We start from the raw sequence: 57,671 nt of genomic DNA on the forward strand, positions 1-57,671 counted from the left end.
ATGCGGGAGAGTAGGTAGTTGCCATATTTATTTAAACCGCCTTACTGCAAACAGTGAGGCGGTTTTGTTTTGTATATACCTCAGGCAAACACTGCTGAATCCTCCGGTCTTCAACTTCTTTTTCATTGCCTATCTCTCAACAGTTAGTTGTTGAAAGTGCTCTCAGTAACTAATTTACTACGCTGGGGCGGCAACTTTTTACTCCCTGCTTCACCGCTATTAGTCTTGATCCGGAATATTAAGCCACGCTACTCAATCCGGTAGAAACAAAAAGCTGCTCTGGAATGAGCAGCTTTCAGCATTATCAAAGCATAGTGTATACATTTTATCTTATTGCACTATCTGTAAGGCTCATGAATATTCCTTGTATTCCGGCTCATCCACCACCCGGTCCATATTCCTACAAGCGCCCAGCCAATAATAGCATCTTTCAGATCGGCCATTATTCCCGGTGTTTCATACCATATATGCATGGTGTAAGGGGCATTGATAAACACAATTAAACCGGTAAACAAGCTTATGATGAATATTTTGCCAAAGGAGGGCTGACGTAGTTGGCTAAGTATGTAACACAGCAACCAGATCATAACAATATTTGCAGTGAGGCATCTGGCCATGTTGCTGCCCATGTTCACTTTCATGGCCTTATGATAAGATACAATGGCCCAGGGTTTTCCTTCAGAAGATTTCATGGCTGCTTCCCACTGTTCTTTAGTAGCGTGCTCCGGAATAGTGGGTACGGCATACTGACCGTCTTCCGAAAATTGAGTACTTAAATAACTGATAATAGAGTCCTGTTTAGGCGTATACTGCTGGCTGCTTCTATGAAGATCCAACACAGTCCAGGATAAAAACTGCCACAGGAATACGAGGATGCCACCTACGATTCCGCCGATTAGTATTTTTTTCATTGCGCAAGCTTTTAGTTCTTGCCAACAAGGTACTAAATCACTTTAACTTATGCGATCTGCCGCTGTACATATCGCCCACCCAAAAGGTGATGCCTATTATAACAGCAAGCGCCACAACGGAGCCCTCAAACCCGAAGCTGCCGCCGGTTATAAGGTCTGACCCTTCCAGTGATTGCTGTAGCACGCTGTTTACACTAACGCCGGCTACCGAGTAACCGAATAAAGGCCCCTGAACCAGATTCCAGCTGAAATGAAGGAAAATACCAAACCAAAGGTTTTGTGTATGAATATAGTTGATGCCTAATAATAAGCCCAACGCAAATATGGTAACCAGTGGTACAATCCCGATATTAGGATTAGTAAGGTGCAGCAGAGAAAAAATAAGTGCGCTGATAACAAGTGCATAGGTAGGGGGCAGGCTTTGCAGCAGGTTGCGCAGAATGTATCCGCGGAACACAATCTCCTCAACAAAAGCTACCATTACAAAAAATACAATGGCGTAAGCCAGCTGAAGAAAATTAGGCATTACTATACTCAGACTGAGCGTGCCGGTAAGCATTAAGATGAGTGTGCCGGTAGACATAATGTTGATGCCCGCGAAAAAGCCAGTCCATGCGTCTGCCTCATATTCGCCCCATTCAAACCCGATGCTTTTAAACGACCGGCGGTCAACTATGGTACAGAATATAAATGCAGGAATAAGCATAAAGCCGTTGCTGGCCAGGTAAGACAGAATCAGCATCGGAAACTTCTGTGCAGTAGTATCAAACAGTTCCTTAAACGGAATATATTGTTGAGTAGCCGGCAGATGAACCAGGGCGCTGGGAGCAGCAATAATTAACACAAAAATCAAAACTCGCAGCCAACCGTGCTTAATCAGGGGTTTCTTATTCATTCTATATACGGGTTGTGAATTCGCCGCGGTAAGATACAACCAATTATTTAAAACCGCCCTTATTAACGGTAGAAACCGTTTGAAGTTGGCTGCCTGGGCTAAAACTCATATGCTTTTTCAGGGCTTGTATCGCTTGCTTTTTAAGGCGCTGGCAATGGCCGGAGGTATATTAGACAACAGACGTAGCGGAACGCCGTGCAACCGGGCTTCTGCTTCCAATGCATCAATTGTGGTTAAATAGTTTTGCCATTCTTTTTTTCCTGTAGCAGTGGTGCTGTACAGGGTGTTTATATTAGGCATGTTTACAGTAAGCACGGCGGTGTTAGCGTTGATACGGCTTAAATCGTTATTGCCTTTGGGCAATACCAGCACTACCTTCCACACTTTGGCAGGTACGGTTATCCGCCCGCTGTCGAGGGTACTGGCAGTATCGGCTTGATTGGCGCTCAAACCGCCGGAGCCAAAAGAACCCATTATAATATATGCTTCCTGGCTGCTGCCTATCAGCGAAGTGCGTATATAATCCTCAAGTCCTTCCCAGGGACCCTGATTTAGGCTGGACGCCTGCGGTATCATATTGGTCATATAAAAAGTGGAGCCGTTAGCTGTCTGGCTGCTGGTTCTATCGCCCGATGGGCAGTTATGCCCTCTGTCAAATCCTGTAACGCTGCCTTTGTAACTGCCTGCGTTTACCTGATACCAGCCAACAGGCAGGTAAGGATAAGGCCTGAAATTATCCTGCCTGCCGGCGCCGCCTATATCGCCGGATTCCAGATGCCAGCTGGTCCATACGGGAATGCCCCGGCTGCGGCTGTAAGCAGCTATGTAATAAGTCTGATTAAGCAGGTAGTTGTTTTCAAACGTAGAATCTGGCATTGCCATGGTGGGGTTACCGGGTAGCATATTGTTGTTATCCGTCATAGATATGGTATCCTTATAACCCACTCTGGGTGGGTTTAACACAACTGTATCCGGAGTGCCGGGAGGAGAGGTGGATGGGGCTGATTGTTTGGTACAGGAAAACAGTAATAATAAAATGGCTGTGCCTGCGGTTATCGGTATACTTTTAATCATAGGGCGTTTATAAGAAGTAAAAGAATTGCAAATCTCTCTGCAAAGAAATGCAGCAGCCACGGATAATTAAGATTTAAGCAATAATTTGCTGCGTTAAATTTCTGGTATGTTGAAAGAATACTCATTTACGGTTACGGATAGATTTATGCGTTATGTGCAGGTAGATACCCAGAGCGATCCGGTATCGCAGGCGGCACCTACCACAGAAAAGCAAAAGAACCTGGGCAGTATACTGGCAGAAGAACTGAAAGCGATAGGTTTGGCAGATGCACATATGGATGAGTATGGCTATGTATATGCCACTATTCCTTCCAACACCAGCAAACAGGTACCTGTTATCTGTTTCTGTAGTCACGTAGATACAGCACCGGACTGTAGCGGAACCAATGTAAAACCAATACTGCACAAAAACTATAACGGGGGGGATATTGTGCTGCCTGACGATACTACTCAGGTGATAAGCGTAAAAGATTATCCGTACCTGAAAGAACATATTGGTAACGATATTATTACTGCCAGCGGTTTAACGCTGCTGGGTGCAGATGATAAAAGTGGTGTGGCAGAAATTATGGACATGGCCAATTACCTGGTACAGCATCCTGAGGTGAAACACGGGGAGATAAAAATTCTGTTTACTCCTGATGAAGAGGTGGGCAGAGGAACAGCGCATGTAGACCTGAAAAAGCTGGGTGCCGAATTTGCCTATACGCTGGATGGCGGCGAGTTGGGTACGTTTGAAGATGAAACCTTTAGCGCCGATGCCGTAAAAATTACTATTCATGGGGTAATTGCGCATCCGGGTTATGCAAAAGATAAGCTGGTAAACGCACTGAAGATAGCTGGTGAAATACTGGCTGCACTGCCAGGTAGCGAATGGAGCCCCGAAACCACCAACGGCCGGGAAGGCTTTGTACATCCGGTAGCTGTTGGTGGTATTGCTGAAAAAGCAACTATTGATTTTATTATCCGCGACTTTATTACTGATAACCTGCTGAAACACGAAAGCAGATTGAAGCAGCTGGCAGAAGCGGTAATGAAAAAACATCCGCGTGCGCATATGACCTTTGAGGTAAATGAGCAGTACCGCAATATGAAAGAGGTGCTGGTAAATCATCCGCAGGTAGGCGAAAACGCAGAGGAAGCTTATAAAAGAGCAGGACTTACCGTAGTAAAAGAACCTATTCGGGGCGGTACGGATGGTAGCCGTTTAAGCTTTATGGGCTTACCCTGCCCTAATATTTTTACCGGTATGCAGGCTATACATAGCAAACACGAATGGATTGGCGTACGTGATATGCAAAAAGCAGTGGAAGTGCTGGTAAACCTGGTTCAGGTGTGGGAACAACGATAATGCAACGGGGAGGTATTCTACCTGTTTGCCGGAAAATTCTGTATTTTAATACCCTAAAAACCTTTTAAAAAATGGTACCTTATATTATTCTTGCCGTAGCCCTGGTAATTATTTTCAGTGGATTGGTGACTGTTAACCAGGCTACTATTGCAGTTACAACCGTATTTGGTAAGTACAACCGTATTCTTCGTCCGGGATTAAACTTAAAAATACCCTTTATTGAAAACATCTTTCGCCGGGTAAGTATTCAAAACCGCTCTGTAGAGCTGGAGTTTCAGGCGGTAACACAAGACCAGGCCAATGTGTATTTTAAAAGCATGTTGCTGTATGCAGTATTGAATGCAGAAGAAGAAACGATTAAGAAAGTAGCTTTTAAATTCATTAGCGATAAAGACCTGATGCAGGCGTTGGTTAGAACCATTGAGGGCAACATACGCAGTTACGTGGCTACCAAAAAGCAGGCTGAAATTCTGGGTCTGAGAAGAGAGATTGTTGAATCTGTAAAAGCAGAAGTTGACCATGTACTGGAAGAGTGGGGCTATCACCTGATAGACCTGCAGATAAACGATATCACTTTTGATAAAGCGGTAATGGAAAGTATGAGTAAAGTGGTAGCGAGTAATAACCTGAAAGCTGCTGCTGAAAATGAGGGCCAGGCCTTACTGATTACCAAAACCAAAGCGGCCGAAGCGGATGGTAACGCCATTAAAATTGCTGCAGAAGCGGAGCGCGAAGCGGCTAAACTGCGTGGTCAGGGTGTGGCGTTGTTCCGGGAAGAAGTGGCACGGGGTATGAGCCAGGCAGCAGAGCAAATGAAACAGGCTAACCTGGATACCAATGTAATTCTGTTCAGTATGTGGACGGAAGCGGTGAAAAACTTTGCAGAAGCGGGCGATGGTAACATCATTTTCCTGGATGGCAGCCCGAACGGTATGCAGAATAATATGAACCAGATTATAGCCATGATGAAGATGGATAAATAACAAAAGCTGATAAAAGTTGCCAAAATCGACGTGTCTGCGAAATTTATTCACATGTAGAACGTTATTTTGCCAGACACTCTATTTTAGTGCCTATATAAATTCATAAGAATGGGATTATTGTTACAGGTGGATAGCGCCCGGCTGCTGAATGCCGCCGCAGGTGCAGCAGCACAGGCTCCGGAAAAAATTTCATTGCTGGGTTTGCTTTCAAAGGGGGGCTGGATTATGTACCCGCTGTATCTGTTGCTGGCAGCTACCATCTTTGTGTTTTTTGAGAGATTGATTGCTATCCGCAAAGCTTCTAAAATTGATTCCAATTTTATGAGCATTATCCGCGATAATATTATGACCAATAACCTGTCTGCCGCCCGTAACATGGCGCGTAACACAGACAATGCTGTGGCCCGCATTATCGACAAAGGTTTACAGCGTATTGGAAAGCCCATTGACGTAATTGAAAAAAGTATGGACAATGTGGGGCAGCTGGAAATGTACAAAATGGAGCGTAACCTTTCTATCCTGTCACTGGTAGCCGGTATTGCCCCCATGTTTGGCTTTCTGGGTACTATTGTGGGCATGATTCAGTTGTTTTACGAAATCAACAGCACCGGCAACTTTGAACTGAGTGTAATTGCAGGTGGTATTTATGTAAAAATGATTACCTCCGGTACCGGCCTTATTATTGGTTTAATAGCTTATGTATTGCATAACTTCCTGGCTACCCAGGTAGATAAAACTGCCAATAAAATGGAAGCGGCAAGCGCAGAGTTTATGGATATTCTGCAAGAGCCTACCCGCTAGTAACAGGAAGACGTAACAATATTTAAACGACTATCTCTACCAAACAGTATGAATATAAGAAAGCGTAAAAGGGGGCATACGGAAGTGCACACCGGGGCATTAAATGATATCTTATTCATACTGCTATTGTTTTTTCTTATTGTATCTACGCTGGCCAACCCCAATGTTATACGGGTTAATAACCCCAAAGGCCAGAAAGATACAAAAGCAAAACAGAACATTGTGGTTTCTATTGATAAAGAGCAGCGTATTTATCTGGGCCAGGCACAGGTTACAGATATGAGCATGCTGGACTCGTTACTGAAGATGGAAATTTCAAAAGCAAGGCCAGGTGTTGACACGCCTTCAGTGGTTATTAATGCTGATACCATTGCCTACTATGGTGAGGTATTCCGTATTATGCAGGCTGCTAAAAAAGCAGGTGCCAAAGTTGTGGCAAACGTAAAATAATAGTATAGCCATAAGCATACTGATAAGAATGTAGGGGCTGTATCATAGTTTGATACGGCCTCTTTTTATTCGTACCGGCAATGAAAGCAGATTGTCTGTTAAGCAATTCCGAAGCATTGTACAACTTTATTTCGTAGTGCTGTAGCGCAAAGCATAAAATTGTGAAGCAAATACAAGTACCTATAATGGTATGCCGGAACAACAACAGATGAGCAGCGTTACTTTATGCAGGCAATATGGCTTTAATCATCCTGTCTTTCCCTTGCATATCTTTTCTGAGTTCTACGTTTATAAAGCCCTGGCTGATGAGTAAGTCAGTTGTTTCCTTACCAAGCGCTTCATTTATTTCAAAAAACAACATACCTCTGGGGCGCAGGTGTTGCTGTGCAAATTGGGCAATAGTGCGGTAAAACAGCAGAGCATCCGCATCCGGTACAAAAAGGGCCAGATGTGGCTCGTGGTCCAGCACGTTTTCGTGCATATCAGCCTTTTCGCTTTCTTTTATATATGGTGGGTTGCTTACGATAATATCAAAAACGGGCAAATACTGCCATTTCATTTGTTGCAGAATATCCGTTTCGTGAAAAGTAATGGCGGCTTCCAGGGTAGAAGCATTCCGGCGGGCTACGGCCAGGGCGCCGGGCGATACGTCCAGGGCGTGAACGGTTGCCGTGGGCAGTTTCTTTTTCAGCGCAATGGGTATACAACCGCTGCCGGTACCTATGTCAATGATAGTAGTACTTTTTGAGACAGTGGCATCTGTGGTAGCCTGCGTTTGCACACTACGCGCTTCCTGTGCTACCCACTCTACCAGCTCTTCCGTTTCGGGGCGGGGTATCAGCACACTTTCATTTACAAAAAAGGGCATGGCGGCAAACCAGGCTTCCTGTAATACGTATTGCAGGGGAACATGTTGCAGCAATTGCAGGGTGTATAGTGTAAGCTTATTGGCCTGTGCATGGGTTAGCGGCTCATGGCCGCGTACCAGCCGGTCGGTGCGGCTGTAGCCCGTTACAAACGCCATTACCTGGTCTGCAATGTTCGTTGCTTCCCGGTTGTCATACACCTCATATAATTGCATCTGTGTGCGTTTATAGGCCTCCTGAACAGTCATACTGCAATGTTATGCATCATTTAAATTACTTTTGCTGCCAAATGTTCACTCACGAAACATATATGCGGCGCTGCCTGCAGCTTGCACAGCAGGGGGGCGGCAATGTGGCACCCAATCCTATGGTAGGGGCTGTACTGGTACACGAAGGTCGTATTATTGGCGAAGGCTATCACCAGCGATATGGGAAGGCGCATGCAGAAGTAAACTGTATAAACAGCGTACAACCGGCTGATGAAGCGCTTATTTCCTTCAGTACCCTGTATGTTTCGCTGGAACCATGCGCGCACTTTGGCAAAACGCCACCCTGCGCCGATCTGGTAATCCGCCACCGTATTCCGGTGGTGGTAGTGGGCTGCCGCGATCCGTTTAAAGAAGTAAACGGTAAAGGCATTGAAAAATTGCAGCAGGCCGGTATAAAAGTAATTACCGGGGTACTGGAGGCGGAGTGCCTGGCGCTGAACAAACGTTTCTTTACTTTCCACAATCTGCACCGGCCCTATGTTATACTTAAATGGGCTAAAACGGCGGACGATAAAATAGCCGCCGGAGCCGCCGACCGGCTGATGATAAGTAACGGTTACACCAACCGCCTGGTACACAAATGGCGTACAGAAGAAACAGGTATACTGGTGGGTACCAATACTGCCCTGGCCGATAATCCGCTGCTTACCAACCGCCACTGGCAGGGCAAAAATCCGGTACGTATGGTTATTGATAAGGAGCTAAAACTGCCCAACAGCCTCCATTTGCTAAACGGCCCTACCACGGTGGTTTTTAATACCCTGCGCCATAGCGATGATCTGGATGCACGGCTGTTACAGGCAAGGGTGGAGGGCGTATACTATTACAAGGTAAGTACGGATGCAGATATGTTGCATCAGCTACTGCATGCCTGTTATCATTTACAAATACAAAGTGTTTTGGTAGAAGGAGGCGCTTACCTGCAACAAACCATTATTGAAGAAGGCAGCTGGGATGAAGCGCGGGTAATTACCAACGAGCAGCTATGGATTAACGAAGGGCTGGAAGCACCCCGTTTGTTCAACGCCCGGCTTGCTGAAAGTCAGAAACTGCTGAACGACAGAATTGATATTTTTAAACACATTAACTAATTTAAGGAAGAAGCACAGAGGTATGACGGAACCGGACTTTTATCAAACCATAGCCCAACCCACTACAGCGGAGTTTAAAGATAAGGGAAGCCGTTTTCTGGCCTACGCCTTTCCTATAGCTAATGCAGACCAGTTTAAAGAAAAACTGCAACAGCTAAAAAAAGAACATCCCAAAGCCAACCACCATTGTTTTGCCTACCGTTTGGGTATCGATGGCAATAACTTTCGCGCCAGTGATGATGGAGAGCCCGGTAGCAGTGCTGGTAAACCTATTCTGGGCCAGATAGATAGTAAAAAGCTTACGGATGTGGCGGTAGTGGTAGTTCGCTACTTTGGTGGTACTTTATTAGGTGTACCCGGCCTTATTAATGCTTATAAAACAGCAACGGTAATGGCATTGCAGCTTACGCCCACCATACAAAAACCTATTGAGGTGCTGTATGAGCTTCAATTTGATTATACCCGCATGAATGAAGTAATGACGCTGGTAAAACAAATGGATTGCTCTATTGCCAACCAGCAACAGCAACTGTTTATGCTGTTAACTATAGGAGTTCCCAAAGCCCGGCTGGATGAAATGCTGTATCGCCTGAAGGATATGCATTATGTAAGTGTAAGAAAAGTATAACATGCTCCTTTGCAGCTATAACAGCGCGCAAAGGAACATGTTATTACAACTTAGTATGTGTGTAGGAACGGGCTTGCATATTGGCGGTTAAGTGCTACAAAGCCCTCAAAGCACATCTATAAGTTATTAAAGTTTTTGCTAACCACCAGTTCTTTCGAACCTGCCGTATACGTGTAGAATCCTTCGCCACTTTTAACGCCCAGTTTACCGGCAGTAACCATGTTTACCAGCAGCGGACAAGGGGCATACTTAGGATTACCAAAGCCATCCTGCAATACACGTAGTATACTCAGGCATACATCCAGCCCAATAAAATCGGCCAGTTGTAAAGGCCCCATTGGGTGAGCCATACCCAGCTTCATTACCGTATCAATTTCTGCAACACCCGCAACACCTTCGTACAGGCTGCAGATGGCTTCATTAATCATGGGCATTAATATACGGTTGGCAATAAAACCGGGGTAGTCATTTACTACACAAGGCACTTTACCTAAAGTAGTACTTAGTTGTATTATTGTATCTGTAACTGCTTTATCTGTGGCATATCCATTAATAATTTCTACCAGTTTCATTACTGGTACAGGGTTCATAAAGTGCATACCAATTACCTTGTTGGGGCGTTTGGTAGCAGCGGCTATTTTAGTTATAGAAATAGAGGATGTGTTGGTGGCCAGTATAGCATCCGGTGGTGCCAACTCATCCAGCTGTGTAAATATTTTCAGCTTCAGATCCGTATTTTCTGTAGCAGCTTCTACAACCAAATCAACCCCCGCAAGGCCCCCGGCCGTATCGGTATAGGTGGTAATATTACCCAGGGCCTGTTGTTTCTGTTGCTCAGTAACAGTGCCTTTCGCTATTTGTCTGTCAAAATTTTTTTTAATGGTGCCCAGTGCTTTCTCCAGCTGCGCGGCATTTACATCAATCAGGCCAACGGCAAAACCATTTTCTGCAAAAACATGGGCAATACCATTACCCATAGTTCCTGCTCCAATAACAGCCACTTTTTTCATATGCAAGAGTTCTTGTTGAAAGGCTAATATCGCTTTTTCTTAAAGTCGCCGCGCTTCCATGCCTTAATAAATTCGCCCCAGGCAAACGGGTTAAACAAATTGATAGGTGGCTGTTGTCCGTTATAGTAATATTTAGAGGCCTGCTGGCGTAGCTGCATGTTAACGGCTTCTTTACCATCAGCAGGTAAGGTGGCAACCAGAATGCGGCGGGTAGCTTCATCAGTATTTTGCCGCGCGATTTCTAATTGATCGGCAGGTATGTCTGTGTTGGCAAAATCTCTTTCAAACTGTTCACGTGTAGGGCGTGGCTTTAATATGGTAGCAGGCAGGTTTACCGTATCGTTTACCAGTAACTGAAAAACGTAATACTGATTGCCTGACAATGTGTCGGGGATAGAAATGGTTTTATCTTTAAAACCTGTGCTGGAAAAACGGATGTTTTCGCCACGTAAAACCACAATGGAAAACACGCCCTGGTCGTTGGTAAGTGTACCACGTCCGGTACCTTCTATAATTACACTGGCCTGTTGCAGACCACGCAAGCTATCAGCTGACATAAGTACCCCATATAGCTGAACTACAGAGTCTTTGGGTACCATTCTGGATGTCTGGGCGCGGACAGCTGTGTCAGAAACTAAAATTGCTGCCGCACAAAAAAATAAAATCTGTAAAAGTCGCTTCATGCCAAACAGTTAAATATGGTTCAATTATACGTATTTCTAAGTTTCTAAACTAACATAACAAAGTAACCCCCTCAAGGGTTAACTTTGCAAATCAAATTCTTTTTTAACAAAAAAATGGATGATGACAGAAGCGGATATTCTGAAGGCGTTAAGCAATGTACAGGAGCCTGATTTAGGTAAGGATCTTGTTACGTTGAACATGGTGAAAGACGTTGTAATAGAAGGGAATAATGTGTCATTTACCGTAGTGCTTACCACACCGGCATGTCCTATGAAAGACATGATGCAAACGGCTTGTGTAAACGCTATTAAAATTCTGGTAAACAAAGAAGCGGTGGTAACCGTAAACTTTACCGCCAATACCAGCAGCAACCGTAAAGATCCGCAGCAACTGCTGCCGGGTGTTAAAAATATTATAGCCGTAGTAAGTGGTAAAGGTGGGGTAGGTAAAAGCACTGTTGCTGCCAACCTGGCACTGGCTTTACACAAAGGTGGCGCCACTGTAGGCCTGATGGATGCCGATATTTACGGCCCCAGCGTACCTATGATGTTTGGCGTTCGTGGTCAGCGCCCTATGATGCGCGAAGTAGATGGCAAGGGTATTATTGTACCGCTTGAAAAGCATGGAATTAAACTGATGAGCGTAGGCCTGCTGGTGGATGAAAAGAATGCAGTGGTTTGGCGTGGCCCAATGGTGAGCAGCGCTATCCGTCAGTTTGTTACCGATGTGGATTGGGGCGAACTGGATTACCTGGTAATTGATATGCCACCTGGAACTGGTGATATTCACCTTACCTTAATGCAAACCGTTCCTGTTACAGGCGTGGTAATTGTAACTACTCCGCAAAACGTAGCCCTGGCCGATGCTAAAAAAGGCATTGCTATGTTTGGTCAGGCGCAGATTAAAGTTCCTATTGTAGGCCTGGTGGAGAACATGGCTTACTTTACTCCGGAAGAACTGCCCAACAACAAATACTACATCTTTGGTAAAGAAGGTGGTAAAAGGCTGGCAGAAGAATATGAATTATCGTTCCTGGGCCAGATACCACTGGTACAAAGCATTCGCGAGGGTGGTGATGAAGGTATTCCTGCGTTACTTTCCAACGATCCGGTATCTGTAAAAGCTTTTGAAGAGTTTGCAGCACTGGCCGCCAGAAACATTGCTATCCGCAATGCTAACCTGGCGCCTACACAGTTATTGGAATCGCTCGCTTAGTCAGCATTATAATATAATCCGTTTATGATAAACTCAAAGTTGCTTCTTTTGATTGCCGCAATCGCATGCACTATCATGCTGGCATGTACACATAAATCGCATCCGCATGGTATGCCTCCCGGCCAGGCCAAAAAGCTTTCAGGCAGTAAATCTGCAAAGCCATACGCCCCGGGGCAACGAAAGAAGCAACATTAGTACCATCCATATAGCCTTATAACATATCGTAAGAATGAACAAAAAACAGCTGGTAGCGGCCATACAGTCCACCCAATCATTTCTCTGTGTAGGACTGGATACCGATATTTCCAAATTGCCTGCTCACCTTCAAAACCACCCCGATGGTGTGTTTGAGTTCAACAAAGCTATTATTGACGCAACCAAAGACCATTGCGTAAGCTATAAAATAAACACAGCCTTTTATGAGGCTATGGGTTTAAAAGGGTGGGAGGTAATGGAGAGAACCCTGCATTACATACCCGATACTCATTTTACTATTGCCGACGCTAAACGTGGCGATATAGGCAATACCTCAGCACAATACGCACGTACTTTTTTTGAAACACTGCCTTTTGATGCGGTAACCGTAGCGCCTTATATGGGTGAAGACAGTGTACGCCCTTTTCTGGAGTATGAAAACAAGGTAGCCATTGTGCTGGGCCTTACCAGCAACAAGGGCGCGGCAGATTTTGAGCTGCAGCAAACCGGCAGCGAAAAACTGTACGAGAAAGTGTTGCGTACTGTAAGCAGCTGGGGTACATCTGACAATCTTATGTTTGTAGTAGGCGCCACACAGGCCGCCGAACTAGCCAATATCCGAAACATTATTCCCGACCACTTTTTACTGGTACCAGGCGTGGGAGCGCAGGGCGGCAGTTTAAAAGACGTGAGTGCTTATGGAATGAATAACGATTGTGGTTTACTGGTGAACGCCAGCCGCGCCGTTATTTATGCCGGCAGCGGTGAAGACTATGCAACAAAAGCACAGCAGGCCGCAGCGGAATATCAGCAGGAGATGGCGCTATACCTGAAAAAATAAAACCACATAACGATGGCTGCCCGTACAGATCTTTTTCAATCGCCCGATTACTACCAGGTAGACGACCTGTTTACTGAAGAGCAAAAGCTAGTGCGTGATGCTGTGCGCACATATGTTAAAAAGGAAATATCGCCCATTATTGAGGATTATGCTCAAAAGGCTGAGTTTCCGCAACACATAGTGCCGCAACTGGGAGAGCTGGGCTGTTTTGGCCCTACTATTCCACAGCAATACGGCGGTGGGGGATTGGATTATATCAGCTACGGGTTAATGATGCAGGAACTGGAGCGTGGCGATAGCGGTGTACGTTCTACCGCCAGCGTACAAGGTTCACTGGTTATGTTTCCTATTTATGCCTTTGGCAGTGAAGAGCAGAAAAACAGGTATCTGCCCAAACTGGCCTCAGGTGAATGGTTGGGCTGTTTCGGGCTTACTGAGCCTGACCACGGCAGCAACCCCGCCGGCATGGTTACCAGCTTTAAAGAAGCAGGTGACCATATCATACTCAACGGCGCTAAAATGTGGATTAGCAATGCTCCATTTGCACAGGTGGCTGTGGTATGGGCAAAAGATGAGGCAGGAGAGGTAAGGGGAGTAATTGTAGAAAGAGGAATGGAAGGATTCAGCACGCCTGCCACGCATGGCAAGTGGAGCCTGCGCGCCAGCACTACCGGAGAACTGGTGTTTGACAATGTAAAAGTGCCAAAGCTAAACATTTTACCCGGTGTAAAAGGAATGCGCGGCCCTTTAAGCTGCCTTAGCAAAGCCCGTTACGGCATTGCCTGGGGCGCACTGGGCGCAGCCATGGACTGTTACGATACAGCCCTGCGCTATTCTAAAGAAAGGGTTCAGTTTGACAGGGCCATTGGTGGTTTTCAGCTGCAGCAGAAAAAGCTGGCAGAAATGATTACCGAAATAACCAAGGCCCAGTTGCTGGTGTGGCGTTTAGGCAGTTTAATGGATGCAGGCAAAGCAACCCCGGCGCAGGTAAGCATGGCTAAAAGAAACAGTTGTGAAATAGCTACCAACATAGCGCGCAATGCCCGGCAAATGCTGGGCGGTATGGGCATTACCGGCGAATACAGCGTAATGCGCCATATGATGAACCTGGAAAGTGTAATAACCTACGAAGGCACACACGATATACACTTACTGATTACAGGTATGGATGTAACAGGTTTGAATGCGTTTAAATAACAAGGATGAAGCTATTTTTAATTGGAATGATGGGAACGGGTAAAAGCCATTGGGCTAAGTACCTGAGTAAAAAAGTAAAATCAGGTTGTTATGATCTGGATTATCTGGTAGAAACCAGTGAAGAGAAAACAATCACTGAAATTTTTGCCGAAGATGGTGAGGAGTATTTCCGGAAAGCAGAGGCCAAAGTGCTGCGCTGGTTTGCCGAGAAAAAAACATATGTACTGGCAGCAGGTGGCGGAACGCCCTGTTACCACGATAACATGGAATGGATGAATAAGCAGGGCATTACCATCTGGATTGATGAGCCTGTTGAAACCCTGGTGGAGCGTGCGAAACAGCAGATGGAACATCGTCCGGCTATTAAAGGCCTTTCTGATGCTGAAATTACGCAGTTGTTTGAAAAAAGACTGGCCGAAAGGCATCAGTTCTACAGCCAGGCAAAATATCACCTGGCAGGTGCAGACATCACCGAAAAAGCATTTTTAAAAATAGTAAAAGAGCATGCATAAGGCATTTTTCAAGCTTGCAGCCGTTTTAGGGGCATTGGCCGTTATCCTGGGCGCTTTTGGCGCACACGGGCTTAAAAAGGTTGCGCCTGAACAGGCGGTAGCCATATTTGAAACAGGGGTTAAATACCAGTTTTACCAGGTATTTGCCCTGCTGGCAACCGCATTGGCGTGGAGAGAATACCCCAACAAGTGGCTGCAGTATGCCGGAACTGTTTTCGTACTAGGGATTATTTTGTTTAGCGGATCGTTATATGCCCTAACCGCTATTACCGTTTCTGCTCAGTCCTCTGGTAGTTTACCGTCTGTAGCAAAAATCATTGGGCCGGTAACGCCCATTGGAGGATTGTTTTTTATAGCCGGTTGGCTTTTACTGGTAAAGGGTGTAGCAGGTAGCAGTAAATAGTAGGCTGCCGCAGGCAAAAAAGATATTACCGAAAAGGCTCCGCGATGTATTAGTGAATAGACTATTATGTCCGGGGCTTTTTTGATTTTTATATTTCACGGCTGTATTCATACGTTTTTGGTGGTTTTTAGGGTTTATGATGCTAAAAAACGGTTAGTTACGCTCTTTTTCGTGGTGATCGTTAAACAATGGTTCAATATCATCCAGCAGTTCGCGCTCAATTTCTTCCATCTGCACAATATCCCAGGCCTCTGTTTCGGTAGGAGCTGCGTTCAATAATTCCAGAATTTCCAGTTCTTCCAGATAGTCTTCCAATGCTGTATTAAGACAGCAGATTACAAAAGAAACGTTGTTTTCATAGAATTTCTGTTGAAGAGATGCCATTGTTCCTGCAAATTCAGCTTCCATCGTCTTAACTTCACGTAAGTTGAGTACAATGTTCTTTGTGTCTTTTTGCAGGTAAGGTAATAGTAACTGAGTGGCTTCTTCTGCTAAATTGTCATGCAACCCAGGGTTTACAGGCGTTATAACTGTAAATTTTTCCTTGGTATCAATTTTGACCTGCATATTCATATTATTAAATGATTAACACGCCGTGCATAAATGCACATTGTGAAGGCTCAAAAATATTCGTTATAATTGTATCACCGCTAATTAACATAATTATTTTATCATGGATAATAACTTTTCAGCCCAGGTTAAGGAGATCATATCGTTTAGCAGAGAGGAAGCACTTAGGCTGGGGAATGACTTCATCGGCACTGAGCATTTATTATTAGGTTTAATTCGGGAGGGCGAAAATACAGCTATTAAGATATTAAAACAGCTGAATGTAGACTTATACGAACTAAGAAAGGAGGTAGAACTTGCTGTTAAGGACAAAACAGGTAAAAATATTGCCAATATAAACAGCCTTCCGCTTACAAAACAAGCAGAAAAGGTAATACGCGTAACCGTGCTGGAGGCTAAGGCGCTAAAAAGTCCATTAGTTGAGACAGAGCACCTGATGCTTTCCATCCTGAAGAATAAAGAGAACATAGCTACTCAGATTCTGAGCCAGTTTGATGTTGATTATGACATTTTTAAAACTGAATTAGGTATGGTAAGAAGCAACGATCCCCGTAGCGAGTATACGGAAGATAATGAAGACGATTTCGAAGACGAAAAAAGAAGTTTCTCCTCTTCTCAGCAACGCAGCAAACAGGCAGGCAATGTAAAAAGTAAAACGCCTGTGCTGGATAATTTTGGACGCGACATTACCAAGCTGGCCGAAACGGGTGCATTAGACCCCATTGTAGGCCGTGAGGAAGAAATTGAAAGGGTATCACAAATCCTGTCGCGCCGTAAGAAGAACAACCCTATTTTAATTGGTGAGCCTGGTGTGGGTAAAACCGCTATAGTTGAAGGCTTAGCCCTCCGTATTGTTCAGCGCAAGGTTAGCCGCGTGCTGTTTGATAAAAGGGTAATATCGCTTGATCTGGCAGCGCTGGTGGCCGGTACCAAATATCGTGGTCAGTTTGAAGAGCGTATGAAGGCCATTATGAACGAACTGGAAAAAAACAGAGATGTAATCCTGTTCATTGATGAAATTCATACCATTGTTGGGGCAGGTGGTGCCAGCGGCTCACTTGATGCCAGCAACATATTCAAACCAGCTTTAGCCCGTGGCGAACTGCAATGTATTGGTGCCTCTACACTGGATGAGTACCGCATGTACATTGAGAAAGATGGCGCGTTAGACCGTCGCTTTCAGAAAGTACTGGTAGATCCGCCAACAGTGGACGAAACCATCCAGATTTTAACCAATATCAAAAGCAAATACGAAGAGTACCATAACGTAGCTTATAACGAAGAAGCAATTGAAGCATGCGTGAAGCTGAGTGATCGTTATATGACTGACAGACTGTTGCCCGATAAGGCGATTGACGTTATGGATGAAGTGGGCGCCCGCGTTCACCTTAAAAACATCAACGTACCTCAGAACATTCTTGACCTGGAAAAACAGATAGAAGATATCAAGCAGGAAAAGAACAAAGTGGTAAAAAGCCAGCGTTTTGAAGAAGCTGCCGCCCTGCGCGACACTGAAAAACGCCTGGGTGAAGACCTGGAGAAGGCTAAAGCCATTTGGGAAGAGGAAAGCAAACACAAGCGCTACCCTATTGATGAGGAAGCCATTGCCGAAGTGGTGAGCATGATGACGGGGATACCTGTAAAACGCATGGTTCAGGCCGAAAGCGAGAAGCTGCGCAAAATGAGCGATGATATGCGTGGTATGGTAATTGGCCAGGACGAAGCTATTTCTAAAGTAGTAAAAGCCATACAGCGTAACAGGGTTGGTTTGAAAGATCCTAAAAAGCCCATTGGTACCTTTATATTCTTAGGCCCAACCGGTGTTGGTAAAACCGAGCTGGCCCGCTCGCTGGCCCGTTATATGTTTGACTCGGAAGATGCGCTGGTGCGTATTGATATGAGTGAATACATGGAGAAATTTACCGTAAGCCGTTTAATTGGTGCACCTCCCGGATATGTGGGTTACGAAGAAGGTGGACAGCTTACTGAAAAAGTACGCCGTAAGCCGTACAGCGTAATTCTGCTGGATGAAATTGAAAAAGCACACCCGGATATTTACAATATACTGTTGCAGGTGCTTGACGATGGCCAGCTGACAGATGGTTTAGGCCGTAAGGTAGATTTCAAAAACACGCTGATTATTATGACTTCTAACATTGGTGTACGCCAGTTGAAGGAGTTTGGTGATGGTGTTGGTTTTGCTACACAGGCGCGCATTCAAAGCCAGGACGAAAACAACAAAGCGGTAATTGAAAAAGCTTTGAAACGTACCTTCTCTCCTGAGTTCCTGAACCGTATTGACGATGTGGTAATATTCAACTCTTTGAACAAAGAGAACATATTCCAGATTATAGACATACTGATGAAGGGTGTACTGAAACGTTTAGATACCTTAGGCTTTACCCTGGAAATTACTCCGGAAGCCAAAGACTTCATTGCCGATAAAGGTTACGATGTACAGTTTGGTGCACGTCCGCTGCACAGAGCTATTCAGAAATACCTGGAAGATCCATTGGCAGAAGAGATTCTGAACATGAACGTAAAACAGGGCGATGTTCTGATTGCCAACCTGGATAAAGAAAACAACAAGATTGTTTTTGAACTGGGAAGGAAAAAAGAAGAGTCCGAATCAGCCAACGTTAAATAAGCTTTGGTCATAATAAAACAGAAACCCCGCTTGGAAAAGCGGGGTTTTTTTCTTTAATAAACCAACCAATCTATAACTATGAAAAAATCAAAATCAAGTGAAATAAGGTATGGGGGGGATGTATACTAATCTGTTTAATGTCTGTTTAATTCATGCCCATTATAAAGTGAAATGCGGGTAACTCAGTTGCCTGGTACAGCGCAAAGCTTTTTTTACGGTTTGTAATTTTTTTATGTTTGCGCATGTCGAATATTTCGTACGCGTTGCGAAACATAAAAAACGATGATGCAAAAGCAGTTATATCATTAATACGTCTTGCTTCCAGTTCCAGATTTTGCTCGCTGGTTTTGTTGTTGTACTGCACCAGCAATATTTCGTTTGCCATTGTGTTGCCGTTTAATTACAATACAAGATTACACCACATTTGCAGTAAAGGGGGTTTAAAACAACTTAAAAGAATGTTGATATCTAATTAAAACAACATTTAGGCTAAAATAAACAAGCGTGCTAAACCTGATTAGCACGCTTGTTTTGTGCAGTAAATAACTGTATTTGTAATGTTTATGCACTTTCAGCTGCGGCCAGTTGCTTTTTTTTAGCGCCTATCGCCATATAGTAAATGGGGATGCCTGATAAAGTAATAAGCAAGCCGGGCCATGTAAAGCGTGGCTTATAAGCCATCAGCAGTATACAAAACGCAAGGCCCATTACTATGTATACAATAGGTAGTACAGGATAACCGAAGGCTTTATAAGGCCGCTCTGCATCAGGCTTCTTTTTACGCAGTATAAATATGCCTGCAATAGTAAGCATGTAAAACACTACCACTACAAACGATATCATATCCAGCAGGTCGCCATACTTACCGCTTAAACTCCAGCAGCAGGCAAAGGCACATTGTATCCATAAAGCAAAAGCTGGTACTGACTGGCTGTTTAACGTGCCCGCCTTTTTAAAAAACAAACCATCTGCGGCCATAGTATAGTACACACGTGCACCCGCCATAATAAGGCCGTTGTTACAACCAAAGGTGCTTATCATAATCAGTAAAGCCATAATAATAGTACCGCCCTGTGCAAATATTACCTGTGCGGCGGTAACGGCTACACGGTCTTTATCGGCCGTGGCAATTTGTTGTAACGGTAATACTGCGGTATACATAATGTTGGTAAGCAGGTATACAACGGTTACGGTAAGCGTACCTAAAAACAGGCTAAGCCCAATATTGCGTTTGGGGTTTTTTATTTCACCGGCTATAAAGGCCACGTTGTTCCAGGAGTCGCTGCTGAATATACTGCCCACCATGGCGGCAGCAATAGCACCCATGGCAGCAATGGTGGTGTAGCTGCTGAGGCTGCCATCGGGCAGCATTTGGTTAAGGCTAAAGGCGTTTGTCCAGTTGGTTTGCAGCACGCCCTTATTCAGCGCCAGAAAGCCAAATGCAATAAGGCCAAAAATGCTTACCAGCTTGGTAAGCGTAAAAAAGGTTTGCAGGGTTTTACCTGTTTTAACCCCGCGGGTGTTTATCCAGGTAAGTAGTACAATAACACCGATAGAGGTAAGTTGTGCCGCGCTTATTTTAAAGCTACCCGAAGCAAGTAACACATGGTCTTCGCTAAGGGCAGGCACTATATAGGCCGCAAACTTGGCAAAGGCCACGCCTACGGCTGCTATAGTAGCTGTTTGAATAACGGCAAAAAAACTCCAGCCATATAAAAAAGCAGTAAGGGGATTATAGGCTTCTTTCAGGTACACATACTGGCCACCGGCTTTAGGGTACATGCCACTCAGCTCACCATAACTAAGGGCGGCAGTAATAGTCATAAAACCAGTGATAATCCATACCAGCATCAGCCAGCCTGCGCCGCCCACGTTACGGGTAATATCGGCGCTTACAATAAAAATACCCGATCCTATCATGCTGCCGGCTACCAGCATGGTGGCATCTAACAAAGAAAGAGAAGGTTTAAAAGCAGTTTCAGTTTGGTGCATAAGCAGAAATGGTTTGTTACAGTGTTCGATAGCTTGATGTTTAAAACTAATGGCTGTAAGGCAACCATACTACACTGTTTTTCACCCTCATTGGCTTTATTTTAATGAGGGGAGTTTGATGCCGGGAGTTTGCAGTTCTCTGTTTTGATTTTTAAGTTTTGAGTTTTGAATTTAAACAGGGGCAAAAAAAAGCCGCTGCTCAGGAGCAACGGCTTTGTAAAAAGAGGTGTGTTGGTTTATCCTACAACTTTTACGTTGATAGCATTGGGCCCTTTTTTGCCCTGTTCTATATCAAATTCCACAACATCGTTCTGTTTAATCTCGTCAATTAAGCCTTTCTGATGTACAAATGTTTCCTGTGAGGAATCATTATGCTTAATAAACCCGAATCTCTTTTCTTCATTGAAGAACTTTACAGTTCCCTGAATTTTTGTGCTCATACAAAGTATTGTAGTGTATAATGGAGTACAATATACGGTTTAACTGCCGCATAGCTGTAAAAACTAGGGAGCAACTTAAAATTATGACGGTACGGTGTTAGTTCTTCTTCCAGATCAGCTGGCGCATTTCCTTTTCCATCAGCAGCTGGCGGTGGTTTACGGCTGATGTGTAAGTGGTAAGCACCTGCTTAAGCCGGCCTTTTAAAGGCTGGTATTCACGGTGCTGCGCTATAGCATGCACGGGTACAAACGGAATAATGCGATTAGGCAGGTTTTCCAGTTTATCGGCGTAGCGGTTCAGCAGCTTCTTTTTATCGTAGTAATTGCTGGTGTTATTAATGCTGGCCTCAATATGCCGTATGTAGTATTGCGAAAAGTCTTTTTCATTATAGTCCATAGCCACCAGCAAATCAATCAGTGCATCATCAAAACGGGCTTCTATGTAGTTGCGGCGCAGTAATGCTTCCAGGTTGGCCAGCAGGTCTTCCGTATACAAAAAGCGATGCCAGGTAACACGTGTGTTTTTTTCCGGCCTGCATTTTCTTACCAGTGTGTTGGCAATGCGCAGCAGATTTTCATCCTGCACAAACAGGGTAAGTTGTTGCTGCACGGCGCGCCAGCGTGGGCACAGCTGCCGCATGTTTTTATATACAAAGGCGGCTGGTACTTTCATTTGCAGATAGTTACACGAGGGCCATTTGGTAACTATCGTTTTAATAGTACCGGTAATGGTTTCGGTAATATGCTGTAGAAATACGCGTTTTTCGGGAACGTGCTTACGCACAACCATAGCGTATTCATGAATCTGGTCCGATATATTGCTTATCTGTTGCAGGTACAGGTGTACCATAACAGGGGCGGTAAATTTATCTGCCTGGTGGGTGTGCACATGCAATTCCTCCAGCATGCTGGTGCTCATGTTGTTAACATCTATTAAAGTTTGCAGGCCCGGCGTCATTTTTTCCAAGCCCGTAATCCTTACCGCCAAATGTTGTAACCTCATCAATGATGGGTACGTGTTTTCAGTAAATGAATGTTCCATGTTGTGCATAAACAGGTACAAATACGTTTTGGTTACCAATAATAATATTGGGGATACAAGCTGGCTTTTGGAAGGGGAGATTTGGAACAGTAACACCGCTGCTACTGTGACAGGTGGCTAAGTTAGTAGAAAAAATATTCATTTGATGTTTTGTGGATAAGTTATTTATTTAATGTGTAAACAACGGAAATGCCAAAAACAGGAAAATGCCGCTTTTTAACAAAATAAATTATCTGCCAACTGTAGTTTAGTTATCAACGAGTTATAAAAAGTCTACTTGTTTTCCATGCTTTCGCTATGAAAATTAAGTATTTGCATCAGTAACATTTTTACGGGTGGTAAAGAATCACTTTCTTCCGTAGCTACCGAAAAGCAAAAGGCAGGATTAGTGGGGCGCATTTTTTCAATATGGGTATAAAATTGTGCCAACACGTTTTTTTTGCTTTCACTGGAAGCAGCTATTTCCAGGCTTTTTTCTATGTATTGAATGTAATAGCAGATAAAATCATCATCATAGTATTCCCAATGCAGCAATGAATCAATCAGTACCTGATCAAACTGTGTTGCGCGGTCGTGGTAGTGCAGCAGGTTAGAAAGCAGTTCCAGCATGTGGTGGTTATAGGCCAGCCGGCGCCAGCAGATGTTTTTGTGTTGCGAAGGGCGGCACTCTCTTATCACATTCATAGCTACCAGCTTAATATCTGTGTTGCTGGTTTGTTGTATCAGTTGCTGGTGTATGTAATGCCAGTTGCGCCGGTGTTCATGCATTTCCAGGGTTATCAGGTAGTCATGCACCAGACTTTCCAGCGGGTCGTAATTGGGGTAGTACACCGCAATGGTCATGGTTACCACCAACATTTTCTGACAAACCTCATCCAGCATATTGCTGCGTTCTGCATCTCGTTTATGTATCAGGTTACGGTAAGTATGCAGCTGATTAGATACCATGCGCACACCTTCCAGATAATGGTGAAGATGTGCTGCCCGTTCATTATGCTCTGCCTCAGGAATATTTTCTATAGATGTTTTCAGATCGGTAATCAGCTGTTGCACCAATACCTGTGCGTGCCCCATAAGCGGTTGCGAAAACAGCGGCATTCTGTTTTCTACAATGTCCATTGCTAACAGTTTTAAAGCCGTTAGGGCATGCCAGTTCCAGTGCCTGTTGTATTCGTTTTCCATAATTAAAGAAAGCTGGGGCATAGGTCAAAGTTTATAAAAAAGTAATGCTGATGGCTTACAGAGGAGATGGGATAATGGTCAGAAACAATTGTTGCTGCGCTGGCAACAAGATAATAAAGTTTAACATATAAGTGCGCAAATTGTGCGAAAACATCACTTTATCCGGTAAATAGCTTAATACTGCCCGGCAGCTTACTCTGTTGTATATCTGGCGGGCAGTGTTAATGAGCGATATTTTAAGAGTTTTCTGAGCTGATACACATGGCTATTGCTGTGCTAAGGCATTACGATGCTTTAACCAATGTGTTATACCGGTCTAAAATATCTGTAAGCATTTGTTTAAAGGGGGGCAAACCCAGCTCTTCCGGGGTATGAAAGTTAAAGCAAAAATTACCGGCAGGAGCAGGAGCCTGCTTAAGGCGTTGATACCAGGGTGCAAGCGTTTGCTGCATTTGTGCAAGGCTGCTGCTTTTGCTCAGTAAATCGGTAACCGTATCTATAAAAAAGGTTATAAACACTTCTTCATAATATTCTTCTTTCAGCAGCAAATCAACAAACTTATCGTCAAAATCAGGATGGTCGCCTTCCGCCGCAATAAGTGTTACCATGTTAAATAGCATTACTTCATTATAGCGCAGCCGGTTACGGCTTACAACTGTATCGCGCTGTAGACGGCAGGCACGTACCACATTCATAGCCAGTAATTTTACATCGGTATGGTGCAGGGTTGCCAGCAGTGCGGCATATGTGTCCTTCCATAACCTGCGCGATCTTTGTATATAAGCAAATACCTCGCTTTGCGGCGCGGGCAGGTTGTTAAAATCCAGTGCCCATTTATCCTGTATGCAATTGATTACTTCTAACAGCCTGTCCAGTATAAAATCCAGCCATATGGCTGTACTCAGATCGTGTTTTTTTATGCGTTGCTTAAACTCAAACACTTCATTCATCTGTGCTCTTATAAAGCCAATATACTGGCAGGTATACAGTACAATATGTTCTGTACTGCTTTCGGCCGGTACAAGTTGGCTGTATTCGTTGTACAGCAAACTGCTTAATGTTTCTACTTTTTTTCGTGTGTAAATGGTGGTGCAAAGGTGGCGCTGACTGGTGTTATCGTTTACCAGTTGCTGTAACTGAGTTAAGGCGTTTATATCAAACAGCCATTCCTCCAGGCCCGAAACGTTTTCCATAATTGGGTCAGATTTAATGTAAAGTACGGTGTAACAATGCGGCTAAACAGAGGATAATGGATACAGGGGAACGCCTGTACCTTGAAAATAATATTTTTTTGACATACTCCGTATAAAAAACAGGATAATTAGTATGTGGTGAGACAAAAAACATAGGATGCTGTACGATTATAAGATTGTAATATACTACATAACAAAAAAGGCTATTTACCCTCAAAGCAGGGGTAAATGGTCGGATGTTATGATAAAAGCTTACAAATGTTCCGCCAATAGTTTAAAGTTGTTACATTGTTGCAATGCTTTTTTGCTAAGCTTGTTACGCGCAATTTTAATTGAGTACAGCGGTTAATACAGCTACATTCGTAGTATTATAAACCAGTAAATGCTATAGCCATATGAGTCAAAACATAACAACACCGGAAGCGCAGGTGCACCACCTGGCGCAGGAACTGGCGGGTTTAAAACAACTTATTACCAAGGGGTGTACCAGTTCCGATGCAGGGTTGGATGCTATTAAAAATGAACTGGCCTTGTTAAACGAAAAGCTGAATCATCTTTCGCAAAAAGCAGAAATGCTGGAGGGGATGTTGTGCGACAGGGTAGAGAATATCTCTTCCCGGCTGGAAACGCAGATAAAAAGCGTTAAATATTTTTCTGTTCATTAGCCATGCTGTAGTGCATGCTCCGGTATTGTATGAAAAACCATTTTTCAGTATTCAGTTAACGCATTTTTTGCCTGGCATTCTTCCGGGTAGCTGCTGCTTTAAAAGTCTTTGTCTGCTTTATACTGCAGTAGATATTATTTTTCGCGCGGTAACGAAATGCGGAAAACCTGCTATTAAAAGCCTGTTTATTATTGCATGAAATAAATTTATAACACCCCCGGCATGTGCTGCGTTTGTTTGAAAATTAGTAGTTTTTAGCTATGTTTTTCCAGTGCAAAACCACTATGTTTATTTTTTAGTCCTTTCTGCTAAACCGTTTATATAGGGCGTTTCAGCCTTTTGTTGTTTTCTTTTTTTCTCTTTTCGTAAATAGATGCGTGTGTTAATGCGCTAATCTTGCACTTCCATTTACTCCGCTTCAACTCCACTTATGGAGCCTTTTGTCAGGCAACATTCATTTAATATTTAAAACAGCGTATTGCTCTGTTAAAGGGTATGCGTATAAAATAAGTAAACCCGGTTATGGTTAAAACAGGGCGTATAAGGTATTGCGTAATAACATGCCTGGTAATAGTGGCTATGGTAGGCGGCTCTTGCGGCAAGGTGTACGATTTAAGTGGTGCTGACTGGCAGCCAGATGCGCCACCCAGCGATTCGGTTTTTAACCGTGAAATACAAGTATTAAACCTGGGTGCCAGACTACCTGCTGGTCATGTTCCGGCAGATGACGGCGATGCTATGTTTTTTAGCCTGGAAAAGTTTTCTTCTGTGGCTATTGGTTACAGAAGTACCGATAGATGGGATGTAGCTTTTAGTGGTAGTTTTCGCAGTACGCTATCTGCTAACAACGGCAGTAAAAGCGGGTTTGGTTATGGCACCTCGGCTGTGGGGGGAATGGTGGTACTGGAAAAGCGGTTTGATGAAGTAACGGAGATACCTGGCGACAGTCAATTTCAATATCCCGGAGAATCCGGACTGGACGATCAGGGGGCTTTCGGGGCACCGCTGGGACACATCTTTTATACTTTTGGCGGCAACCCTTTAAGGCCGGAAATAAATAAAAATCTTGAAAATCCAGATCCTGCTGTACAGGCAGAAGCCAATAAATACGTTCACCTGCTGTATTGCCTGTCTCAAACCATGGTAGATACTTTTAAAAACGTGCGTGTGTTACGGCCGCGCACCATCATATTTAAAACAGCAAAAGGCAATTTTGCAAAGCTGGAAACCCAAAGCCTTTATGATGGCGTTATGAATCCCCTGCAAATGAAGCGGGACCGCTCTGTTATAATGCCCGCTTATAGCTTCCGTTATGTGGTAGTGCCTGCCAGTGAGCGCCGGTTTGGATTTATGGTTACCCGGCCCCGGTTAACTGTTAAACTGTAAATGTTCCCTTCCCCATTATTTGCATACATCAAAAAATCAACGAGATAATGAAACTACACAAATGGCTTATGCAGGCTGTTGGCAGCCTTGCCCTGTTATGCCTTACAGGTCTTTTGCCCTCCTGTAAAAAAACAGAACTGGTGGCCTACAACCGTTTGCCTCAGAATACCATACTGGAGTATAAGGTTACCAACGCTGCAGACACTTTGCTGGGTGCTATTGACAATGTTAATAATACCATTACTGTATACGTGCCTTATTACCTTGGCATAGATTATCTGGTGCCCGACATTAAAATAGGCGAAAACGCAAAGTTGCTGAATGCGGCAGGCGAAGTTATTAACCTGGATGGTGGCGTGCCTCCCGTACCTGTTGATACTACCGGCTATAGTTATATAGTGGCAGGCGGCGACAGCGTAAAACGCAGATATAACCTTATTATACAAATAGCGCCCCATCCTGATAGTCTGAAGGCTGGCTATCAGCTAAACACAACCGGTGTTGATTATACTTCTGCATTGGAATGTCCGGTATTTGGCCGTATTGCTTTGTATGGAAATTTTGGTTCAACCAGCAATAACGCAACATTTACCCTTACCAACAAGGTTACGGGAAAGGTGTATGATAATGTGTTCAGCGTGTATGAGATTACACCGGGTAATAATTATTATACCATGATGTTGGATATTTCGCCCGATGCAGATAGCGGGTATTACAACGTTCAGCTGAAACATCAGGGCCGTACTGCCAGCCTGCCACCTGTTCATCTGGTATACAATAAGCCTAAAATCAATAATGTAAAGTCATTGTCTGCATATGCACCGGGCGATACGGTGGTATTTTCGGTAGTGGGCCGCAGTACTACACCTTCTCAAAACGGCGTATTGATAGGGTTGCAGAAAGTGTATATGAAATTTACCAAAACGGGCTTTAATTATGGCGGCTCTTATCCCGCCACATTTCCCGATACGTTGTTTGATAAACAGCTGGAAATGAAAATAATCAGCCAGTCACGTTCTGAAGTAAAAGTGTTGTTTCCTGATGTGCCCCAGGGGGCAGTGGGCGATTATGTATATGCGGGTTTTACTGTAACGCTTCCGGCTGTAGGCTTTTATTTCAATTTTAGTGATGAAACGGGCTGGGGCAGTAATAATCCACTGGCTACCACCGGCAGATACTTTACTATTAAACCCAAGAAATAACTTAACCAGCAATGAAACTTAAACATATAGTATATCTGCTTTCTCTTTGCTGTGCACTGGCATTGGTTACAACCCTGCCATCCTGCACTAAAACCAGTTACGATTACGAAAAAATGCCCTACAAAAACATTGAATCTTTTAAGTTAAAAGGTTATGCCAACGATTCACTTAACGCAGTTGTGCGGAATGGTGAAATTATAGTGTACTGGACGGGGGAAACTACTGCGCCTGCTACCATACGGCCTGTAATTGCTGTGTCTGCCGGAGCCTCCATTACGCCTGCTTCGGGTGTGGAAGTAGCTTTTAGCGATACTACCATCTATGCGGTAAAAGCAGAAGACGGTTCTATACAGGTATATCGTTTAAAGCCGGTTTTACATGTGCCTATACCGCGTGTATACGCTATATCGCCCAATACACTTCACCTGATAACCGACCCTGTTGTTTCTATTACGGGAGAGTATTTTTTATCGCGCGATACCTCTGATGTAAAAGTATATGCGCAACGTGTAAGCGATGGTTTTGAATTTGATCTTAATGTAGATTATACTGCTATTTCCAACACCTCTATAACAGCCCGCATACCGTTAAGCAATAAACAGGCAGACACAGGGCTGCATAAAATATGGGTGAAAATTGGCGACCGTGCATCTGAATCGAAGCAGGTACAGATACGCATGCCGCTGTTGTGGGCTTCGGGCGTAACAAAACTGTCTTTTAAAGAAGCTGGTGAACCGGTAGCACCGGGCGATAGCGTAACCATACAGCTGAAAGATATTTACAATGGCGATGTGTTGAAGTGGTATCGTAATGCGTTTACCAGAATACAGATTTTAAGTGTGGGTAGTTACTCGTTTTCCACCACGCAGTTTGTTGTGCGGGATGATTATTCTATCCGTTTTAAAACGCCTGACCAGCCAATGGATAATGCACCATGGGCAATAAACCTGTATTATAACGGAGCCTATTATTCCGAAGAGCAGTTTCAGGTGCTTTTACCTGCCAACCAATGGCCATCGTTTGCTATAAAATAATCAGGGTATTTATTCTGCTTTAAAGCCTGCACCTGTAAGGTGCGGGCTTTAAAGCTAACAAGTAAGCATTATGCGTGTAACAATTTTTGCAGGGCTGGCATTTTTTACAGTGGTTAGCGCGTGTTATAAGCGCGAAGAAAGTGTAGTAAGCTATACAGATGGGCACAGTACAGTAATTTATAACCTGCCGGGCGACACGCTGGCTTCCGATGGCTGGGATAGTACGTATGAAAAAGGAGATACCTATATGCGGCAGCATTACTACAATGCTTCGTGGACCGATTCTATACGTATTTTACCCTGGGGTAATGAGAAGATAAACGCAGCAGCGCGCGTAGATGCCAGCAGCGAAGATGCTATTGTATGGCTGGCACCGGCAGCAGCACATCCTGCAGGTGTTGCAAACAATAGCGCTTATACCAATACGGCAGATGGCAACAACTACATTTTTAGAAGTGGTGTCTGGTACCAGATGAATGCATCGGTTTATAACCCGGCAAATGATGGTAAATTTATCAACTGGCAGGGCTACGCAAAGCTGCCGCCTGCCAGCCCGGTTGTGGATGATACGTATTGCGACAGCGACAATCAGCGCGTATATATATACAACGGAAAAGCGTGGACGTTGCTGATGAATAATGTTAACTACCGCAGCAATATCAATTTTATAAGCGTGCAGTACAGCCGTAGCGGCAAAGAAACCGGCAGGTTTAACATGTTTTTGTTTCGCTTTGCCGACAGTAGCCAGCAGATTATCCGCGATGCGGCGGATAGTGCACGTTATCTGAAAAACGGCCAATGGGATCTTGCTTTTACCGAAAACTTTAATGGCCTGCTTTGGTTGAATAACGCTTTGTACGCTAAAAACCCAGGCTTTGGAGGTCCGCTTACCAAAACCGCGGTGGTTATGTACCTGTATGGGTATGAGTTTATGAATGAAGCGCCACCCGATAGTGTATTTGATGCGGTGCCGGCAGGTAATATGCAAATGGGCTTTTCCAGCGAGTATGGCAGTGGTGTTAACGCCTGGTATGAATACAGTACAGCCACACACCTGGCGCAGCCTTTTCCTTACCGGGCCTATTACCTGCGCTTGCAGCAGACAGACCCCGTTACAGGTGTTACCAGTTATTTGTACGGAAAGCTACAGATGATAAGTATGTATAAAGGTGCACCCGAAGTGGTTACAGATATCAACTGGCCATCGCCCTACTTTACCTTCCGCTATTTTATACAGAAAAACGGAAGCCGCAATTTGAAAACAAAGGATTAAGCCCCAAAGCATGAAGCAGATTTGTAAAAGAATATGGTTGTTATTGGTACTGTGTTTAATTGCCGGGGTGCAGCTGTATGCCCAGCAGTCAGTTTTGCAGGGCACCATTACAGATGAAGCGGGCAATGCACTGGCAGGTGTTACTGTAGTGCTTACGCCTGCAGGTAAAACAATGGTTACCAATGAAAAGGGGGCATACCGTTTTGCAGGCATAACACCTGGTATGGTAACCGTTACTGCAACTATTGTAGGTCATAAACCCTGGAAAGAAACCTTCAGGCTTACGGCTAAACCACATACGCGCAATATAAGCATGCAGACAAACCTTAACAGTCTGGCAAAGGTAGAAGTGCAGGGGCATAGGGCCAATGCTAATGCTGAATCGCTTATTAAGATAGAAAACAGTATTATGCCCGTAACTATTATAGATAGGCGTACTATTGAACTGATGGGAAGCCGTCGGTTAGATGATGTGCTGAAAGAACAAACGGGCGTAGCCATTGTGAACGACATTTCCGGCGGCTCGCGCAGCGTAGGTGTTCAGATGCAGGGCTTTGGCAGCGAATACATTATGGTGCTGATTGACGGGCAGCCGATGATAGGCCGCAACAGCGGCAATTTTGATTTGTCGCGTATTAGTGTATCTAACATAGAACGTGTGGAAATAACCAGGGGAGCAGCTTCTAACCTGTATGGTGGGGATGCGCTGGGGGGCACCATCAACATCATAACCAAACACACCGTGGCCGATCCGCAGGCAATGGCCTCTGTTGCTTACGGCAGCAATGAAACTGTTGATATATCTGCAGAGGGTGAAACGCCGCTGTTTCATAAAAAAGGCAGCATTGCTTTAAATACCAATTACTATCATACCGGCGGTTTTAATACCAATACCGGCAGCATTAAAGGTACAACAGCACCGCCTTACGATAACTATGCGGGGCAGGGCCGTTTCAGATACCGTTTTAACGACAATAATCTACTTTCCATTAGCGGCCGCTATGGCCTACGCCGCAGTTTTATGACCAAAGATTTTGGTGCCAGCTACATTACCAAAGACGTACTGAATGAAAAAGACCTGAACTTTTCTGCGGCCTTCGACCATCGTTTTAATAAACAATGGCGCAGTATGACGCGCTATTATTTTACCCGCTATAAGGCCGATATGAGTGTGGCGCTTACGCAGGGGGATAGTGTTAGCCAGACAGTATTCAGCCAAACGCTACACCGGTTAGAGCAGCAACTTTCTTACACCATTAATAAAAAGCTGGATGTAGTTGCTGGTACCGGCGGCAGTATAGAACATATTGACCAAAGTATACTTAGCAATGTAAACGACATTAAAGCTTATTTCGCCTATGCCCAGGCTAACTGGCGTGTATTGCCAAAGCTGGAGTTTACGCTGGGGTTGCGGTACGATCATATAGTAGCATATGGCTGGCGGTTAGACCCCAGTATGGCGCTGCAATATAAAATTGGCCCTACGCTTAGTATTAAGGCGGCTTATGGTACAGGCTTTAAAGCGCCGGATATGAAAAAGCTATATCAGGTGTTTTACAATCCTTCTTACAATTACATGGTAGTGGGCAGTGCCGTATTACGCAGTATTGTAAACCAGATGATGCAGGCGGGGCAGATAAGTAAATACGAGCTGGAACCGGTGTATAATGAAGTAAAAGGAAAGCCCCTGGAGGCCGAAATGAGTAAATCTTTTAATCTGAGCCTGGTATGGGAAACACCCGATCAGCGGCTGAGGGCAGAGGGTAGTGCATTTTACCACGATATTACCAACCAGATTAACAGCGTACTTATAGGCACAGATATCAATAGCCGCGCACTGTATTCGTACCGTAACAATGCTAAAGCATATTATAAAGGGCTGGACTTTGCTTTTAGTTACTCACCCATTGCGGCGCTTAAAATAAGCGGGGGCTACCAGTATTTAATTGCCAAGGACAAAACGGTGGAAAATGAAATAAGAAAAGGGGGAAAGTATTTTGAACCCCTGTTCGATCCCGAAACCGGTTACGTAAACTATGCCCCTACCAGTAAAGACTACTGGGGCATAGAAAACCGATCGCGCCACATGTTTAACGCCCGTGTGTTTTATACTTACAGGCCCTGGAACCTGAGCGCCAACATACGGGTAAACTATCGGGGTATGTACCCGTTCAGCGATAAAAATAACAATGGCTATATTGACCGGTTTGATACGTTTGTAAAAGGCTACTACCTGCTGAATGCGGGTGTGGAAAAGAAGCTGTTTAAACGCAGCTTATCGCTGAGATTGAATGCCGAAAACCTGTTGGATTTTATCGACTTTAAAGTGCCTTCGCAGCCTGGGCGTATATTTTTTGTTGGTGTGGCGTATAATTTAATGTAGTTTTTTAGTGCAGGCATAACTATACAGCAGCTGAGGCTGGCACGCCTGGGGCGATTGTTAAGGATGGTATAACACCGGGCAGCATAACGTTTTAATATGCTGCCCGGATTTTACATAGCTATTGTGTTTTAGCTTTTAGAATTTCTATAGTGTTACCTTTTAAAACAATAAAATACAAGGGTTGTGGGTATAAACCTGTAGATAAAAAACACATTTGTACGGGTTATTTTTATGCCCCGGTTACTTGTAGCTGCTAATGTGGTGTTTTACATTTGTTGTAATACTCCACTCTATGAGCACGCAAAAAATACATGAAGGCCGGAACCTGAAACGTATCAGGGAAATTTTAGGCGTTAAGCAGGAAACGCTCGCCATCCAGCTGGGCCAGGGATGGAATCAGCAAAAAATATCTCTTCTGGAAACCAGACCGGTTATTCCTCCGCTTAAGCTTGCCAGAATAACTAAATTAATGGGTATAACACCAGAGGCTGTCAGGTATTTTAGTGATGAGGTGTCTAATGAAATTATCAAAAATGTACTTGCCGGCTGCCAACCCGTTATTGCCAGTATTGCCACCACACCCGATGGTACTTTTAATGCGTTTGAAAAAATGATTCAGTTGTATGAGTGCCGCATTATCCTGTATGAACGTATGGTTAAAGAACGTGATGAACTGCTGGAAAAGGTAGCTGGCGATAAGCTTATAAAAGCAGCTTTAAACGCTGCCTAACCAGCATAAGTAACGCTGAAAGGTACGGCCTGTAGCTATTGGTAGTTACAGGCCTTTTTTATGTGTAGTTGTTTTGGCCAACCGAAGGGGAACAAAAGCAGAAATATCAGGGAACATTCAGGAACTTATAAAGCGCTGCTGCATGTTATACAACAGTAAAGTTAGTATATAATATATCGGGTCTTTTGGGGGTACTTAAGTGTGTATTTTGATTTTATTTTATGGGGGGTGTTTACTACATTCGGCTTCGTCTTAAACTGTACCTCTTCTAAACGTTTAACCGGTATTACACGGTTGCCATACCTGCCTGAAAGCTGAATGAGTAAGTAGTTAATTATAAGATTTAAACATCTGGTAATTATGAAGAACAGCACCTATAAAAAAGCCGATTTAGAGAAAATAAAGTCTCTGAAAAACTTATTGACACAGAATTTTAAACATCCGGCCAACGTAGAATTGTTGTCGCGGGCTATTCAAATGAACGACCATAAAATGCAGGAGTTATTTAAAGTTGAAACAGGGTGTACTATTTATCGTTTTCATTTTATAGAGCGGATGAAAGAGGCCTGCCGTTTATTAATAGATACTGATGAGTTGCTGAAAAATATATCCGGAATGGTAGGGTATAAAAACGCTACCTCTTTTATTAATGCTTTTAAAGATGTATATGGGGTAACTCCGGACGAATACAGGAAAGATCCGGTTAATCATATGTATTGTAAGGTTGAAAAGGTAGCAGGTACTATAAGTAATAACTAAGAGGAGCCTTTTTACTAAACTTTTTTACCCTTTTGCTTACTTTAAGAAGCTTGGGGAAGGAAAAAAACAATTGCAATTTTACGCAACAGGGGTGTGGCATAACCGCACCATATATACCGTTTTTACAAAGGAAGTCAGATTTATGTTTGAGAGAACCAGTACCAGGCTAAACAGTTTGTTGGTAGAACTGATTAGTGGCCTGTTAATTTTATTATTTACGTATGCTGCCATAACCAAGGTGGCAGCTTTTAGCACAACCCTTCATGAAATTAATAACCAGGTGCTTCCCAACTGGATGACGCCTTACCTGGCTGTAGCTATTCCCGCAGCAGAGCTTCTGATTGTAGCGGGGTTGCTTACCCGCAGGTATAAATTGGTTGCTTTGTACGCTTCTCTGGTGTTAATGGCGGTATTTACGGTATATATAGGGCTGGCTTTACTAAATGTATATAGCCGCATGCCGTGCAGTTGCGGAGGGGTGCTTAAAAATATGGGCTGGCGTACACACTTTGTTTTCAATTTGTTTTATGTAGCTATTACACTGGTTGCCATAAAAGCCGTACAAAAAATACAAGCTGCGGAAGCACCAGCAGTGCAGATACATCTGGCTGATTAACAAATTCTTCTATAGATATTCTGGTTGGCACCGGCTCACATGCCAGCCGGTTGCTCTTAACCGTGAGCGCAAAACCTTTAATGTATGAATAAAGTAAAATGGGTATTTCTGGCTGCAGCGCTTATTGCGGGGGCAGCAAGTGCATTTTCTGCCGCTAAAAAGCGGGATTCTGTTGTGTACGGTATACGTAGCTTTCAGTCCAATACCCCCAGCCCGGGTATTACCACCTATCATGTAACAAATACCAGTGCTGTTGATTATGGTTGCAGCGGAGCAACGCAAACCTGTACAGGCGTGTTTCCTAATTTAAATACTACCAGTATTCGTGTAGTTGAAGGGGCAGCTCCTAATTATACTATAACTACAGCACCCGCCAACTTTAGTATACTGGAAATAGGTGCTTTTGAAATTCAGGATTAATTACCAGGGGCTATTTGTTATTTATGCTAATAAGGAGTTTGCAGGCAGACTCCTTATTAGTTGCTGCAATGGCATGGGCAGGTGAGGGTTACTGCTGCGTTGCCTTTGCTTTTTCAATAAAAGTGGTTAATCCGCTAATACCTTTAAACCGCAGGTCGCTGCTTTTGCTGGTAATAATTTTTCCTGTTTTGCTTATCAGATAAGGGCGTGGGTATACTGTTACATCGTAATCCTTAATTACCGGGTGTGTTAGCCCATTTTCGCCTGTATTCAGGTTTACACACCAGGGAGAGGTGTAGTTGCCGGAGTTAATTTCTTTTAACCAGTCGGCCCGGCTGTCTATATTAATACTGATGAATACCACATTACTATCCGTACGGTACTTTTCTTCTGTTGGTGCCAGTATCTCTTTGTAGTATTTGCTGCAAGCGCTACAGCCTATAAACCAGAAATCAATAAAAACTGTTTTACCTCTGAATCTGTGCAGGCTTATCAGGTTGCCTGTGGTATCTGCCAACTGAAAATCCCTGGCGGTAAAACCTGTACTGGTTTGCATAAACCTGTTTACAAGCTGCAGGCAGTACGCGTTTTTCATCTGTTGCGTTATCTGCCGTATAGCTGCAGGCTGTGCAATTTTTGAAGAAGCAGGTATATAAAACGCAATAATCTGATCTGCCAGTTGTTCCTTATACTGTTGCTTTATCTGTTGTATGGTGCGGCTTAGTAAAGGGGGCTTATACGTACCAGCGTTATATCGGTTATTATATACCTGGCTGTAGTACATGGCTTGCCAGTGGCTGTACCAGGGCGATATTGTTTTTTGCCTGTTGTTACTGCAGTATTGGTCTGTTTTTTTGCGTATAATCTGGTAGCTGCTTAATGCCTTATTAAAAAAGCCGGTATAGCTATGCCAGGAGGCGGCTGATATCTGATAAAAATACAATCGTTCACATTCCAGCATAGCCGCTATATCGGTAAGTATCTGTGTGTATATAGCAGTAGGTATTAAGCTTTTACAGGTAAGTAAATAGCGGTGTACGGTAGCTAATGCGGAATCTGCATGTTGGTTGCGGCTGAATAGTCCATTGGTATCAACACTTAGCAGGCTGCCACCGGCTTGCTGCAATAGTTGATCTGCCCGGTAGCGGCAGCTGTATTTAACTGCACCAGGGCCGGCAAAAGTTACTTTATACTTATGCAGCTGTTGCAATGGGGCGTAATAAGTAAATCCTATCTGCGTATCGTTTTCTTCTTTCGCGGTAGGTTGCAATAAAATAGTAACGCTGTCGTTCTGCTGCACCAGATAATCGGCAAACAAATAAACCGGGGTGCCTTTTGAAGTGGTTTGCTGGTGAATGCTGAAATAACAGTAATCGGCCGGAAGCTGAATGGCAAAGGTGCAGCTGTTGCGTTTTATCTGGGCAGTATATTGCGTGTCTGGCGCTTCTTTACAAATTCCATTGCGGTAGAGCGATAAGTATACAGGCGTGCCTGCAGGCGTAGCGGGCAATACTAATGTAATGCTGGCCTGCATAGTATTGATAACGGGCATGCGCCCGTATACTGCTGTATTCAACAGCAGAAAAATAAATAAACCCAATTGTTTCATAGCGGTACGCTGGTATTTAATCTCTCTCGTTCTGGGGTAGGGGGTTGTGTTGTAGTTCTTCCTGCGGTATAGGGTATGTATAGTTATTGCTGTTAGGCAGCAGTAAGTACTCCCTGCCCGCTACCACCCGCCGTAGCGTAACGGCCTGTGTTGTTTCCTGGTTCAGGCGTCTTAAATCTGCCCACCGCAGGCCTCTCAGTGCCAGTTCTTTTTTGCGTTCGGCCAATACATAGCGCAGTGCTTCTGCCTGGGTAGCGGGTTTATACGGTATATAAGTATTCCGGGTATGGCGTTTAATAAGCAGGCTATCCATGTCTTTCATGGCAGCTTCTGTATTATTTAACCTTACCAGGCACTCAGCTCTGTTTAAATACATTTCATCTGTAAAAGGGCCATTGCCTATAGCAGAGAGGCCGCTGTATTGTCCTCTGTAATAATAAGTGCCGGCAGAGGCATTTCGGGCAAAAAAGGCCGTTTTGCGTATATCGTTTGTTGCGTAAGATTTATATAAAGTAGAATCAACAATAAGCGTGCTTCCCGTAAGCAGGTTGTAATGCTGCTGGGTGGCGGCGTACAGTACTTCTACAAAATCATTAGGGGCGGCAAAAGCAGCAAAAGCACGCGCTGTACCGGTTATGGTAAGGTTATTATAATCGTACAGGGTGGCGTTTATATGTAAGGCAGCGTCTGCAAAAGCTTTCGCCTGCTCATAGTTTTGCATGGTAAGGTATATCCTGGATAACATGGCATAGCAAGCCTGCTGCGAGGGGCGGTTTCTGGTTAAAGCGGTGGCAGGCAAAAGTGCAGCTGCCTGGTTAAGATCGCTTATAATCTGCTCAAACACCTGTTTTACGGTGCTGCGTGGTGTACGTTCCGATAACAGGGCGTTCAGCCGTAAGGGTATACCTGCATCTGTGGCGGCGCTGGCAGGCTTATAAGGCTTGCCAAAAATTTCTTCCAGGTGGTAATGTAAATAAGCACGTATAAAAAGAGCGTGACCTGCTACCCGGTTCTTTGCTTCTTCTTCCCTTGCGTTGGCAGCGGTAATATTGCTTACCCCTTCCAGCGCTACATTGGCGGTATATATATACTGGTACTTTGTCCATTCAGGGATAATGATGCCCTGAAAAGGGTCTTTTTGCCAGGTATATTCATTTCTTATATCTGCGGTTTGTGCATTAAAAGTTTGATCGGTAATATAAAATTCATCTGCTGCAATAGTTCCCAGGCTGGCGGGTGATATGGCAGTAATCATGGTACTGGCATCAAGTATCTGCTGATATTCATCAATGCTTCCGGGTACTGCCAGCTTAATATCCGGCTTTTCTTCCAGGTATTTTTTGCACGAAGTGCCTGTGATGAGTATAAAGATAAGTACGAGTAGCTGTTTCATATGGCAGGTTTAAAAGGTAGCTTTTATACCAAAAGAAAATTGTTTGGGAGGCCGGGTAAATGCTTGTGTTGCCAGATATTCAGGGTCAAGCCCCGCTTTGTTGGCAGTCCACAACAGCCCCATGTTGCTGGCTATTACATATATGTTCAGTTGTTGAAAAACAGACGAAATAGCTTTTTGTGAAAAGCTGTAACTAAGCCTTATGTCCTGTAGCCTTATCAGATCGGCCTTTTCTTTCAATACAGAAGAGTATTGATAAAACATATCGCGGTTAATATTTAACGGGTACGCAAAAGAAGGTACGTTGGTATGTGCTTCATCGCCGGCATGCTGCCAGCGGTTTGCATATTCGCCATGTCCCAGGTTGCCTTTATTAACCAGGGTACTGTAGTTGATAGCGGGCCTTTTAAACACATGCCCCAGCTTATATACGATATTGAAGGAAAACTCCAGGCCTGCTATAGTAACTGTGTTAATAATATTGCCAAAATACGGCGCACGATACCGGCCCATGTACTTAAGATCACTTATTTTGCCTGAGTTGAGTAGCTGATTATAGTTATTGGATTTTTCGCCATTTAATATGCCCAGCGGATCGCCTGTTTTACCATCCAGACCTGCAAACTCCAATGCGAAATAAGATATTACCGGGTAGCCTTCCATGGCCCTTTCGCCGCCTAAAAAAGGTATCAGCGTGTTTGTCTGGTTTTGATAGCTGCTTATTGTATCTGTGTTATAGCTGAATTGAAACAGGGTTGACCAGCTTATTTTTCCAGTGATATTGCGGGTATTTACTACTATATCCCAACCTGATCCTTTCAGGTTGGCTACGTTGGTTTTGTAAGAGGATTGTCCGGAAGAGGGGGGCAGGTAATCGGTGCCCATTAAGTCTTTTCCTCTTTTTACATAGTATTCAACACTGCCTGAAATAATGTTGCGGGCAGAAGAAAAGTCTATACCAAAGTTGGCCATGCTGGTGTTTTCCCAACGCAAATCAGGGTTGGGTACGTTGTTTATGGCTACAGTTGGCTGCTGCCATCTGTTAAGGCCCCTGTAAAAGGTGGTAAGCAGCGCGGCAACAGATTTGTCTACATTGCCCTGGTAACCAAATGTGCCACGGGCTTTGAGGTAGGGTAGCCAGTTAATGCTATAAAATTTTTCTTTACTTACTTCCCAGCTAAAGCCTGCTGACCATAAGGGGCTCCATTTATTATTGGTAGTAACACCAAATTGGTTAGAGCCATCTTTTCGTACGCTGGCGCTGAGGGCGTATTTGCCCTGAATGGTATAGGCGGCATTGGCATATATAGATACATTTTTTTCTGCAAGCCCGGTAATGTTGCGTTGGGTGCTAACGTTCTGATAAATACCGGAGGGCAGTGTAGCATAAGTGTTTATAAGATCCACCGGAGTATTGGTACCAAGGCTTTTGTCGTAGCCAAAAACAACGTCTGCTATGCCGTTTGTTCTGGTTTCTCTTATTTCTGCACCCGCAATGGCGCTTAGCTGATGGCCGGCAGTGGTTGCAAAATTAAATCCCAGTTGCCCGCGAACGTTGTGCGCGTTATAGTTCTGGTAATTGTACTCTAAAATGCCGCCACGCGGTATAGCATAAGTTACCTGGCCGGTAGCGTAATTAATGGATGAATAAGTGTTGATGAGGTTGCGTGTAAAATAGCTTTGTTCAGGCCGGTATACATCGGTACTTCTGTTGCCGTTTTCATAAAGATATTTAACAGAAAAATCTATACCTGGTATTACCTTATACTTTGCATCTATTCCCAGGCGAAGTGTTTTAGTAACATTGTTATTGTCTTTGTATTGCAGTTCGTTTAGTGGATAATACTGCCAGTTCAGCAGTTTGCCACTACCTATTGTATCCAGGTATGCCTGGCGTAACTGGGCCACTGGCAGGGCATTGCCATTTTCATCTGCCAGGCGCATGTATGGGTATTGAAGCTGTACGTTATCTGTGTTACCCTGGCTGTTTGCGTGTGCATACCAGATACTGCTATTAATGGTAAGCCGGTTTTTTAGCAGTAGAAAGGTATTATTGCCATCTACTGTAATGCGGTTATAATTATTATTAACACGGCTGCCCATGTTTTTATCGTAGCCTACCGACATAAAATAATGCTGGTTAGTGCTGCCCCCGCTAATGCCTACAGAATACTGCTGTGTAACAGAGCGTTGATACAGGTATTGATTATACTGATCCCGTGCATCGGTTGTTTTTAAATTGTTGATAATACGGGCAGAATCCTGGCTGGTAATGGTACCTGCCGCGGCCTGCAAAAACGTTTCTACTGCCGGGGTAAGGGCAGGCATGGCAGGGTTATCTATAAGTGCCTGGTAATAGCCTTGCTGATATAAAAAGGCTTCCAGGTTTATATAATCTTCCGGGGTTAAGGAGGGCATAAGGTGCATGTTGGGCCTGCCAGCCACGGTTAAATTGCTGGTAAAAGATACACGCGTGGGTTGGTTTAAGCGCCCTTTTTTAGAGGTAATAACAATTACACCATTACCGGAACGTGCCCCCCATATAGAAGCAGCAGCAGCATCTTTTAATATGGTAATATCTTCGATATCGTTGGGGTTGATGGATTTAAGATCGCCATCGAAAGGGAAGTTGTCGAATATAATCAGCGGGGCTGAGTTAGCGCTGATGGTGCTTACGCCTCTGATGGAAATATAGGTATTTCTGCTGCCAAAGTCGTCTGCACTGCTCAGTACTTCCACACCACTGGCAAGTCCTTGTATTCTGTTTAAAATATCAGTGGTAGCGGTGCGGTTAAGTAGTTTGTTATCTACATGTACATAAGAGCCTGTTACCCTTTCTTTAGGTATGTATTGATAGCCGGTTTTAAAACTTACGCTAACGGAATCCAGTTCGGTTACTTTTAACTGTGTTACAATGGTAAGTTCATTTCTTTTGCCCGGTCTTACTTCGCGCGCTAATATGTGAATGCCGGTTACCTGCAATACATCCTGCTCCTTAATATCGGGTAGTGTAAAACGCCCCTGGTCGTTAGTGGTAACATACCGGGCGGTGCCTTTTACGTAAACGGTTGCCATTACGGGCGCCCCCTGTTCGTCTGTAACCTGGCCTTGTATAGTTTGTGCCGTATCGGGCTGCGGTTCATTCTGAAGGTTATGGGGCACATTTTTATCCCGGATAATAATGTACCCGCTTTCCAGTTCGTAATCCAGATAGGGTTGTTTTAACGCCATATCCAGTACCTGTTTTAACGGAGCATCTTTAACATTCAGTGTTACAGGCCGGGAGTGTTTAAGTGATGCCATGTTATAAATAAAGGGTACACCGGTTTCTTTTTTAAGCAGGGTAAGAAAGTCCTTTACAGGCATGTTTTTTACCTGAAGGGTAACCCGGGGTTGGGCATAACATGGCAAACGCATGCCCAGTACGGCAAGAATAATCAGGAGTACGGTCAATCTCATATCCGGAATATTTGGTTAAGGCGCGCGGTATATAACCAGCATTTTTTGCCTTTACCTGTAGTAAGATAAGTGCAAAAAAGGGTATTACCCGCTAAGGATTTACTATTTTATTTTATAACGGTTATTACCCTGTGGGGCAGGTACAATGCATAGGTGCCACAGTAAAACCTGAAAGGTGGTTCAGGTAGTATGGCATGCGGTTGCCGGGTAGTAAACTATGCCCCGGGGCATTCAGTAGAATAATTGGATATGATATTGAAAATCAGATAAATGGTGTTGCTACAGCGGCATAACCACCATCTTCCTGTTTTCTATAGTAAAATGTACATTCAGCTTTTTGAGTACTTCCAGCGTTTCAGCAAGGCTTTGGTTGCGTGGAAAACTGCCGTTTAATACAATATCGGGAATCCCTTTTTTATATGTTACGGTTAAGTTATACCAACGTGCCAGTTGTGCAAGCGCTGCATTAACCGGTAACTCATTAAAAACAAACATATTATTGGTCCAGCCTGCAGCATCTGTGGTGTCCACCTCTGCTACGTGTATCTGTCCGTTGGGTTGTAGGGTAGCCTGCTGGCCGGGCTGTAGTGTTTTGCCGGCATCAGTTGCACTGCCGTTTGCCTGCACTTTTACGCGGCCGCTCAACAGCGTAGTAACCTGTGGTTCAGCTTTATAGGCACTGATAGTAAAGCGGGTGCCCAGCACCGTAACATTTGCACCACCTGCTTTTACCTGAAAAGGCTGGCTTTTATTGGTGGCAATATCAAAGTAAGCTTCTCCTTCCAGCTCCACCTCGCGGGTGGCGCCGGTAAAAGCTGTTGGAAATCTGAGCCATGAACCGGCATTTAACCGAACGGAGCTGCCATCAGGCAGCTCCATTTTAAATTCCCCCCCGTTGGGAACGGTTAAAGTGTTTAATGTAGCATCAGCGATTCCAATTCGGGTATCCCGTTTTTTTATAGTAAGTAATCCCGTTTGCGACAAATGGATAAATGCCTGGTTTTCCTGTGCAATCAATGCAGTTTTCTCAGCATCCAGTACAATAGTATTACCGTTAAACAGGGTAAGTGTTGCCTTGCTGCTGCCGGGTGTTACAGTAGTATCTGTAATACCTGCCGTAGCGGTGTTGCCTGTTTTACCGGTGTTGTTTTTTGTATAATAGTAAATACCTGCAGAGCTTACCAGCAGTATTAATGCTGCTGCTATGCCGGCGGCAGGCCACATGTTGCGTTTAATAGAAACAGAAGGGGACGTAGCGGGCAATTGCAACTGACGACTGATAGCAGTAAAGTTTTCACTGCGTGTAAGCGCTTCCTGCTGCGGATGGGGAGAGAAAACTGCCAGTACAGTAGCATCGTTTTGCTGAAACCATTGTTCCAGCTGTTCTTTTTCTGCTTCTGTGGCAATACCCTTCAGGTAGTTATCCTGTGCCTGTAATATATGTTCCGGTACGGTTATCATTCCTTCTGATTATATAGAGTAGAAAAAAGAAAAAAGGGAGTACAAGGAGCGTAAATTTTTTTATTTTTTTAGAAAAAGGGAAAGATAAACAGTAGCAATGGCTGTATGTTTTTGCGTAGACTGGCAATGGCTCTTTGTAAATGTGTTTTTACCGTAAGGGGCGAAATTTCTAAAGCACTGGCTATCTCTTTAATTTTCAATCCCTCTTCCCGGTGCAGCTTAAAAATAAGTTGCCCTTTGTGGGGCAGTTCGTTTTGTGCAGCTGTTACATTTTTAAGCAGCGTGCGGTAATCGTACACTGCTTCCGGGCAATCGGCAGAGGTATGCGGGGCATCAATAACAGTAATATCTTCTACCCAGGTAATTTTACGGCCCTCTTTTAACCGGGCATAAATCATGTACCGGATAGCAGTACCCAGATAATTTTTTATAGTAGTGGATTGAATTTCAATACGGTGTCTGCTTTTCCATAAGCTTACAAACACATCCTGCATAATATCCTGCGCATCATCCCAGTTTCTGGTTTTACGCCAGGCTATTTCAAGCAGTATTTTCCAGTACCTGTTATACAGTTCTGTAAAAGCTGAAGCATCGTTTTCCGATCGAACCCTGTTCCACAAATCTTTATCAGTCAGCTGATTGTTCATATAGCCGGGAAATTTCTCTGAAAAGCTGATTTGGTAGTAACAGCCTGTCTTTTGTTAAGCTGAAACAATCACTGTTACTCAGGTAAAAATAACGGATTGCGTGATATATTACTTAACAATTGCAGAAATAAAATGTCACATTTTTCAGAGGAATTCCATCGATGTTACGCCAGCTTTAAAGCCAGTACCCGCATACTGTAATAAGCATCGTTAAATTTTATTTTTTCTGATGCTTTAATAATAAACGCCTCTGCCCATAACTCGGCGGGCGATTCAACAAAAGTATAGTGGTGAAAAGTAACGCCTGTGTTAGACAGTAGCTTGTGAATGGCGGCATCTTCCATTACTATATGTATTACTTCCAGGCCTTTGCGTATCATATCGCCCGATGGTCTGGCGCGTTTTTGCAGATCCTGAAAATTTTTAAAGGGGTACATATCTACCGTCATATATTCCAGAAACGCAGCTGCAATATTATCTGCAGTGGCACTTACCATACCCTTACATCGGTCGGCCAATGTTAAAGGCATATCAAATCTGTTAGCGGCAAAAGTGGTGGTTAACACCAGGCCCAGAAAGTCCTGCGGGCTACCACGCCATTGGTAGGGTTGGGCAATTGTTTGGTCAAGCAAAAGGCGGCGTTCATGGCTTTGAATCGTTATCATAAGGCTTCGGTTTGCGCTGGTTAGCCCAGCTTCATGGCTAATACAATTTTACTGAACAGAATATTATCAAAACGGATATAGCGTGCTGTTTTGCTGATAAAAGCATCGGCCCATTGAAGCAAGGTTTCTTCGGTAGCCGGATGCCGGGGCATATGTATAACAGATGCGGGCAGGCAGTTATCAGCAATATCAGCGGTAGCAGGGGAGGGCATAGCAGTGTTGAAGTAACAGGCCCGTTGTTTTTGCAGGTCTGAAAAATCTTTATAAGGGGCCAGATTTACATCAATTACTTCCATAAAAGCACGGGCCATGTTATCTACCGTAGCAGGTTTCAAACCCTGTGCTTTTTCTGCGCTGGTCAGCGGCAGATTGTTGGGGTTGGCAGCATATGTAGATACATGTACCAGATCCAGAAAGTCTTCAGGTGTAGCAGTCCATACCAGCGGTACGGCCAGCAAATCGTTTATGGCTGTGTGCTCTCGTTCCTGTTCATAAGCGCTTTTCATAAAAGCCTAAGAGTTTTAGTTTATACAATACAATGCGCAGACTGCCCTTACGGAAGGTCCGGGTTGATTCATATAAAATATTGGAAGTTGTTTATAAGGATAGTGGAGCTTAGTAAAAATACAAAAAAACAAACAGAGTATAAATTTCCCCAAAAAAAATATTTGATAGAAAACGGGTGGCAACTGATCTTAGCAGCCGGTTTACACCCTAACTCTTTATGTTTAAATACTTATACCGGGCTGTTTGCCTTTTTGCAGTAGTTTTTTATTCTTGTAATACGGCTGATTCCCGCCGCAAAACTTCGCAGGCAGGTGAGGGTATTGAACAATACGCCTTATTTATTTCTGCAGTGGATACCACAAACGTAAAATCGGTATCCACAGCTACTGCACAATACCGGAAATTGTTTTTTAGCGCGCGTAAAGATAGCTGTGACGCTGCCTTTATGCTGTTTGAAGGCTGCTGGCAGTTTCATGCGCAGCGGCTTACCCGTCTGGTGCGGCAGGATACTGCTTTGTATGCCAGGCTGGTGGCGTTAGATGAGTACGGTACACAGGTAGAAGCTACAGGAGCATTAAAACAGTTTAATGATCAGCTGCAGGAAAACGGCTACCGGGTGGTACTTATTAACGACGTGCTTACGGTGGAACGGAACTGGAATTTTGCGGTTGCCCGCTTTTCGCGTTTTGTTACTGCTGAAATGACGGAATATATGAACCAGAAAAGCCGGGAGAATGCAGAACGCTACCGGCAGCGCATAATGATAAAGCCGGCGCCGGAAAAAATGATTGACGGCCTGGTATGGCGCGAAAAATTTAACGAACGGTATACGGGCACTTTACTGCGTAATACTATTAAAGAGGAGCAACGTGTATTACTGTCGGAACTGATTATAAACAGAACCGATGCTGCCTGGTTTTCTGCCGCCTGCAACTGGCTGGAAAAGCAATATGCAGGCACTGCCACGCATAAAATAATAGCCCCTTATTACAGAGCCATTCAACAGCATAATACCCAGATGGCAGAGGCCCTGCTGGACCGTTATTACAAGCAGGGGTATATTACTGCTGCGCGCTTATAGTGAATAAGTTAGAGTGTAATAAGCAGGTTATTAACGTCCTTAATCCAAGGGGGGTAAAACGGGTGTTGCGAAAGCGCAGGATGTAGTAATTTTTCATCTTCAAATCTCACCCTGAATGACCTACCGATCCATCCCTACGGCAGTAAGATTAAAGGCAATGCTGGTTGATCATTTTCTGATGTGTTGCATCACTGTTTTGTTTGGTATTCCCCTTATTGTATATGCGATTATTGAGCCTTTAAGCAGGGTGCATTTCGATCCGGAGAATTATAAAAAGCTTACTTACCTGGTATTGTTTGGCAGCTCTCTGTTTTTTTGTAAAGACAGCCTGAATGGCCAGAGTTTTGCCAAACGCAAGTTTCGTTTAAAAGTAATTGATGTAAATACGGGCAATGCGGCTTCTCCGTTGCAGTGTTTTGTGCGCAACGTGTTTTGTTTACTGCTGCCGTTTGAGCTGCTGTTTTCTTACGAAAATGTACACAGACGTATAGGGGATAAAATAGCGGGTACAGAACTGATAAGAGAGAAGCTGAATGCAGATGCCCCTAAAGTTCGTTACTGGCAGGCGGCTGTTTGTGTAAGCATTTCATTCGCTTTTCATTTAGGTATATTCCTGCTGATAGACATTATTTAAAATAAACGGCCACCAGCAGGAATGCCGGTGGCTATTGTAATTCCTTCCGGATAAAACCTTCTATCATATCGCAACCCAGAAACATGGGTTTATCTACAATATTGATAGTAATAACATTGCCTGCCACGGTATAATTACCTTCCACTGCACCTACAGGCGTTTTAACCGTAAATACACCATTGCCATCGTTACCGGTAAATGTGCCGCCTGCAGTGGTAATGCGGCTTTGAAACTTCTGCACCAGCGCAGCTGCTTCTTCTGAAAAATTTAAATCGAAACTACATTTTGCCATAGCTGTATATTTTAGGCTTTGCATTGATTAGCGTTATGTCAAACATAAGCTTTTCGGAAACACAACCTCTTCATATTGTATTTTTCCTGCCTTTCCGGGTGCTCTTTGCAGGTTGGGCAGTCGTAACAGCGCTGCTACCAGTTCGGGCACTGTTACCTGGCTTATATAACGTCCGGTACACAAGTGTGGTTCATGCCCAAAATGCATAAATTCCATCTTAGGGGTGGGATATATATGGTTAGGATTTGCTACCACTTCGCCATTATAGCAGAAAGGGATGAGCTGAAGGGCAGGGCGTTTCAATTCCGCAAACGCCTGGGTGTTGTAACGGTAGTGTTAGGAATTAGCGGGGGCAGATTGTAAAATCGTTTTACCGGCAGCAGCCTGCCTTACCTGTTTCAGTTCTGAATAGTGTTTTTTCAGTACAGAAAAGGGTTCATTGCTTTTAATGGCCTGTTGGTACCGGAGTTCCATAGTGTTAAGCAGTAACGTAATATCTGTATGTAACATGCAGGCGTTCATTGTTTATTTCAGTAGTTTTCTCTCTTATATTATAAAAGAGTAGCATCAAAAGAAATATACGTATGCCCGGGAAGGATTTTTTTTCGGCCAACCCCTTATATTATGCAGGTGTGTATAACTGAAAAGCGCCTAAATTGCAACTTTAGAATTCAACCCCGTTATGACCCAACGATTTACACTAATAGCAGTAAGCCTGTTTATATTACTGGGTGCCACCGCCCAGACTGAAGCTGAAGAAACGCCTCTTGATTATTACTCCGCCATTACCCGTATGCTGGTTTTATATGGTGATATGAAATACGATTCTGCCCTTACCGTATTTAAGCAGGCAGCCGCTTTTAAAGAGCACGTAACGGCCACCGATTATTATTATGGTGCTGCCTGCGCTGCCCTTACGCACCAGCCGGTGCTGGCCATGAACCATTTGCGCGAAAGTGTAAAAAAAGGTTGGCTGGATACCCTGCGCCTGCAGGATGATAACGCTTTTGACAGCCTCCGGACCACCCGCGCCTGGAAACCTTTGATGGCCGATATAAGAGGGAACTATAAAAAGTTGCTGGAACTGTTTAAAGGCGTAAAAGGCAAAAACCTGTACGATCTGGTACCTTATACAGATGGGGATAGCTGGGGATGGGCCGACAGAAAAACAGGTACCCCCCTTACAGCGGCCAGTTTTGAATACACCCGTTTTGCCGGCGACAAAGGCATTGCTTTTATGTATAATGATGGTGCTTTTTATTACCTGAATAACAAATTTACCGTGTACACCCCCGAACAGTCTGCTGATGCAGAACTGGCACCGGAAGCGCGTACCGAAAAAGCGATGGCTGCTTTTGAAGCGGTGAACAATAACCGCTACACCCTGGTAAAAGAAGAGAAAGGCGTAAACGTAAAAAGCGGCAAAACAGGCGAACTGGTGTTTAAGCACGACTACGAAAGCATTGATGATATTGCAGAGGTGAATGGGAATGTGTTTTTTATGGTTTCTGCCAACGGAATGCGTTTTTATGTGGATGAAAGGGGGAAAGAGTTTGTTAAACGTCCTTCATAGGCGGGGTGCATCCCTTATATAAGCGGGGTGGCCGGCTTTACCCGGGGCCAAATTAGCTTTACTTTTGACCATACCTAAATAGCTATCTCATGAAAATGTTGCTCAGGTTGGTTGGTGTAATGGTTTTAGCCGCTGTGGTATTCAGCTGTAGTTCTTCCAGAAATATCGGCGATAGAAAATTATTATCGGGCGAGTGGTTAACCATAGCGCCGGATGATGCGCCCAACGTTACCATTGAAGAAAATAACAAGCTGTTTTTGCTGATGAGTACTGAAGAGGAAAGCGATACCCTGCGTTTTAATTATAAGCTGAAGGGCAAAAAGCTGACTTTGCTGATGGATGAAAAGGTGGTGAGTGTGAGTGAACTGAAAAAACTGACTGCGGACTCACTGGTATACAAACGCAAGCGTGATAATGAGGTATTCAGCTATAAGCGCAAAGTAAAATAATACATACAGTACATAATTGTTAACAAAGGCCGGAAACTGCGTACCCCGCATTTCTCCGGCCTTTGTGTTTGGGTTAGGCGAATAAACTGTGGCAGATTGGCAAATGTGCCTACATTTAGTGCCGAATTGAAGATTGTATATGAACGATAGCCGGAAAAAGGCACCCGCTGCAAAAAAGCCGGGAATAACAAGCCTGCTAAAACCGTATAAAGGGCTGGTGCTGGTATTGCTGCTTTTCACCCTGCTGGGTAATGCCATCACCTTAATTCTACCACAGATTATCGCCCGCAGTATAGATGCTTTTAACACAGGTACTTTTGCTTACCAGCCGGTGTTAACGGAGTTTCTGGTGGCCGTGGTGGTTATATTCTTATTCAGCTGGTTGCAGAGCGTTATACAAACCAATGCCTCAGAAAGGGTGGCAAGAGATTTACGTACCCGGCTATCGGATAAAATATCCCGCCAGTCTTACGCTTTTGTAGAGCAGGCCAACCCCGCAAAACTGCTTACCAACCTTACGGTTGATATAGATGCTATTAAAATGTTTATATCGCAGGCGCTGGTGGCAGTAGTGTCTTCCCTGTGTATTATTATAGGAGCCAGCATACTGTTGTTTGCCATTAACTGGAAACTGGCTTTGTGTGTGGTTACCATTATACCTGTTATAGGTATAACATTTTTTGTAGTGCTGCGTAAGGTAAGAACACTGTTTATTCAAAGCCGGGCGGTAATAGACTGGCTAAATAAGGTGATTAATGAAAGCATATTAGGTGCAGCTATTATACGTGTGGTTAACTCGCAACAGAGTGAGTACATCAAGTTTCTGGAAGCGAGTACCAAAGCGCGCGATTTTGGTTTATCTATACTCAACCTGTTTGCGGGGTTGATACCCGTAATAACTTTTACGGCCAGCATGGCGGCATTAATTATACTGGCGCTGGGCGGGCATTTTGTAATTACCGGCAGCATGTCGCTGGGTAATCTTGCCGCGTTTAACAGCTACCTGGCCATGCTTATTTTCCCTATACTGGTTATTGGTTTTATGAGCAATGTAATTGCGCAGGCTACTGCTTCTTACGACCGTATACGCAGCGTGCTGGAGGCGCCTGAAACGCCCGATAGTGGCACGCTTGCAGGGCCTTTAAACGGAGATATCAGGGTAGAGGGCATACAGGTATTATACGGTCAAACACCGGTATTAAAAGATATTTCGTTTGCAGTGGCAGCAGGTACCAGAACAGCCATTATTGGCCCCACTGCTGCTGGCAAAACGCAGCTGTTGTATTTACTCACCGGGCTTATTAAACCTGTTGCAGGGCAGGTGTTGTTTGATGGTGCTGCTATAGATGCCTATAACCGCGAAGCCTTTCACAGCCAGGTTGGGTTTGTGTTTCAGGACAGTATTATTTTCAACATGAGCATCCGGGAAAATATAGCTTTTAACGCAGCTGTTACTGAAGAAGCCATGAACAAAGCCATTGCCACGGCAGAACTGAGAGATTTTGTGGAAGGATTGCCGGAAGAGCTGAATACGATTGTATCAGAACGTGGTTCCAGCTTATCCGGTGGACAAAAACAGCGCATTATGCTGGCCCGTGCATTGGCAATAAACCCGGCCATATTACTGCTGGACGATTTTACGGCAAGGGTAGATGCAGCCACAGAGAAAAAGATATTACAGAACATACAAATCAGCTATCCGCAGCTAACGCTGATATCTGTTACACAGAAAATTGCTACTGTGGAGCAGTATGATAAAATTATGCTGTTGATGCAGGGGGAGCTGATTGCATCCGGTACCCACGAAACGCTGATGCAGTCAAGCCCCGAATACGTACAGCTATTTCAATCACAACAAAGTACCAGCAATTATGAATTACAATCTTAACCAGCTGGTACAGCAAAAACCGAAAGCCTCTACTTATGCAGCATTAAAAAGCCTGTTGCAGCTGATTGCGCACGAAAGGCGTAACCTGTTACTGGCGCTGGCAACCATGCTGGTAAATGCAGGCCTAAACCTGCTGGGGCCATTTTTAATTGGCTATGCTATTGATAAGTATGTGGTGAATAAGCAATACAGTGGGGTGCTGATGGTTGCGGGTATACTGCTGGGCATGTATCTGGTTTCGTTGTTTACCAGTTATTACCAAACCCGGTTAATGGGCGGGGTAGGGCAGCGTATGCTGTTTACCTTACGCAATAGTATTTTTAATAAACTACAGGTATTACCGGTAGCCTTTTTTAATGCCAATAAAGCGGGCGATCTTATTTCGCGGGTGAATAACGATACGGAGAAGCTCAATACGTTTTTCTCTCAATCGCTCACGCAGTTTATAGGCAGCATTGCTACCATGCTGGGTGCGGGTATTTTTTTACTGGTGCTGAATACAAAGCTGGGGCTGGCTGCGTTGCTGCCTGCTGTGGTTATTATACTGTTTACCAGAGTAGTATCGCCCTGGGTTAAAAAGAAGAATGCCGCCAATATGAACAGCGTAGGCGGCATGAGTGCGGAAATACAGGAAAGCCTCAGCAACTTTAAAGTTATCATAGCCTTTAACCGGCGCGATTATTTCCGCCAGCGTTTTCAGGCTGCCAATCAGGCCAATTATACTACTGCAAGGGCAGCGGGGCTGGCCAATAATATTTTTCTGCCGGTATATACTATGTTATCCAGCCTGGCGCAATTGATTGTGTTGCTGTATGGCATACATCTGATTAGCGTAGGGGAGTTTTCTATAGGGCTGCTGGTAAGTTATATGGCTTATTCTGTAAACTTTTATAACCCTTTGCGTCAGCTGGCCTCATTATGGACCAGCTTTCAGGTAGCGCTGGCAGGGTGGGACAGGATATCGGTAATGCTGGCGCTGGATTCAGATATGCCCGTTGTGGCCCCGCAACCCGCAGTTGCTTCTGATGCTGTGGTGGAGTTGCAGCAGGTACACTTTGGCTATGTGGCCGGTAAAGAAATACTGCATAATATATCTATGCAATTGCATAAGGGAAAAACCTATGCTTTTGTAGGCCCTACTGGTGGTGGTAAAACCACCACTGCCTCACTCATTGCCCGTTTGTACGATCCTGTAAGTGGTACGGTGTTGCTGAATGGCCGGGATATACGTAGTTATACGGCCGGAGAGCGTGCGCAAAAGATTGGATTTATATTACAGGAGCCGTTTTTGTTTACCGGTACGGTGAAGGAGAATATTGTGTATGGCAATGAAGCCTATCGGGCATATACCAATGAGCAGCTGGAGCAGGTAATACAGGAGGCGGGTTTGCAAAACCTCCTTACATTATTTGAAAGCGGGCTGGATACAAAAGTAACCTCTGGCAGCGATGGTATAAGCCTGGGGCAAAAACAACTGATAGCTTTTATACGTGCTGTGCTGCGTAAACCGGAAGTGCTGATACTGGATGAGGCTACTGCCAATATTGATACGGTTACAGAACAGTTGCTGGAAGAGATATTAAAACGTTTACCAGCTACCACTACCCGCATCATAATAGCCCACCGCCTCAATACCATTGAAAATGCGGACGAGATATTTTTTGTAAACTCCGGTGAGGTAACCCGTGCCGGTTCTTTTGAAGATGCGGTGAATAAACTGCTGCATGGTAAAAGGGCCAGCTAGGCACCCGTAGTAAACGGATAGTGGTGCAAGGCTTTCCATGGCCCCTTCTGGTATAACCAGGTTTGCAGGCCGGTTGCCTGTAGCTGAAAAGGTATAAACTGTTCCACTAATTGCTGGTGTAGCTTTTGTGCCTTCCAGGCAGTTACTTTATTCTGAACGGTTATGTGGGGCTTTAATATTTTAGCATCCTGCCGCGTAAGCCAGGGGCTAAATAACTGCTGCATGTTCAGGTGCAGTTGCTGCAAAGCCTCGCTTTGCAGGGCATAAGCTACCCAGTTACCTGCGTGGCTTATACCGGTAACATCAATTACCATGGGGCTGCGTTGTGCAAAGCCGGGCAAGCCCTGCTCTATAACCGGTTGCTGCACAGGCAGGCGGTGAAACAGGGTAACATGCGCATCCAGGTAATTGGCATGTGCAGGAAAGTGTTTAGCGCGCAGCGCGTTAAAAAACTGCTGGCTTTCTGCATCTATACAAAGGGTAATAATCAGTGCAGGCATAAATGGTTATTGTAGCGCTTCGCTTACCAGTTGTTTAAGGGTTACATGCCGGTTTTGTCTGCCTTCGCTTTTCAGGTAAAAAGCCATTAAAAAAGCACAGTACTGTTGCTCATTATCTATCCACGGATAGCTGCCAAACAATCCGGGGCTGGTAACCACTTTGCTCTGTTTGGTGGTGGCAGATGTTTCCATTACCCATTCGCCATAGCCGTATCCAAAATTACCCGCTTCCGTAGGGGAGTAGGCTATTTTCACTTCCTGGGTAATGCGGTTTACCTGCATGGCATTTATGCTCTTTTCGCTCAGTATTCTTTTGCCGTTAAAGCTGCCTTTGTTTTGCAGCATTATCAAAAAGTTCATGTAGTCTTCCGGTGTACTGCCGGCACCACCGGCAGGCAGCGCTACTGCACCCTTACCAAAATCGGTATTCTTCATATTCAGCGGCCGGGCTATGCGCTCCGCAAAAAGGGTTTCAAAGCTTTTGCCACTTATTTTCTCTATAACCGCCCCTGCAATCTGCAGGCCGGTATTGCTGTAATGAAAAACTTTGCCAGGCTCGCCCTCCATAGGCAGGGCGGCTATTTTTTCTATGGCTTCGTCCATACTTTTTACCCCCTGCATTTCCTGCAGACTTTTGCGCAGCGGGGCCGATTGTATACCGGTAAGGTGGCTGAGGCACTGGCTGATGGTAATGTTGCCTTTACCCGCGCGTGATAGTACTGGTAAAAAACGCCCTACGGTATCGGTTTCCTGTAGTTTGCCTTGCTCTATAAACGTCATTACCAGCGCAGCACTCAGCCATTTGCTGCAGCTGGCTATCATTTGCCGGGTGGCAGGGGTATAATCGCTCAGGTCGGCTTCTTTGCCGGTGCGGCGGGCTACCAGCCGGTTAATGGTTTTTTGTCTCAGGTTCATGCTGTTTACCGCTTTGGTATATACAATGTGCCCGTTTTTAGCGATTACCAGAATGGTGCGACCCCCTAATTCATGGGAGTTGTCTGATAGCCACTTTTCAACTTTATTGAAGTTATATTGTGCCTGCAGAAAAGTAAGTCCGCTGCAAACGCATAACAGCAGCAGAATTACGCGTAATGCAGTACCACCTTTGAATAGAAAATGTTGCATAATAACTGGTTACGGAGCTAAAGTATCACTTATTATAAGTGATACAAATTAAAACTCCTTATCACAGGAGGGGGATATTCAAGGGGGATACGGCTGCTGCAAAATGTTCTACTTTCATGCTTTGAATTCAGTACCGGAAAAACATGATTTTCAGAGAAGCTACAACTGCAGACATTACAGAGATGCAGATTGTGAGACATACTGTAAAAGAAAACACTTTATCTGACCCGGCTTTGGTTACCGACAAAGACTGTGAGGAGTTTATTACTATACGTGGAAAAGGCTGGGTTTGTGAAGTGGAAGGCCATATTGTGGGGTTTGCAATAGCAGACTTACAACAACACAATATATGGGCTTTGTTTCTGCGGCCTGAGTTTGAAGGCAGAGGTATTGGACGGGAACTACACCGGCTGATGCTGGATTGGTATTTTTCAAAAACAAACGAGACTGTGTGGTTGGGTACAGCCCCCGGAACAAGGGCTGCCGGCTTTTACCGCAAGGCAGGCTGGAAGGAAGTGGGAATGCATGGCAAGGAGCTGAAATTTGAAATGACTTATACAGACTGGATGAAGCAACCCTGACCCCCCTGGACTCATTAATATAATAATGCGTTGATGAAAATGAAAGTGCAGAAAGTTTGCCTGGCAGTAGTGTTTGCACTATTGGCAGGCAGGTGTTTTAGCCAAACCTCGGAAAATATAAATATGGTAAGCACTGCTGTACCATTTTTACGCATTTCGCCCGATGCACGTGCCGGCGGAATGGGGGAAGCTGCTGTGTCTACCTCCCCCAATGCCAACTCGCAGTTTTACAACGTAGCCAAATACGCTTTTGTACACGATAAAGGCGGCCTTAGTGCTACCTATACCTCGTGGCTGCGCGATCTGGGGTTGAAAGATGTATACATGGCCGCTATGGCCGGCTATTATAAGCCTGACGATGAGCAGGCTTTCTCTGCCTCGCTTCGTTTTTTTAACCTGGGCAATATTGAAATTTCTGATGCGGAGGGTAATGATCTGGGTATGCAACGGTCCAGCGAGCTGGGGTTTGATGCTGGTTACAGCCGCAAACTGAATAAAGACTTATCTGTAGGGGTAGCGCTGCGCTATATTTATTCCAACCTCGCTGGCAGTAATTCTGTTACCGGTGGTTTATACAAAGCAGGCTCTGCAGTAGCGGGCGATGTAGGTATCTTCTACAGCAGAAGTGAAATAACCGGCAAAGGCTGGCAGGCGGGCCTGGCCCTTACCAACCTGGGTGGCAAAATAGGGTATACCAACGATGCTACACAAAAAAGTTACCTGCCCGCTAACCTGGGCCTGGGCGCAGGATATACCTGGGTGTTTAACGATCAGCATAAACTGGCCCTGCATGCAGAAGTGAATAAACTGCTGGTGCCCGAACTGCCGGTAGAAGCAGATTCGGCTGCATTTGTTAAATACAATACGCAGGGCGTAGCTTCCAGCTGGGTTTCTTCTTTAGGTAACGATGCCTGGGCTTTCTCGCTGGGTACTGAATATGTATATAACAGATTGTATGCTTTCAGGGCAGGTTATTACAGCGATAGCAGAGGCATGGGCAAGCGCAGTTATTTTACTGCCGGTGTGGGCATGAACTATTATGTATTTGGCTTAAACTTTTCGTACCTGGTACCATCGGGTGGTGGCGTTACACGTAACCCGTTATCCAATACCCTTAGGTTTAGTTTATTGTATTATATAGCAAAGGATTAACGTAAACCTGGAAAACATCCTTAAAGAACTGATATGGCAATGGGATTATCTTCTTTAACAACACAAAAAGGAATACAGTACAGAATGCTGTTGCTGGCTTTATTGCTGGCAGTGGGCAGTATTGCTGAACGTGTGGCTGCACAGCTGCCGGGATGGAGCTATCTGGCCCCTATAAGAATTACCAACAAGGCACTGATGCGTACGTACGATTTTCAGCAGATGATTATTGTAAATACCAAGGGCCTCATTGATGCAAAACAGCTGAAAGCGGATGGCAGCGACCTCCGTTTTGGTAAAGACCAAACCGGCTCTGTATTGTATCCGTATTATATTGAAAGTGGTATAAATACCACCACCACCAGAATATGGGTTAAGTTAGATGTAATGGTGCCTAACACCACCACTACGTTCTATATGTTTTATGGTAACAAATCTGCTACAGTGGGTTCTACACTTAAAACCTTTTACGGCCCTTATTCAACTACCGACTCTACCACCAGCAGTAACCCCGGCACCTCCGTGGGTAAAGTACACAGAGGGTTTAGCTTTACGCCTTTAAAAAACATGCTGGTTGCGGGCCTGGGCAAAAGAATACCTACCTCTACCACCAATACTGTAACACTGTTTGATTATTCCACACGCGATCAGCTAGAAAGAGTGCAGGTAGGTGGCTCGGCAGGTGCTTATAACTATACGCCACTGCCTGCTATACGATGGCTTAGTGCAGGCACACCTTATGTGCTGGATGTATTTATTGAAAACGGAAGTTATTATCAGGATGTACCTACGCGTATTAATAAATACATCTCCTTTATGCAGCTGCAGTACTGCAATAATTGTGGGGTAGATGATTTTCCTGCACAAACACTGGGATACTTTAACACCGGCTATCCGGATATGCACTTTTATCTGAAAAATGATACCATTGCCCAGCAAACGTATACCGTAGGGCCATTTCTTACCGTTACGCCAGATACATTACAGCATGCAGTATATCAGGAACCGTTTAGTGAAACACTGGTGGCAAAAGATGGTACACCGGGTTATACGTTTGAACTGATAGGAGGCGCGTTACCTCCGGGTATAACCCTGGCTTCTAATGGTACTATATCCGGCGCTACTTCCAGCCCCGGCAGCTATACGTTTTCTGTAAAAGTTACCGATGAATCTTCTATCAACGGTATGCCCGTAACCACCATAAGAACCTATACACTGGTGGTGGATAGAATGCGGCAGGTAATTGTGATTGATGCCATACCTGAGCATGCGTATGGAGACGCGCCTTTTAACATAACTGCCACTTCCAGCGCAGGGCTGCCAGTTAAAGTAATAGTAAACTCAGGCCCTGCCGTAATTGATGGCAATAAGATAACGCTTACCGGTGCCGGTTCTGTAATGCTGGAAGCATCACAGCCGGGTGATAACTATTATGGCCCGGCAACCGTGTATTACAGCTTTCCCGTATCGCCCAAAGCGCTTACTATTAAAGTAGACGATAAAACCAGGCCTTATGGTAATGCCAACCCGGTGTTTACTGTAAGCTATGAAGGTTTAATTAATGGTGATGTAATAGAAAATCTGAAAGTTGCTACTACGGCTACCGTAGGTTCGCCGGTAGGCACCTACCCGCTCACTGCTACACACGATGAAAACCTGAGCTATGTTATTACCGTGCAGGAAGGTAAGCTTACCGTTACCAAAAGAAATATAACAGTAGCTATAAGTGCTTTACCTGCCATACGCAAAGTGTATGATGGTAATACCACCGCCACGCTGGTTAAAGACCATTATATTGTTACCGGCCTTGTTAATGGCGATACGCTGCTGCTAACCGGCAGCGCGGCCTACGAAAACGCGAATGTGGGTACAGGCAAAAAAATAAATGTTACCGGTTTTACGGGGGCAGGTATTGCAGCAGATAATTATACCCTTGCTGCCACCACAGCCACTACCGTTGGTGATATAACCGTAAAAGATGTAACACTGGCGCTAAACTCTTCA

Annotated in this window: 55 protein-coding genes (1 of these 55 running past the window's edge); 31 read left to right on the forward strand and 24 right to left on the reverse strand. The window is 44.4% G+C overall.

Features of this window, described 5'->3' with window-relative positions:
- Nucleotides 1-338: 338 nt before the first annotated feature.
- From IEY13_RS29690 to IEY13_RS29700, 3 genes are all read right to left on the reverse strand, one after another.
- Nucleotides 339-911 carry a hypothetical protein gene (locus IEY13_RS29690; RefSeq protein WP_188959409.1) on the reverse strand — a complete coding sequence of 191 codons (573 nt, stop codon included), beginning with the start codon at nt 909-911 and terminating at the stop codon, nt 339-341.
- Nucleotides 912-948: 37 nt separating this feature from the next.
- Nucleotides 949-1,806, reverse strand: coding sequence for a CPBP family intramembrane glutamic endopeptidase (locus tag IEY13_RS29695; protein ID WP_188959410.1), 858 nt, complete (start codon nt 1,804-1,806; stop codon nt 949-951).
- Between the two features lie 117 nt (nt 1,807-1,923).
- Nucleotides 1,924-2,880, reverse strand: a complete 957-nt coding sequence (locus tag IEY13_RS29700; protein ID WP_188959411.1) for a DNA/RNA non-specific endonuclease — start codon at nt 2,878-2,880, stop codon at nt 1,924-1,926.
- A 106-nt stretch (nt 2,881-2,986) separates the two neighbouring features.
- Between IEY13_RS29700 and pepT the strand changes: the two genes are divergently transcribed.
- The 4 genes from pepT to IEY13_RS29720 all read left to right on the forward strand — a co-directional run bounded on the left by pepT (nt 2,987) and on the right by IEY13_RS29720 (nt 6,465).
- The gene (pepT, locus tag IEY13_RS29705; RefSeq protein WP_188959412.1) at nt 2,987-4,231 is read left to right on the forward strand and encodes a peptidase T; all 1,245 of its coding nucleotides are present in this window, start codon (nt 2,987-2,989) and stop codon (nt 4,229-4,231) included.
- A gap of 71 nt (nt 4,232-4,302) precedes the next feature.
- Nucleotides 4,303-5,214, forward strand: a complete 912-nt coding sequence (locus tag IEY13_RS29710) for an SPFH domain-containing protein (RefSeq protein WP_188959413.1) — start codon at nt 4,303-4,305, stop codon at nt 5,212-5,214.
- A 108-nt stretch (nt 5,215-5,322) separates the two neighbouring features.
- Nucleotides 5,323-6,015: a MotA/TolQ/ExbB proton channel family protein gene (locus tag IEY13_RS29715; RefSeq protein WP_188959414.1), complete on the forward strand. Its 693-nt coding sequence runs from the start codon at nt 5,323-5,325 to the stop codon at nt 6,013-6,015.
- A gap of 48 nt (nt 6,016-6,063) precedes the next feature.
- A complete protein-coding gene (locus tag IEY13_RS29720) occupies nt 6,064-6,465 on the forward strand; it encodes an ExbD/TolR family protein (protein WP_188959415.1) in 402 nt (133 codons plus the stop codon).
- A gap of 223 nt (nt 6,466-6,688) precedes the next feature.
- Here the strand turns inward: IEY13_RS29720 and prmC are convergent, their stop codons facing one another.
- Nucleotides 6,689-7,579 (reverse strand): peptide chain release factor N(5)-glutamine methyltransferase, encoded by an 891-nt coding sequence (prmC, locus tag IEY13_RS29725; protein WP_188959416.1) that lies wholly within the window; start codon nt 7,577-7,579, stop codon nt 6,689-6,691.
- Nucleotides 7,580-7,620: 41 nt separating this feature from the next.
- Between prmC and ribD the strand changes: the two genes are divergently transcribed.
- Both ribD and IEY13_RS29735 read left to right on the forward strand, forming a co-directional pair.
- Nucleotides 7,621-8,691, forward strand: coding sequence for a bifunctional diaminohydroxyphosphoribosylaminopyrimidine deaminase/5-amino-6-(5-phosphoribosylamino)uracil reductase RibD (gene ribD, locus IEY13_RS29730; protein WP_262892001.1), 1,071 nt, complete (start codon nt 7,621-7,623; stop codon nt 8,689-8,691).
- A gap of 22 nt (nt 8,692-8,713) precedes the next feature.
- Nucleotides 8,714-9,319, forward strand: coding sequence for an IMPACT family protein (locus tag IEY13_RS29735; RefSeq protein WP_188959418.1), 606 nt, complete (start codon nt 8,714-8,716; stop codon nt 9,317-9,319).
- A gap of 116 nt (nt 9,320-9,435) precedes the next feature.
- Here IEY13_RS29735 and IEY13_RS29740 read toward each other — a convergent pair whose 3' ends face one another.
- The gene (locus IEY13_RS29740; protein ID WP_188959419.1) at nt 9,436-10,329 is read right to left on the reverse strand and encodes a 3-hydroxyacyl-CoA dehydrogenase family protein; all 894 of its coding nucleotides are present in this window, start codon (nt 10,327-10,329) and stop codon (nt 9,436-9,438) included.
- A gap of 23 nt (nt 10,330-10,352) precedes the next feature.
- Nucleotides 10,353-10,886 (reverse strand): carboxypeptidase-like regulatory domain-containing protein, encoded by a 534-nt coding sequence (locus IEY13_RS29745; protein WP_229688073.1) that lies wholly within the window; start codon nt 10,884-10,886, stop codon nt 10,353-10,355.
- A 244-nt stretch (nt 10,887-11,130) separates the two neighbouring features.
- Here IEY13_RS29745 and IEY13_RS29750 point away from each other — a divergent pair, with 244 nt between their 5' ends.
- The 5 genes from IEY13_RS29750 to IEY13_RS29770 all read left to right on the forward strand — a co-directional run bounded on the left by IEY13_RS29750 (nt 11,131) and on the right by IEY13_RS29770 (nt 15,376).
- Complete coding sequence (locus IEY13_RS29750; RefSeq protein WP_229688074.1) at nt 11,131-12,228, forward strand: Mrp/NBP35 family ATP-binding protein; 1,098 nt, start codon at nt 11,131-11,133, stop codon at nt 12,226-12,228.
- Between the two features lie 229 nt (nt 12,229-12,457).
- Nucleotides 12,458-13,264 carry an orotidine-5'-phosphate decarboxylase gene (gene pyrF / locus IEY13_RS29755; protein ID WP_188959421.1) on the forward strand — a complete coding sequence of 269 codons (807 nt, stop codon included), beginning with the start codon at nt 12,458-12,460 and terminating at the stop codon, nt 13,262-13,264.
- Between the two features lie 12 nt (nt 13,265-13,276).
- Complete coding sequence (locus IEY13_RS29760; RefSeq protein ID WP_188959422.1) at nt 13,277-14,461, forward strand: acyl-CoA dehydrogenase family protein; 1,185 nt, start codon at nt 13,277-13,279, stop codon at nt 14,459-14,461.
- A gap of 5 nt (nt 14,462-14,466) precedes the next feature.
- Complete coding sequence (locus IEY13_RS29765) at nt 14,467-14,973, forward strand: shikimate kinase (RefSeq protein WP_188959423.1); 507 nt, start codon at nt 14,467-14,469, stop codon at nt 14,971-14,973.
- The gene (locus IEY13_RS29770; protein ID WP_188959424.1) at nt 14,966-15,376 is read left to right on the forward strand and encodes a DUF423 domain-containing protein; all 411 of its coding nucleotides are present in this window, start codon (nt 14,966-14,968) and stop codon (nt 15,374-15,376) included. Before IEY13_RS29765 ends, IEY13_RS29770 begins: the two co-directional genes overlap by 8 nt.
- 153 nt (nt 15,377-15,529) lie before the next feature.
- On the opposite strand, the gene IEY13_RS29775 is transcribed toward IEY13_RS29770, so the two are convergent.
- Nucleotides 15,530-15,943 carry an STAS domain-containing protein gene (locus IEY13_RS29775; RefSeq protein WP_188959425.1) on the reverse strand — a complete coding sequence of 138 codons (414 nt, stop codon included), beginning with the start codon at nt 15,941-15,943 and terminating at the stop codon, nt 15,530-15,532.
- A 106-nt stretch (nt 15,944-16,049) separates the two neighbouring features.
- Between IEY13_RS29775 and IEY13_RS29780 the strand changes: the two genes are divergently transcribed.
- The gene (locus tag IEY13_RS29780) at nt 16,050-18,593 is read left to right on the forward strand and encodes an ATP-dependent Clp protease ATP-binding subunit (RefSeq protein ID WP_188959426.1); all 2,544 of its coding nucleotides are present in this window, start codon (nt 16,050-16,052) and stop codon (nt 18,591-18,593) included.
- Nucleotides 18,594-18,738: 145 nt separating this feature from the next.
- On the opposite strand, the gene IEY13_RS29785 is transcribed toward IEY13_RS29780, so the two are convergent.
- The 6 genes from IEY13_RS29785 to IEY13_RS29810 all read right to left on the reverse strand — a co-directional run bounded on the left by IEY13_RS29785 (nt 18,739) and on the right by IEY13_RS29810 (nt 24,442).
- On the reverse strand, nt 18,739-18,978 hold the full coding sequence (locus tag IEY13_RS29785) for a hypothetical protein (RefSeq protein WP_188959427.1): 240 nt from the start codon (nt 18,976-18,978) through the stop codon (nt 18,739-18,741).
- Nucleotides 18,979-19,154: 176 nt separating this feature from the next.
- Nucleotides 19,155-20,585 (reverse strand): APC family permease, encoded by a 1,431-nt coding sequence (locus IEY13_RS29790; RefSeq protein ID WP_188959428.1) that lies wholly within the window; start codon nt 20,583-20,585, stop codon nt 19,155-19,157.
- A gap of 236 nt (nt 20,586-20,821) precedes the next feature.
- Entirely contained in the window at nt 20,822-21,025 is a 204-nt protein-coding gene (locus IEY13_RS29795) for a cold-shock protein (RefSeq protein WP_188959429.1), read from the reverse strand.
- 97 nt (nt 21,026-21,122) lie between these two features.
- On the reverse strand, nt 21,123-22,028 hold the full coding sequence (locus IEY13_RS29800) for a hypothetical protein (protein WP_188959430.1): 906 nt from the start codon (nt 22,026-22,028) through the stop codon (nt 21,123-21,125).
- 312 nt (nt 22,029-22,340) lie between these two features.
- Nucleotides 22,341-23,270 carry a hypothetical protein gene (locus IEY13_RS29805; protein WP_188959431.1) on the reverse strand — a complete coding sequence of 310 codons (930 nt, stop codon included), beginning with the start codon at nt 23,268-23,270 and terminating at the stop codon, nt 22,341-22,343.
- A gap of 263 nt (nt 23,271-23,533) precedes the next feature.
- Nucleotides 23,534-24,442: a hypothetical protein gene (locus IEY13_RS29810; RefSeq protein ID WP_188959432.1), complete on the reverse strand. Its 909-nt coding sequence runs from the start codon at nt 24,440-24,442 to the stop codon at nt 23,534-23,536.
- A 395-nt stretch (nt 24,443-24,837) separates the two neighbouring features.
- Between IEY13_RS29810 and IEY13_RS29815 the strand changes: the two genes are divergently transcribed.
- The 10 genes from IEY13_RS29815 to IEY13_RS29860 all read left to right on the forward strand — a co-directional run bounded on the left by IEY13_RS29815 (nt 24,838) and on the right by IEY13_RS29860 (nt 34,910).
- Nucleotides 24,838-25,107 carry a hypothetical protein gene (locus IEY13_RS29815; protein ID WP_188959433.1) on the forward strand — a complete coding sequence of 90 codons (270 nt, stop codon included), beginning with the start codon at nt 24,838-24,840 and terminating at the stop codon, nt 25,105-25,107.
- Nucleotides 25,108-25,629: 522 nt separating this feature from the next.
- Nucleotides 25,630-26,493: an HmuY family protein gene (locus IEY13_RS29820; RefSeq protein WP_188959434.1), complete on the forward strand. Its 864-nt coding sequence runs from the start codon at nt 25,630-25,632 to the stop codon at nt 26,491-26,493.
- 47 nt (nt 26,494-26,540) lie between these two features.
- Nucleotides 26,541-27,695, forward strand: a complete 1,155-nt coding sequence (locus tag IEY13_RS29825) for a hypothetical protein (protein ID WP_188959435.1) — start codon at nt 26,541-26,543, stop codon at nt 27,693-27,695.
- An 11-nt stretch (nt 27,696-27,706) separates the two neighbouring features.
- Complete coding sequence (locus IEY13_RS29830) at nt 27,707-28,729, forward strand: SGBP N-terminal domain-containing protein (RefSeq protein WP_188959436.1); 1,023 nt, start codon at nt 27,707-27,709, stop codon at nt 28,727-28,729.
- A 70-nt stretch (nt 28,730-28,799) separates the two neighbouring features.
- Nucleotides 28,800-30,002, forward strand: coding sequence for a hypothetical protein (locus IEY13_RS29835; RefSeq protein ID WP_188959437.1), 1,203 nt, complete (start codon nt 28,800-28,802; stop codon nt 30,000-30,002).
- Between the two features lie 10 nt (nt 30,003-30,012).
- The gene (locus IEY13_RS29840) at nt 30,013-32,385 is read left to right on the forward strand and encodes a TonB-dependent receptor (protein WP_188959438.1); all 2,373 of its coding nucleotides are present in this window, start codon (nt 30,013-30,015) and stop codon (nt 32,383-32,385) included.
- Between the two features lie 292 nt (nt 32,386-32,677).
- A complete protein-coding gene (locus tag IEY13_RS29845) occupies nt 32,678-33,115 on the forward strand; it encodes a helix-turn-helix domain-containing protein (RefSeq protein WP_188959439.1) in 438 nt (145 codons plus the stop codon).
- Nucleotides 33,116-33,475: 360 nt separating this feature from the next.
- Nucleotides 33,476-33,874 carry a helix-turn-helix domain-containing protein gene (locus IEY13_RS29850; RefSeq protein ID WP_188959440.1) on the forward strand — a complete coding sequence of 133 codons (399 nt, stop codon included), beginning with the start codon at nt 33,476-33,478 and terminating at the stop codon, nt 33,872-33,874.
- 142 nt (nt 33,875-34,016) lie between these two features.
- Nucleotides 34,017-34,490 carry a MauE/DoxX family redox-associated membrane protein gene (locus tag IEY13_RS29855; protein WP_188959441.1) on the forward strand — a complete coding sequence of 158 codons (474 nt, stop codon included), beginning with the start codon at nt 34,017-34,019 and terminating at the stop codon, nt 34,488-34,490.
- A gap of 84 nt (nt 34,491-34,574) precedes the next feature.
- The gene (locus tag IEY13_RS29860; RefSeq protein ID WP_188959442.1) at nt 34,575-34,910 is read left to right on the forward strand and encodes a hypothetical protein; all 336 of its coding nucleotides are present in this window, start codon (nt 34,575-34,577) and stop codon (nt 34,908-34,910) included.
- Between the two features lie 88 nt (nt 34,911-34,998).
- On the opposite strand, the gene IEY13_RS29865 is transcribed toward IEY13_RS29860, so the two are convergent.
- The 7 genes from IEY13_RS29865 to IEY13_RS29895 all read right to left on the reverse strand — a co-directional run bounded on the left by IEY13_RS29865 (nt 34,999) and on the right by IEY13_RS29895 (nt 44,650).
- Nucleotides 34,999-36,519 carry a peroxiredoxin family protein gene (locus IEY13_RS29865; RefSeq protein ID WP_188959443.1) on the reverse strand — a complete coding sequence of 507 codons (1,521 nt, stop codon included), beginning with the start codon at nt 36,517-36,519 and terminating at the stop codon, nt 34,999-35,001.
- A 16-nt stretch (nt 36,520-36,535) separates the two neighbouring features.
- Nucleotides 36,536-37,912 carry a RagB/SusD family nutrient uptake outer membrane protein gene (locus IEY13_RS29870; protein WP_188959444.1) on the reverse strand — a complete coding sequence of 459 codons (1,377 nt, stop codon included), beginning with the start codon at nt 37,910-37,912 and terminating at the stop codon, nt 36,536-36,538.
- A gap of 9 nt (nt 37,913-37,921) precedes the next feature.
- Nucleotides 37,922-41,371, reverse strand: coding sequence for a SusC/RagA family TonB-linked outer membrane protein (locus IEY13_RS29875; RefSeq protein WP_188959445.1), 3,450 nt, complete (start codon nt 41,369-41,371; stop codon nt 37,922-37,924).
- A 279-nt stretch (nt 41,372-41,650) separates the two neighbouring features.
- The gene (locus tag IEY13_RS29880; RefSeq protein WP_188959446.1) at nt 41,651-42,832 is read right to left on the reverse strand and encodes a FecR family protein; all 1,182 of its coding nucleotides are present in this window, start codon (nt 42,830-42,832) and stop codon (nt 41,651-41,653) included.
- 68 nt (nt 42,833-42,900) lie between these two features.
- Nucleotides 42,901-43,479 (reverse strand): RNA polymerase sigma factor, encoded by a 579-nt coding sequence (locus IEY13_RS29885; RefSeq protein WP_188959447.1) that lies wholly within the window; start codon nt 43,477-43,479, stop codon nt 42,901-42,903.
- A gap of 164 nt (nt 43,480-43,643) precedes the next feature.
- The gene (locus IEY13_RS29890) at nt 43,644-44,144 is read right to left on the reverse strand and encodes a hypothetical protein (RefSeq protein WP_188959448.1); all 501 of its coding nucleotides are present in this window, start codon (nt 44,142-44,144) and stop codon (nt 43,644-43,646) included.
- 20 nt (nt 44,145-44,164) lie between these two features.
- A complete protein-coding gene (locus IEY13_RS29895; RefSeq protein ID WP_188959449.1) occupies nt 44,165-44,650 on the reverse strand; it encodes a hypothetical protein in 486 nt (161 codons plus the stop codon).
- A gap of 218 nt (nt 44,651-44,868) precedes the next feature.
- Here IEY13_RS29895 and IEY13_RS29900 point away from each other — a divergent pair, with 218 nt between their 5' ends.
- Nucleotides 44,869-45,732, forward strand: coding sequence for a hypothetical protein (locus tag IEY13_RS29900; RefSeq protein WP_188959450.1), 864 nt, complete (start codon nt 44,869-44,871; stop codon nt 45,730-45,732).
- Between the two features lie 115 nt (nt 45,733-45,847).
- Nucleotides 45,848-46,366 (forward strand): RDD family protein, encoded by a 519-nt coding sequence (locus IEY13_RS29905; RefSeq protein WP_188959451.1) that lies wholly within the window; start codon nt 45,848-45,850, stop codon nt 46,364-46,366.
- A gap of 31 nt (nt 46,367-46,397) precedes the next feature.
- Here IEY13_RS29905 and IEY13_RS29910 read toward each other — a convergent pair whose 3' ends face one another.
- Together IEY13_RS29910 and IEY13_RS29915 are read right to left on the reverse strand one after the other, a co-directional pair.
- Complete coding sequence (locus tag IEY13_RS29910; protein ID WP_188959452.1) at nt 46,398-46,658, reverse strand: hypothetical protein; 261 nt, start codon at nt 46,656-46,658, stop codon at nt 46,398-46,400.
- Nucleotides 46,659-46,994: 336 nt separating this feature from the next.
- Nucleotides 46,995-47,168: a hypothetical protein gene (locus IEY13_RS29915; protein WP_188959453.1), complete on the reverse strand. Its 174-nt coding sequence runs from the start codon at nt 47,166-47,168 to the stop codon at nt 46,995-46,997.
- 172 nt (nt 47,169-47,340) lie between these two features.
- On the opposite strand from IEY13_RS29915, the gene IEY13_RS29920 reads away from it, so the two are divergent.
- The 4 genes from IEY13_RS29920 (at nt 47,341) to IEY13_RS29935 (ending at nt 52,312) form a co-directional block, all read left to right on the forward strand.
- Complete coding sequence (locus IEY13_RS29920; RefSeq protein WP_188959454.1) at nt 47,341-48,231, forward strand: hypothetical protein; 891 nt, start codon at nt 47,341-47,343, stop codon at nt 48,229-48,231.
- 89 nt (nt 48,232-48,320) lie between these two features.
- A complete protein-coding gene (locus IEY13_RS29925; protein WP_188959455.1) occupies nt 48,321-48,680 on the forward strand; it encodes a hypothetical protein in 360 nt (119 codons plus the stop codon).
- Between the two features lie 139 nt (nt 48,681-48,819).
- A complete protein-coding gene (locus tag IEY13_RS29930; RefSeq protein ID WP_188959456.1) occupies nt 48,820-50,568 on the forward strand; it encodes an ABC transporter ATP-binding protein in 1,749 nt (582 codons plus the stop codon).
- Entirely contained in the window at nt 50,552-52,312 is a 1,761-nt protein-coding gene (locus IEY13_RS29935; protein WP_188959457.1) for an ABC transporter ATP-binding protein, read from the forward strand. The genes IEY13_RS29930 and IEY13_RS29935 overlap by 17 nt, the downstream gene beginning before the upstream one ends.
- Here the strand turns inward: IEY13_RS29935 and IEY13_RS29940 are convergent.
- Together IEY13_RS29940 and IEY13_RS29945 are read right to left on the reverse strand one after the other, a co-directional pair.
- Nucleotides 52,309-52,812 carry a 2'-5' RNA ligase family protein gene (locus tag IEY13_RS29940; protein WP_188959458.1) on the reverse strand — a complete coding sequence of 168 codons (504 nt, stop codon included), beginning with the start codon at nt 52,810-52,812 and terminating at the stop codon, nt 52,309-52,311. The two genes, IEY13_RS29935 and IEY13_RS29940, sit on opposite strands and share 4 nt — an antisense overlap.
- A gap of 6 nt (nt 52,813-52,818) precedes the next feature.
- Nucleotides 52,819-53,937, reverse strand: coding sequence for a serine hydrolase domain-containing protein (locus IEY13_RS29945; protein WP_188959459.1), 1,119 nt, complete (start codon nt 53,935-53,937; stop codon nt 52,819-52,821).
- A 143-nt stretch (nt 53,938-54,080) separates the two neighbouring features.
- On the opposite strand from IEY13_RS29945, the gene IEY13_RS29950 reads away from it, so the two are divergent.
- The 3 genes in view from IEY13_RS29950 to IEY13_RS29960 are tightly spaced (at most 33 nt apart) and all read left to right on the forward strand, a layout consistent with a single transcriptional unit that may run on beyond the window.
- On the forward strand, nt 54,081-54,518 hold the full coding sequence (locus tag IEY13_RS29950; protein ID WP_188959460.1) for a GNAT family N-acetyltransferase: 438 nt from the start codon (nt 54,081-54,083) through the stop codon (nt 54,516-54,518).
- A 33-nt stretch (nt 54,519-54,551) separates the two neighbouring features.
- Complete coding sequence (gene porV, locus IEY13_RS29955; protein ID WP_188959461.1) at nt 54,552-55,670, forward strand: type IX secretion system outer membrane channel protein PorV; 1,119 nt, start codon at nt 54,552-54,554, stop codon at nt 55,668-55,670.
- A gap of 33 nt (nt 55,671-55,703) precedes the next feature.
- Nucleotides 55,704-57,671 carry the 5' portion of a DUF2341 domain-containing protein gene (locus IEY13_RS29960; RefSeq protein WP_188959462.1) on the forward strand. 1,239 nt of this gene lie beyond the right edge of the window, so only the first 1,968 of its 3,207 coding nucleotides appear in the window; its start codon is at nt 55,704-55,706; its stop codon lies beyond the right edge, outside the window.

The sequence above is a fragment of the Filimonas zeae genome (assembly GCF_014641615.1).
Taxonomy (GTDB): Bacteria; Bacteroidota; Bacteroidia; order Chitinophagales; family Chitinophagaceae; genus Filimonas; species Filimonas zeae.

Bases quoted from the DNA above. Each gene is read 5' to 3' on its own strand.
- IEY13_RS29690 (WP_188959409.1), bottom strand. From the start codon at position 911: ATGAAAAAAATACTAATCGGCGGAATCGTAGGTGGCATCCTCGTATTC.
- IEY13_RS29695 (WP_188959410.1), bottom strand. From the start codon at position 1,806: ATGAATAAGAAACCCCTGATTAAGCACGGTTGGCTGCGAGTTTTGATT.
- IEY13_RS29700 (WP_188959411.1), bottom strand. From the start codon at position 2,880: ATGATTAAAAGTATACCGATAACCGCAGGCACAGCCATTTTATTATTA.
- pepT (WP_188959412.1), top strand. From the start codon at position 2,987: ATGTTGAAAGAATACTCATTTACGGTTACGGATAGATTTATGCGTTAT.
- IEY13_RS29710 (WP_188959413.1), top strand. From the start codon at position 4,303: ATGGTACCTTATATTATTCTTGCCGTAGCCCTGGTAATTATTTTCAGT.
- IEY13_RS29715 (WP_188959414.1), top strand. From the start codon at position 5,323: ATGGGATTATTGTTACAGGTGGATAGCGCCCGGCTGCTGAATGCCGCC.
- IEY13_RS29720 (WP_188959415.1), top strand. From the start codon at position 6,064: ATGAATATAAGAAAGCGTAAAAGGGGGCATACGGAAGTGCACACCGGG.
- prmC (WP_188959416.1), bottom strand. From the start codon at position 7,579: ATGACTGTTCAGGAGGCCTATAAACGCACACAGATGCAATTATATGAG.
- ribD (WP_262892001.1), top strand. From the start codon at position 7,621: ATGTTCACTCACGAAACATATATGCGGCGCTGCCTGCAGCTTGCACAG.
- IEY13_RS29735 (WP_188959418.1), top strand. From the start codon at position 8,714: ATGACGGAACCGGACTTTTATCAAACCATAGCCCAACCCACTACAGCG.
- IEY13_RS29740 (WP_188959419.1), bottom strand. From the start codon at position 10,329: ATGAAAAAAGTGGCTGTTATTGGAGCAGGAACTATGGGTAATGGTATT.
- IEY13_RS29745 (WP_229688073.1), bottom strand. From the start codon at position 10,886: ATGTCAGCTGATAGCTTGCGTGGTCTGCAACAGGCCAGTGTAATTATA.
- IEY13_RS29750 (WP_229688074.1), top strand. From the start codon at position 11,131: ATGATGACAGAAGCGGATATTCTGAAGGCGTTAAGCAATGTACAGGAG.
- pyrF (WP_188959421.1), top strand. From the start codon at position 12,458: ATGAACAAAAAACAGCTGGTAGCGGCCATACAGTCCACCCAATCATTT.
- IEY13_RS29760 (WP_188959422.1), top strand. From the start codon at position 13,277: ATGGCTGCCCGTACAGATCTTTTTCAATCGCCCGATTACTACCAGGTA.
- IEY13_RS29765 (WP_188959423.1), top strand. From the start codon at position 14,467: ATGAAGCTATTTTTAATTGGAATGATGGGAACGGGTAAAAGCCATTGG.
- IEY13_RS29770 (WP_188959424.1), top strand. From the start codon at position 14,966: ATGCATAAGGCATTTTTCAAGCTTGCAGCCGTTTTAGGGGCATTGGCC.
- IEY13_RS29775 (WP_188959425.1), bottom strand. From the start codon at position 15,943: ATGCAGGTCAAAATTGATACCAAGGAAAAATTTACAGTTATAACGCCT.
- IEY13_RS29780 (WP_188959426.1), top strand. From the start codon at position 16,050: ATGGATAATAACTTTTCAGCCCAGGTTAAGGAGATCATATCGTTTAGC.
- IEY13_RS29785 (WP_188959427.1), bottom strand. From the start codon at position 18,978: ATGGCAAACGAAATATTGCTGGTGCAGTACAACAACAAAACCAGCGAG.
- IEY13_RS29790 (WP_188959428.1), bottom strand. From the start codon at position 20,585: ATGCACCAAACTGAAACTGCTTTTAAACCTTCTCTTTCTTTGTTAGAT.
- IEY13_RS29795 (WP_188959429.1), bottom strand. From the start codon at position 21,025: ATGAGCACAAAAATTCAGGGAACTGTAAAGTTCTTCAATGAAGAAAAG.
- IEY13_RS29800 (WP_188959430.1), bottom strand. From the start codon at position 22,028: ATGAGGTTACAACATTTGGCGGTAAGGATTACGGGCTTGGAAAAAATG.
- IEY13_RS29805 (WP_188959431.1), bottom strand. From the start codon at position 23,270: ATGCCCCAGCTTTCTTTAATTATGGAAAACGAATACAACAGGCACTGG.
- IEY13_RS29810 (WP_188959432.1), bottom strand. From the start codon at position 24,442: ATGGAAAACGTTTCGGGCCTGGAGGAATGGCTGTTTGATATAAACGCC.
- IEY13_RS29815 (WP_188959433.1), top strand. From the start codon at position 24,838: ATGAGTCAAAACATAACAACACCGGAAGCGCAGGTGCACCACCTGGCG.
- IEY13_RS29820 (WP_188959434.1), top strand. From the start codon at position 25,630: ATGGTTAAAACAGGGCGTATAAGGTATTGCGTAATAACATGCCTGGTA.
- IEY13_RS29825 (WP_188959435.1), top strand. From the start codon at position 26,541: ATGAAACTACACAAATGGCTTATGCAGGCTGTTGGCAGCCTTGCCCTG.
- IEY13_RS29830 (WP_188959436.1), top strand. From the start codon at position 27,707: ATGAAACTTAAACATATAGTATATCTGCTTTCTCTTTGCTGTGCACTG.
- IEY13_RS29835 (WP_188959437.1), top strand. From the start codon at position 28,800: ATGCGTGTAACAATTTTTGCAGGGCTGGCATTTTTTACAGTGGTTAGC.
- IEY13_RS29840 (WP_188959438.1), top strand. From the start codon at position 30,013: ATGAAGCAGATTTGTAAAAGAATATGGTTGTTATTGGTACTGTGTTTA.
- IEY13_RS29845 (WP_188959439.1), top strand. From the start codon at position 32,678: ATGAGCACGCAAAAAATACATGAAGGCCGGAACCTGAAACGTATCAGG.
- IEY13_RS29850 (WP_188959440.1), top strand. From the start codon at position 33,476: ATGAAGAACAGCACCTATAAAAAAGCCGATTTAGAGAAAATAAAGTCT.
- IEY13_RS29855 (WP_188959441.1), top strand. From the start codon at position 34,017: ATGTTTGAGAGAACCAGTACCAGGCTAAACAGTTTGTTGGTAGAACTG.
- IEY13_RS29860 (WP_188959442.1), top strand. From the start codon at position 34,575: ATGAATAAAGTAAAATGGGTATTTCTGGCTGCAGCGCTTATTGCGGGG.
- IEY13_RS29865 (WP_188959443.1), bottom strand. From the start codon at position 36,519: ATGAAACAATTGGGTTTATTTATTTTTCTGCTGTTGAATACAGCAGTA.
- IEY13_RS29870 (WP_188959444.1), bottom strand. From the start codon at position 37,912: ATGAAACAGCTACTCGTACTTATCTTTATACTCATCACAGGCACTTCG.
- IEY13_RS29875 (WP_188959445.1), bottom strand. From the start codon at position 41,371: ATGAGATTGACCGTACTCCTGATTATTCTTGCCGTACTGGGCATGCGT.
- IEY13_RS29880 (WP_188959446.1), bottom strand. From the start codon at position 42,832: ATGATAACCGTACCGGAACATATATTACAGGCACAGGATAACTACCTG.
- IEY13_RS29885 (WP_188959447.1), bottom strand. From the start codon at position 43,479: ATGAACAATCAGCTGACTGATAAAGATTTGTGGAACAGGGTTCGATCG.
- IEY13_RS29890 (WP_188959448.1), bottom strand. From the start codon at position 44,144: ATGATAACGATTCAAAGCCATGAACGCCGCCTTTTGCTTGACCAAACA.
- IEY13_RS29895 (WP_188959449.1), bottom strand. From the start codon at position 44,650: ATGAAAAGCGCTTATGAACAGGAACGAGAGCACACAGCCATAAACGAT.
- IEY13_RS29900 (WP_188959450.1), top strand. From the start codon at position 44,869: ATGTTTAAATACTTATACCGGGCTGTTTGCCTTTTTGCAGTAGTTTTT.
- IEY13_RS29905 (WP_188959451.1), top strand. From the start codon at position 45,848: ATGACCTACCGATCCATCCCTACGGCAGTAAGATTAAAGGCAATGCTG.
- IEY13_RS29910 (WP_188959452.1), bottom strand. From the start codon at position 46,658: ATGGCAAAATGTAGTTTCGATTTAAATTTTTCAGAAGAAGCAGCTGCG.
- IEY13_RS29915 (WP_188959453.1), bottom strand. From the start codon at position 47,168: ATGTTACATACAGATATTACGTTACTGCTTAACACTATGGAACTCCGG.
- IEY13_RS29920 (WP_188959454.1), top strand. From the start codon at position 47,341: ATGACCCAACGATTTACACTAATAGCAGTAAGCCTGTTTATATTACTG.
- IEY13_RS29925 (WP_188959455.1), top strand. From the start codon at position 48,321: ATGAAAATGTTGCTCAGGTTGGTTGGTGTAATGGTTTTAGCCGCTGTG.
- IEY13_RS29930 (WP_188959456.1), top strand. From the start codon at position 48,820: ATGAACGATAGCCGGAAAAAGGCACCCGCTGCAAAAAAGCCGGGAATA.
- IEY13_RS29935 (WP_188959457.1), top strand. From the start codon at position 50,552: ATGAATTACAATCTTAACCAGCTGGTACAGCAAAAACCGAAAGCCTCT.
- IEY13_RS29940 (WP_188959458.1), bottom strand. From the start codon at position 52,812: ATGCCTGCACTGATTATTACCCTTTGTATAGATGCAGAAAGCCAGCAG.
- IEY13_RS29945 (WP_188959459.1), bottom strand. From the start codon at position 53,937: ATGCAACATTTTCTATTCAAAGGTGGTACTGCATTACGCGTAATTCTG.
- IEY13_RS29950 (WP_188959460.1), top strand. From the start codon at position 54,081: ATGATTTTCAGAGAAGCTACAACTGCAGACATTACAGAGATGCAGATT.
- porV (WP_188959461.1), top strand. From the start codon at position 54,552: ATGAAAATGAAAGTGCAGAAAGTTTGCCTGGCAGTAGTGTTTGCACTA.